Origin of the sequence: Streptomyces inhibens, from assembly GCF_022221585.1 — a bacterium.
Classification (GTDB): Bacteria; Actinomycetota; Actinomycetes; order Streptomycetales; family Streptomycetaceae; genus Streptomyces; species Streptomyces inhibens.
This window is the reverse complement of sequence record NZ_CP084681.1, coordinates 859,339-916,416: the sequence shown is the minus strand read 5'-3', so window position 1 is coordinate 916,416 and position 57,078 is coordinate 859,339. Positions and strand designations below refer to the sequence as shown.

General features: G+C 69.7%; 53 protein-coding genes and 2 pseudogenes (2 of these 55 cut by a window edge). 24 read left to right on the top strand and 31 right to left on the bottom strand.

All coding sequences use genetic code 11. The features are described from left to right. Positions 1–628 (bottom strand): annotated as a pseudogene (locus KI385_RS04390) (IS5 family transposase); its annotated part reaches 176 nt to the left of the window's first position; the annotation flags it as partial. A 349-nt stretch (positions 629–977) separates the two neighbouring features. Here KI385_RS04390 and KI385_RS04385 point away from each other — a divergent pair. Further along, a complete protein-coding gene (locus KI385_RS04385) occupies positions 978–2,054 on the top strand; it encodes a mechanosensitive ion channel family protein (protein ID WP_238570907.1) in 1,077 nt (358 codons plus the stop codon). Positions 2,055–2,436: 382 nt separating this feature from the next. Here the strand turns inward: KI385_RS04385 and KI385_RS04380 are convergent, their stop codons facing one another. The 11 genes from KI385_RS04380 to KI385_RS04330 form a co-directional block, all read right to left on the bottom strand. Further along, positions 2,437–3,207, bottom strand: coding sequence for a maleate cis-trans isomerase family protein (locus KI385_RS04380; protein WP_281066793.1), 771 nt, complete (start codon positions 3,205–3,207; stop codon positions 2,437–2,439). Between the two features lie 73 nt (positions 3,208–3,280). Beyond that, positions 3,281–3,763, bottom strand: coding sequence for a MarR family winged helix-turn-helix transcriptional regulator (locus tag KI385_RS04375; RefSeq protein ID WP_238570906.1), 483 nt, complete (start codon positions 3,761–3,763; stop codon positions 3,281–3,283). Between the two features lie 78 nt (positions 3,764–3,841). Continuing rightward, the gene (locus tag KI385_RS04370; RefSeq protein WP_238570905.1) at positions 3,842–4,729 is read right to left on the bottom strand and encodes an alpha/beta fold hydrolase; all 888 of its coding nucleotides are present in this window, start codon (positions 4,727–4,729) and stop codon (positions 3,842–3,844) included. Further along, the gene (locus KI385_RS04365) at positions 4,726–5,388 is read right to left on the bottom strand and encodes an isochorismatase family protein (protein ID WP_238570904.1); all 663 of its coding nucleotides are present in this window, start codon (positions 5,386–5,388) and stop codon (positions 4,726–4,728) included. Before KI385_RS04365 ends, KI385_RS04370 begins: the two co-directional genes overlap by 4 nt. Beyond that, on the bottom strand, positions 5,385–6,077 hold the full coding sequence (locus KI385_RS04360) for an SRPBCC family protein (protein ID WP_238570903.1): 693 nt from the start codon (positions 6,075–6,077) through the stop codon (positions 5,385–5,387). The genes KI385_RS04365 and KI385_RS04360 overlap by 4 nt, the downstream gene beginning before the upstream one ends. Continuing rightward, positions 6,068–6,613, bottom strand: a complete 546-nt coding sequence (locus KI385_RS04355; protein WP_238570902.1) for a (2Fe-2S)-binding protein — start codon at positions 6,611–6,613, stop codon at positions 6,068–6,070. Before KI385_RS04355 ends, KI385_RS04360 begins: the two co-directional genes overlap by 10 nt. Then, a complete protein-coding gene (locus KI385_RS04350) occupies positions 6,610–8,964 on the bottom strand; it encodes a xanthine dehydrogenase family protein molybdopterin-binding subunit (protein ID WP_238570901.1) in 2,355 nt (784 codons plus the stop codon). Before KI385_RS04350 ends, KI385_RS04355 begins: the two co-directional genes overlap by 4 nt. After that, positions 8,961–9,809 (bottom strand): FAD binding domain-containing protein, encoded by an 849-nt coding sequence (locus tag KI385_RS04345; RefSeq protein ID WP_238570900.1) that lies wholly within the window; start codon positions 9,807–9,809, stop codon positions 8,961–8,963. Before KI385_RS04345 ends, KI385_RS04350 begins: the two co-directional genes overlap by 4 nt. 43 nt (positions 9,810–9,852) lie before the next feature. After that, positions 9,853–11,250, bottom strand: a complete 1,398-nt coding sequence (locus KI385_RS04340) for an MFS transporter (RefSeq protein ID WP_238570899.1) — start codon at positions 11,248–11,250, stop codon at positions 9,853–9,855. Between the two features lie 112 nt (positions 11,251–11,362). Next, positions 11,363–12,631: an FAD-dependent monooxygenase gene (locus tag KI385_RS04335; RefSeq protein ID WP_238570898.1), complete on the bottom strand. Its 1,269-nt coding sequence runs from the start codon at positions 12,629–12,631 to the stop codon at positions 11,363–11,365. Positions 12,632–12,684: 53 nt separating this feature from the next. After that, entirely contained in the window at positions 12,685–13,716 is a 1,032-nt protein-coding gene (locus KI385_RS04330) for a 2,5-dihydroxypyridine 5,6-dioxygenase NicX family protein (protein WP_238570897.1), read from the bottom strand. A 612-nt stretch (positions 13,717–14,328) separates the two neighbouring features. On the opposite strand from KI385_RS04330, the gene KI385_RS04325 reads away from it, so the two are divergent. The 3 genes from KI385_RS04325 (at position 14,329) to KI385_RS04315 (ending at position 16,954) form a co-directional block, all read left to right on the top strand. After that, positions 14,329–15,153, top strand: coding sequence for an LLM class F420-dependent oxidoreductase (locus tag KI385_RS04325; protein ID WP_238570896.1), 825 nt, complete (start codon positions 14,329–14,331; stop codon positions 15,151–15,153). 16 nt (positions 15,154–15,169) lie between these two features. Beyond that, on the top strand, positions 15,170–15,601 hold the full coding sequence (locus KI385_RS04320) for a TIGR03668 family PPOX class F420-dependent oxidoreductase (protein ID WP_238570895.1): 432 nt from the start codon (positions 15,170–15,172) through the stop codon (positions 15,599–15,601). 129 nt (positions 15,602–15,730) lie between these two features. Further along, positions 15,731–16,954 (top strand): PP2C family protein-serine/threonine phosphatase, encoded by a 1,224-nt coding sequence (locus KI385_RS04315; protein ID WP_425356865.1) that lies wholly within the window; start codon positions 15,731–15,733, stop codon positions 16,952–16,954. A 33-nt stretch (positions 16,955–16,987) separates the two neighbouring features. Here KI385_RS04315 and KI385_RS04310 read toward each other — a convergent pair whose 3' ends face one another. Next, positions 16,988–17,962 carry a LysR family transcriptional regulator gene (locus KI385_RS04310; protein WP_238570893.1) on the bottom strand — a complete coding sequence of 325 codons (975 nt, stop codon included), beginning with the start codon at positions 17,960–17,962 and terminating at the stop codon, positions 16,988–16,990. A 100-nt stretch (positions 17,963–18,062) separates the two neighbouring features. On the opposite strand from KI385_RS04310, the gene KI385_RS04305 reads away from it, so the two are divergent. After that, positions 18,063–19,259: a M6 family metalloprotease domain-containing protein gene (locus KI385_RS04305; RefSeq protein WP_238570892.1), complete on the top strand. Its 1,197-nt coding sequence runs from the start codon at positions 18,063–18,065 to the stop codon at positions 19,257–19,259. Positions 19,260–19,314: 55 nt separating this feature from the next. On the opposite strand, the gene KI385_RS04300 is transcribed toward KI385_RS04305, so the two are convergent. Genes KI385_RS04300 through KI385_RS04280 form a run of 5 tightly spaced genes read right to left on the bottom strand, consistent with a single transcriptional unit; the run spans position 19,315 to position 24,965 of the window. Then, complete coding sequence (locus KI385_RS04300; RefSeq protein WP_238570891.1) at positions 19,315–20,295, bottom strand: ABC transporter ATP-binding protein; 981 nt, start codon at positions 20,293–20,295, stop codon at positions 19,315–19,317. Next, positions 20,292–21,296, bottom strand: coding sequence for an ABC transporter ATP-binding protein (locus tag KI385_RS04295; RefSeq protein WP_238570890.1), 1,005 nt, complete (start codon positions 21,294–21,296; stop codon positions 20,292–20,294). Before KI385_RS04295 ends, KI385_RS04300 begins: the two co-directional genes overlap by 4 nt. Next, on the bottom strand, positions 21,296–22,282 hold the full coding sequence (locus tag KI385_RS04290) for an ABC transporter permease (RefSeq protein ID WP_238570889.1): 987 nt from the start codon (positions 22,280–22,282) through the stop codon (positions 21,296–21,298). Before KI385_RS04290 ends, KI385_RS04295 begins: the two co-directional genes overlap by 1 nt. Further along, positions 22,279–23,211: an ABC transporter permease gene (locus KI385_RS04285; RefSeq protein WP_238570888.1), complete on the bottom strand. Its 933-nt coding sequence runs from the start codon at positions 23,209–23,211 to the stop codon at positions 22,279–22,281. Before KI385_RS04285 ends, KI385_RS04290 begins: the two co-directional genes overlap by 4 nt. Before the next feature lie 14 nt (positions 23,212–23,225). Continuing rightward, positions 23,226–24,965, bottom strand: coding sequence for an ABC transporter substrate-binding protein (locus tag KI385_RS04280; RefSeq protein WP_238570887.1), 1,740 nt, complete (start codon positions 24,963–24,965; stop codon positions 23,226–23,228). 204 nt (positions 24,966–25,169) lie between these two features. Between KI385_RS04280 and KI385_RS04275 the strand changes: the two genes are divergently transcribed. The 9 genes from KI385_RS04275 to KI385_RS04235 all read left to right on the top strand — a co-directional run bounded on the left by KI385_RS04275 (position 25,170) and on the right by KI385_RS04235 (position 34,954). Then, positions 25,170–26,324, top strand: a complete 1,155-nt coding sequence (locus KI385_RS04275) for an NAD(P)/FAD-dependent oxidoreductase (protein ID WP_238570886.1) — start codon at positions 25,170–25,172, stop codon at positions 26,322–26,324. A gap of 27 nt (positions 26,325–26,351) precedes the next feature. Beyond that, a complete protein-coding gene (locus KI385_RS04270; RefSeq protein ID WP_238570885.1) occupies positions 26,352–26,666 on the top strand; it encodes a (2Fe-2S)-binding protein in 315 nt (104 codons plus the stop codon). Beyond that, positions 26,647–28,110, top strand: a complete 1,464-nt coding sequence (locus KI385_RS04265) for an FAD/NAD(P)-dependent oxidoreductase (RefSeq protein WP_238570884.1) — start codon at positions 26,647–26,649, stop codon at positions 28,108–28,110. Before KI385_RS04270 ends, KI385_RS04265 begins: the two co-directional genes overlap by 20 nt. A 70-nt stretch (positions 28,111–28,180) precedes the next feature. After that, complete coding sequence (locus KI385_RS04260; RefSeq protein WP_238570883.1) at positions 28,181–29,089, top strand: dihydrodipicolinate synthase family protein; 909 nt, start codon at positions 28,181–28,183, stop codon at positions 29,087–29,089. Positions 29,090–29,120: 31 nt separating this feature from the next. Beyond that, positions 29,121–30,125, top strand: coding sequence for a proline racemase family protein (locus KI385_RS04255; RefSeq protein ID WP_238570882.1), 1,005 nt, complete (start codon positions 29,121–29,123; stop codon positions 30,123–30,125). Next, complete coding sequence (locus KI385_RS04250; protein WP_238570881.1) at positions 30,122–31,504, top strand: aldehyde dehydrogenase family protein; 1,383 nt, start codon at positions 30,122–30,124, stop codon at positions 31,502–31,504. The genes KI385_RS04255 and KI385_RS04250 overlap by 4 nt, the downstream gene beginning before the upstream one ends. A gap of 47 nt (positions 31,505–31,551) precedes the next feature. Further along, the gene (locus KI385_RS04245; RefSeq protein ID WP_238570880.1) at positions 31,552–32,238 is read left to right on the top strand and encodes a GntR family transcriptional regulator; all 687 of its coding nucleotides are present in this window, start codon (positions 31,552–31,554) and stop codon (positions 32,236–32,238) included. Positions 32,239–32,418: 180 nt separating this feature from the next. Continuing rightward, positions 32,419–33,684, top strand: coding sequence for an alpha/beta fold hydrolase (locus KI385_RS04240; protein ID WP_238570879.1), 1,266 nt, complete (start codon positions 32,419–32,421; stop codon positions 33,682–33,684). 64 nt (positions 33,685–33,748) lie between these two features. Beyond that, complete coding sequence (locus tag KI385_RS04235) at positions 33,749–34,954, top strand: M6 family metalloprotease domain-containing protein (RefSeq protein WP_238570878.1); 1,206 nt, start codon at positions 33,749–33,751, stop codon at positions 34,952–34,954. A 25-nt stretch (positions 34,955–34,979) separates the two neighbouring features. Here KI385_RS04235 and KI385_RS04230 read toward each other — a convergent pair whose 3' ends face one another. From KI385_RS04230 to KI385_RS04215, 4 genes are all read right to left on the bottom strand, one after another. Continuing rightward, positions 34,980–35,828: an SMI1/KNR4 family protein gene (locus KI385_RS04230; protein WP_238570877.1), complete on the bottom strand. Its 849-nt coding sequence runs from the start codon at positions 35,826–35,828 to the stop codon at positions 34,980–34,982. A 6-nt stretch (positions 35,829–35,834) separates the two neighbouring features. Further along, positions 35,835–36,527: a response regulator gene (locus KI385_RS04225; protein ID WP_238570876.1), complete on the bottom strand. Its 693-nt coding sequence runs from the start codon at positions 36,525–36,527 to the stop codon at positions 35,835–35,837. After that, on the bottom strand, positions 36,524–37,558 hold the full coding sequence (locus tag KI385_RS04220; RefSeq protein WP_238570875.1) for a sensor histidine kinase: 1,035 nt from the start codon (positions 37,556–37,558) through the stop codon (positions 36,524–36,526). Before KI385_RS04220 ends, KI385_RS04225 begins: the two co-directional genes overlap by 4 nt. Before the next feature lie 76 nt (positions 37,559–37,634). Then, the gene (locus tag KI385_RS04215) at positions 37,635–38,690 is read right to left on the bottom strand and encodes a glycoside hydrolase family 113 protein (protein WP_238570874.1); all 1,056 of its coding nucleotides are present in this window, start codon (positions 38,688–38,690) and stop codon (positions 37,635–37,637) included. A gap of 65 nt (positions 38,691–38,755) precedes the next feature. Here KI385_RS04215 and KI385_RS04210 point away from each other — a divergent pair, with 65 nt between their 5' ends. The 3 genes from KI385_RS04210 (at position 38,756) to KI385_RS04200 (ending at position 41,031) form a co-directional block, all read left to right on the top strand. Then, positions 38,756–39,352: a TetR/AcrR family transcriptional regulator gene (locus KI385_RS04210; RefSeq protein WP_238570873.1), complete on the top strand. Its 597-nt coding sequence runs from the start codon at positions 38,756–38,758 to the stop codon at positions 39,350–39,352. Positions 39,353–39,982: 630 nt separating this feature from the next. After that, entirely contained in the window at positions 39,983–40,471 is a 489-nt protein-coding gene (locus KI385_RS04205) for a hypothetical protein (RefSeq protein WP_238570872.1), read from the top strand. Between the two features lie 194 nt (positions 40,472–40,665). After that, positions 40,666–41,031, top strand: a complete 366-nt coding sequence (locus KI385_RS04200; protein WP_238570871.1) for a hypothetical protein — start codon at positions 40,666–40,668, stop codon at positions 41,029–41,031. Between the two features lie 59 nt (positions 41,032–41,090). Here the strand turns inward: KI385_RS04200 and KI385_RS04195 are convergent, their stop codons facing one another. After that, positions 41,091–42,068, bottom strand: coding sequence for a GNAT family N-acetyltransferase (locus tag KI385_RS04195; RefSeq protein ID WP_238570870.1), 978 nt, complete (start codon positions 42,066–42,068; stop codon positions 41,091–41,093). Positions 42,069–42,121: 53 nt separating this feature from the next. Here KI385_RS04195 and KI385_RS04190 point away from each other — a divergent pair, with 53 nt between their 5' ends. Continuing rightward, entirely contained in the window at positions 42,122–42,766 is a 645-nt protein-coding gene (locus tag KI385_RS04190) for a TetR/AcrR family transcriptional regulator (protein ID WP_238570869.1), read from the top strand. Between the two features lie 5 nt (positions 42,767–42,771). Here KI385_RS04190 and KI385_RS04185 read toward each other — a convergent pair. Beyond that, positions 42,772–43,242: pseudogene (locus KI385_RS04185) on the bottom strand (IS5 family transposase); the annotation flags it as partial. A gap of 659 nt (positions 43,243–43,901) precedes the next feature. On the opposite strand from KI385_RS04185, the gene KI385_RS04175 reads away from it, so the two are divergent. Then, entirely contained in the window at positions 43,902–45,143 is a 1,242-nt protein-coding gene (locus KI385_RS04175) for a glycosyltransferase (RefSeq protein ID WP_238570868.1), read from the top strand. 181 nt (positions 45,144–45,324) lie between these two features. On the opposite strand, the gene KI385_RS04170 is transcribed toward KI385_RS04175, so the two are convergent. Beyond that, positions 45,325–46,545 (bottom strand): GDSL-type esterase/lipase family protein, encoded by a 1,221-nt coding sequence (locus KI385_RS04170; RefSeq protein WP_238577556.1) that lies wholly within the window; start codon positions 46,543–46,545, stop codon positions 45,325–45,327. A gap of 502 nt (positions 46,546–47,047) precedes the next feature. Here KI385_RS04170 and KI385_RS04165 point away from each other — a divergent pair. Next, on the top strand, positions 47,048–47,575 hold the full coding sequence (locus KI385_RS04165) for a hypothetical protein (protein WP_238570867.1): 528 nt from the start codon (positions 47,048–47,050) through the stop codon (positions 47,573–47,575). Positions 47,576–47,644: 69 nt separating this feature from the next. Continuing rightward, on the top strand, positions 47,645–47,938 hold the full coding sequence (locus tag KI385_RS04160; protein WP_238570866.1) for a hypothetical protein: 294 nt from the start codon (positions 47,645–47,647) through the stop codon (positions 47,936–47,938). A gap of 254 nt (positions 47,939–48,192) precedes the next feature. Here KI385_RS04160 and KI385_RS04155 read toward each other — a convergent pair whose 3' ends face one another. Then, positions 48,193–49,167, bottom strand: a complete 975-nt coding sequence (locus tag KI385_RS04155; protein ID WP_238577555.1) for a creatininase family protein — start codon at positions 49,165–49,167, stop codon at positions 48,193–48,195. A gap of 1,203 nt (positions 49,168–50,370) precedes the next feature. Here KI385_RS04155 and KI385_RS04150 point away from each other — a divergent pair. Continuing rightward, positions 50,371–51,099 carry a hypothetical protein gene (locus tag KI385_RS04150; RefSeq protein WP_238570865.1) on the top strand — a complete coding sequence of 243 codons (729 nt, stop codon included), beginning with the start codon at positions 50,371–50,373 and terminating at the stop codon, positions 51,097–51,099. A 448-nt stretch (positions 51,100–51,547) separates the two neighbouring features. Here KI385_RS04150 and KI385_RS04145 read toward each other — a convergent pair whose 3' ends face one another. Continuing rightward, entirely contained in the window at positions 51,548–52,012 is a 465-nt protein-coding gene (locus tag KI385_RS04145) for a MarR family winged helix-turn-helix transcriptional regulator (protein WP_238570864.1), read from the bottom strand. Positions 52,013–52,062: 50 nt separating this feature from the next. Here KI385_RS04145 and KI385_RS04140 point away from each other — a divergent pair, with 50 nt between their 5' ends. Then, on the top strand, positions 52,063–52,536 hold the full coding sequence (locus tag KI385_RS04140; RefSeq protein WP_238570863.1) for a MarR family winged helix-turn-helix transcriptional regulator: 474 nt from the start codon (positions 52,063–52,065) through the stop codon (positions 52,534–52,536). An 832-nt stretch (positions 52,537–53,368) separates the two neighbouring features. Next, positions 53,369–54,202, top strand: a complete 834-nt coding sequence (locus KI385_RS04135; protein ID WP_238570862.1) for an alpha/beta fold hydrolase — start codon at positions 53,369–53,371, stop codon at positions 54,200–54,202. Between the two features lie 164 nt (positions 54,203–54,366). Here the strand turns inward: KI385_RS04135 and KI385_RS04130 are convergent, their stop codons facing one another. The 4 genes from KI385_RS04130 to KI385_RS04115 form a co-directional block, all read right to left on the bottom strand. Then, entirely contained in the window at positions 54,367–55,092 is a 726-nt protein-coding gene (locus KI385_RS04130; RefSeq protein ID WP_238570861.1) for a tyrosine-protein phosphatase, read from the bottom strand. 311 nt (positions 55,093–55,403) lie between these two features. Continuing rightward, the gene (locus tag KI385_RS04125) at positions 55,404–56,585 is read right to left on the bottom strand and encodes a GTP-binding protein (protein WP_238570860.1); all 1,182 of its coding nucleotides are present in this window, start codon (positions 56,583–56,585) and stop codon (positions 55,404–55,406) included. Between the two features lie 6 nt (positions 56,586–56,591). Next, positions 56,592–56,762, bottom strand: coding sequence for a 50S ribosomal protein L32 (gene rpmF / locus KI385_RS04120; protein WP_238570859.1), 171 nt, complete (start codon positions 56,760–56,762; stop codon positions 56,592–56,594). Positions 56,763–56,928: 166 nt separating this feature from the next. Continuing rightward, a protein-coding gene (locus KI385_RS04115; RefSeq protein ID WP_238570858.1) for an MFS transporter crosses the window boundary here: on the bottom strand, positions 56,929–57,078 show its final stretch. The gene runs 1,200 nt beyond the window's last position; only the last 150 of its 1,350 coding nucleotides appear in the window; the start codon falls outside the window, past its right edge — the gene reads right to left on this strand; it ends in the stop codon at positions 56,929–56,931.

Sequence of the window (57,078 nt, the reverse complement as noted above, 5' to 3'; positions counted from 1 at the left end):
CCCGAGCTACCGCGCCGCCGACGGTTGGCCCGCTGGTTGGCGGTTCCGGAATCGTGTGCTCGATCTGTCGGCGGCGCAGGTGGCGGCGGTTTCTGCGGGAGCTGTAGGCCCGGTCGGCGCACGGGTGGTCCGGCCGGGTGCGCGGGTGTCCGCCACTCGGCCGGGGAACGCGGACGTGGTCCAAGACCTGAATCATCTGCGGGGCATCACCCCACTGCCCAGGTGTGATCACGAAAGCAAGCGGACGCCGTCCGTCCTCGCTCGCCAGATGGATCTTGGGCGTGAACCCGCCGCGTGAACGGCCCAGGGCTTCATCGCTGCGATGCCAAGCTGGTTGGCGGCGACGCCCAGGGACCCGCGGAGAACGCCTGCGAGCCCCAGCCGCATGCTGATGAGCCCGACACGAAGTCGAGTCGACACTCACCACAGTCCAGTCGATCCGGCCTCCGCATCGGCCTCGGCTTGGACTGCTCGCAACAAATTCTCCCCACGTACCGTCGGCTGACCACCTGCGCTGCCTGTCATGAACGGTCTTCCGCTTCCCGAACCGCGCCGGCAGATCCCGCCACGGAATGCCCGTCCGTAGCCGGAACGGGATGTCGTTGATCACCGTGCGGTGGCACTGACCCGCCCCGGCCCGTCCACCACGGTTCCGCGTTCAGCACTCTCATTTCCGGTGAGTGCGGTGAGCTCTGGGCCACCATGCCGCCACTGGCCAATGAGCTTTCCGGAGTGGTCCCAGGTGCGCCAACGCCCCGGGAAACGAGTGCCTCACCGCCACCAACGAGTCGGCGGAGGTTCCCTCCTGGGGTACCCGCTGCGTGCCGCGCTGCGTGCGGCAGGATGGCAGCTTGTGTCGGGGCGTCCGCGGACGTCTCGGTGCATTCACAGTCCTAGAGACAAGCAGGTGTCAAGGTGACGAAACATTACATCCGGTGCTCAGAAGAGCTGTTCCTCCGGGCAGTGGGAGCCGGCCGGTGAACCGTGCCCTCACACTGCATGACTTGATCGTCGCGGGGGCCGCGCTGGCCGCCGGTATCGTGGCCGGCCTGTTCTTGCGCGCGGCCCTGCGGTGGCTGGCCAAGCACGCGCACCGGACGCGGTGGAGCGGGGACGACGTCATCGTGGATGCACTGCGGTCCGTGGTGCCCTGGGCGGCGATATGCGCCGGGTTGGCGGCGGCCACCGCGGCGCTGCCGCTGACGCCGACGGTAGGACGCACCGTCAACCGGACGCTGACCGTGCTGCTCATCCTGGTCGGCACGCTCACCGCGGCCCGGGTGATCACCGGACTGGTGAAGTCGCTGGCACAGTCCAGATCCGGAGTGGCGGGATCGGCCACCATCTTTGCCAACATCACGCGCATCGTGGTGCTGGCGATGGGCTTTCTCGTCGTGTTGCAGACCCTGGGCATCTCCATTGCCCCGCTGCTCACCGCGCTGGGTGTGGGTGGCCTCGCGGTAGCCCTGGCGCTGCAGGACACCCTCGCCAACCTCTTCGCTGGTGTGCACGTCCTCGCCTCGAAGACGGTGCAGCCCGGTGACTACATCCGGCTCAGCAGCGGCGAAGAGGGCTATGTCGTCGACATCAACTGGCGAAACACCGTGGTGCGGCAGCTCTCCAACAACCTGGTGATCATCCCCAACGCCCAGCTGGCCGGCACCAACATGACCAACTTCACCCGGCCGGAACAGCAGTTGTCGATCCTGGTGCAGGTGGGAGTCGGCTACGACAGCGATCTCGAACACGTCGAGCGGGTCACCACCGAGGTCGTCAAGAGCGTGATGACCGATGTCAGCGGTGCTCTCCCCGACCATGAACCGGCCGTCCGTTTCCACACATTCGGAGACTCCAGGATCAGCTTCACGGTGATCCTGGGCGTCGGCGAATTCAGTGACCAGTACCGGATCAAGCACGAGTTCATCAAGCGCCTGCACCAGCGGTACCAGGCCGAGGGCATCAGGATTCCCGCCCCGACGCGGACCGTGGCACTGCAGCAGTCCGACGGGGGCGTGATTCCGCACCAGCGGGAAACACCGGACCTGGTGCCGTAGGCCGAGCGGGCGGTGCAGGCGCGGTGCACGGCGCCCTGACGGAGCGCGAAGAGATGTATGCCGAGGGTCGCCTGTCTGGTAGCGGGTCGGCCCTCGGCCTCTGCGCCGACCCTTGTCAGCAGGGCAGCAGGGCAGCAGGGCAGCAGGGCAGCACGGCATCTGGGGCTGATGCGTCATTAGCAGCGGCGCATGGCAGCAGGCGGCAGCGGGAGACTCCGAGCGGGCGGGCGGTCGCCGAGATCGCCGCTCGTATGCGGATGCGGCTCGGCCCGATGACGGTCCTTCTCGGCGAGCCGGCGGACCGCCGGTCTGATCCATCACCGGCCGCCGCTGAAGGCGGCCGGGACGGGTGTCGAGCGTCTCCAGGATGTCCCGCAGCGGCTCAGGCCGCAGCGCGGCTGGGCTCACGGCCGCTCAGCAGGCTTCCCGCGCCGGGGACGAACGTGGGCAGACCCAGTTCGGTGAGGATGCGGTACGCCGTGGCGGCGGCCGCCGAGAGCACCGGTAGGCCTGCCGCGTCCTCCACCGGCTGGAGCGACGGCAGCGACGGCATCTGGACGCACGCGGACAGGACGAGCGCGTCGGCCCGCGACAGGTCCAGTCGCCGCCAGTGGTCGCGCAGATCCGCGGGGTCGAGGCGGGCGACCGCCAGATTGTCCGGGACCTCCAGGCTCAGCGCGTCCACGACCTCGGTGCCCGCGTCCTCGATGTAGTCCGCGACCAGGCGCGTGAGCGGCTTCATGTACGGCGTGATGATCGCGACCCGTCCGGCCCCCAGGGCCTTGATGCCGTCGAGCAGGGCCCCGGCGCTGGAGACCACGGGCGCCTGCGCGCCCTGGGAACGGAGCACGCCGGTGATCTCGGCCTCGGCGGTGCAGTGGTGCCCCGGGCCCTGGGCCATGATCGCCACAAGGCAGGCCGTGGCGACCACGTCGGGCCGCGCGTCCGCGAGTTCCAGGGCCGCGCGCTCGGTCTGCGCGTTCATGGCGCGCAGCTGCTCGGGCGTCACGTGCTGCATACGCATCCGGCTGCTGTGGAAGACGAACCGGTCCTCGGGGAGGACGGCCTCGCGCTCGCGCAGCATGCGCGGCAGCTCCGTCTCCATGGTCAGGTTCGAGCTGGGCACGATCATGCCGATGTGGTGGTCGGTCACGGGATCCTCCGGATGTCCGGTGTACGTACGGTCGTTGACGACCCAGGACCCGTGGTCCGCCGCGGCGGACGGGCTACGCGTCCTCGGTCAGCCCCTCCCAGTGGTCGGCGAGGGACGTGAGCAGATGCACGATCTCTTCGCGCCGCTCGGCTCCGAACGGCTCCAGGAGCCGTTCGTCGAGCCGGCGGGCGCGGCTGTTCGCGTCGTGGAGGGTCCGCTCGCCCTCCTCGGTCAGATAGAGCAGCTTGCGGCGGCCGTCGTCGGCGGCCGTCCTGCGCACGATCAGGCCCCGCTTCTCCAGCCGCCGGGCGACGTCCGCCATCGTCGACGTGTCCAGGGCCACCGCCGACGCCATCGACCGCTGGTCGTGCCCCGGCGCCGCGTCCACCGCTTGCAGCACCGCGAACTGCGGTCCGGTGAGCGTCGGGTCCACCGCGCGGATCCAGACCGCGAGATACGCCTGGTAGAGGCGCCGGACCTGGTAGCCGGGGGCGGCCGTCAGCGCGGCGGGAGCCCGGGGCGGTGTGGACGGCGAGGGTGCGGTTTCGTCAGCCATGAGCTCACTTAAGCACGGCTTTTGATCGGTTCGGCAGCCGGATGGGGACGGTCCGGGAAGGGGGGCCACGGGCGGCCGTCAGGTCAGCATCGGGCGCAGCGCCGCGCGCAGCGCCGCGAGCGCGGCGGGCGGATTGTCCCAGAACAGCATGTGGCCGGCGTCCGGGATTTCGGTGAGCGCGGCCGTCGGGTGCAGCCCGGCCGCCTCCGCCGCGCCCTCGGCGGTGACGACGGGACTGTCCGCGCCGTACAGCAGCGCCGTGGGGCCCGGCACCGAGGGCCACCAGTCGAAGAAGTCCTCGCTCTCGAAGCCGCGGTGGGTGGCCACGACGGCCTCTTTCGCGCAGCTGGCCAGCCAGCGGGCCCGCAGTTCCTGCTCCGCGCGCGGCCAGCGCGGCCACGCCCGGGCCACCTCGTCCGCGTCCGTACCGCGCACGGCCTGCGCCAGCTGGCCCAGGAACGCGTCCAGTGCCGTCGGGTAGGGCCCGCGCCCCGGTCCGCTCATCGGCGGGTCGCCCAGCACCGTGCCCCGCAGCGCGACCTTGCCCCGGACGGCGGTCACGGCCGCGATGCGCGCGCCCATGGAGTGCCCGAAGAGCACCGGGCGGTCGAGTCCGAGCTCCGTGACGACGGCCTCGGTGTCCTCGGCGTACTCCTCCAGGCCGTAGGAACCGCCGTCGTCGGACAGCCCGCGCCCGCGGATGTCGACGACCAACGGACGTACGAGATCGGTGAGTTCACGCGCCACGAAGTCCATCGTGATCGCGGGGCTGGTGATGCCGGGCAGCACGATGAGCGGGACGCCGGGGCCGCCGTAGTCCAGAACGTGCAGGCGCGTGCCGCCCGAGCGTACCCAGCGGCTCGTGGCGGGTACGTCGGCGAGATCGGCGAGCGTGGACTGCGACAGGCAGCGGGCGGGCGGGGTGGGGGTCATGGGGTCCTCCGGCGTCGGACTCGGTGGGGTCATGGGGCGCTCCTGGGCAGGCCGCCGAGGTAGGCGAGGGCGTCCTTGAGGTCGATCACATCGCCGTACTTGGCCTGGATGTCGAAGAGATTCGCCTCGTGCGGGCCCGGCGCCCGGTCGCCGACGCACTCGCGCGGCACCAGCACCGAGAACCCGGACTGCACGGCGTCCACGGCCGTCGCCCGCACACAGCCGCTCGTCGTCGCCCCGCACACCAGCACGGTGTCGCAGCCGAGGCCGGTCAGCAGGGCGGCCAGCGAGGTGCCGAAGAACGCGGAGGCGCCCTTCTTCACGATCAGATGGTCCTGAGGCGCGCGCGGCAGCCGCGGATCGACCGCGACCTCCGCACTGCCTTCGATCAGGGCCCGCATGCCCTGCGCCTTGTGCAGCCAGGTGACGGCGTCACCCGCCGCCTCGGCCGGCGTGTAGGCGATCGCGGTGAGGACGACCGGCACCCCGGCCGGACGCCCCGCCTCGATCAACGCGCCCGTGGCGCCGACGACGTCGGTCAGGTCCGCGCCCGACGGGAAGCCGTCCTCGGTGAAGCCGCGCGTGAGGTCGACCACGACGATCGCGGGCCGGGCGCCGCGGCGCACGGGGGCGCCGAAGCCCGCCCGCGCGTAGGTGCGTTCCGTCTCCTGCCCGTACCGCGCGGCGCTCATGACGCCCTCCGCAGGGCCCGCAGCTCCCGTGCCTGGGCGCCTAGCCTGCCGAGCAGCCAGCCCTCGAAGAGGCCGAGCGCGAATGCTCCGGCGACCAGGCCGTACTTGGCGGCAGCGGGGCCGAGCAGCATCGCCAGGCCGTCGAGCTCGGCGTCCTGCGCGAGCGCGGGCTGCGAGGCGGCGGGCTGCCAGGCGGGGGAGGGGGCCGCAGCCGCGCCCTGCGGGCCAGGCGCTCCGGTGACCCGGTCCTGGTCCAGCAGGCTCCCCAGATTCTGTGCGAACTGCTGCAGGATCCGGTCCGACACGGCCGCGATCGCGCCCTTGCCGAACTGGGCGATCTTGCCCCGGATCACCAGATCCGTGGAGAGCTGGAGCAGCGCGCCCTCTGGCGCCGCCACCACCTCCAGCGCGACGTCGGCCTCCGCGTCCCCGCTGCCGTGGGTGTCGGCCCCGCGGGCGTGGACCCGCAGCCGCCGCCGCTCGGCGTCGACCTCCAGGAACCGGACCGTGCCCGCGTACGCGGCGCTGATCGGCCCCACCTTGATCTTCACCCTGCCCTGCCAGACGTCGCCGTCCCGCCCGTCGAGCGCGGCGCCCGGCATGCACGAGGCGACCCGTTCGACATCGTTCATCAGCGCGAAGACCTCGTCCGGCGAGGCCTTGACCGGGACCGCGTTGGTCAGCTGCATACGTCACTCTCCTTGCTGTCACAGCGGCTCGCGCAGGCCCGGCGCCGGGCCTGCGCGCACCCGTCGATCGCCTCGACGATGGTCTGGTATCCGGTGCACCGGCACAGATTGGCGGCGACGACCTCCCGGATGTCCTCCTTGGTCGCCTCCGGCCGCTCGGCGAGGAACCCCTCGGCGAGCATCAGGAAGCCGGGCGTGCAGAAGCCGCACTGCAATCCGTGGTGTTCGCTGAACGCCCGTTGCAGATCCCCGAGTTGGTCACCTTCGGACAGTGACTCGACCGTACGGATCCGGGCGCCTTCGGCCTGGGCCGCGAACATCAGACAGGCGCGTACGGGCCGGTCGTCGACCAGCACGGTGCAGGCGCCGCAGATGCCGTGCTCGCACCCGACGTGCGTCCCGGTCATCCGCAGTTCGTGACGGAGTACGTCGACGAGGGTGCGGCGCGGCTCGGTGATCACCTCGTGCTGCTCGCCGTTGACATCGAGGATGATCAGCTGCACCTCCCGCTGCGCCGGCGCGGTGGTGTCGGTCATGATGCGGCCTCCGGGTTCAGGGCGCGGTGCACGGTCTCGGGAGTGACGGGCGTGTGGTCGAGCTCGACGCCCGTGGGGCGCAGGGCGTCGTTGACGGCGTTGAGGACGGCGGCGGGCGCCCCGATGGTGCCGCCCTCGCCGGCGCCCTTCGCGCCGGTTTCGGTGAACGCGGAGGGAGTCTCCAGATGGTGGATCAGCACATCGGGGATCTCGTGGGCGGTGGGCACCTTGTAGTCCATGAAGCTGGTCGCCGACGGCTCGCCCTGGTCGTCGTACGTCACCTGCTCGAACAGCGCACCGGCGATGCCCTGCGCGATGCCGCCCCGGCACTGCCCCTCCACGACCTGCGGATTGATGGCGACGCCGCAGTCCTCGACGCATACGTACCGCAGGATCTCCACCTGCCCGGTGCCCTGGTGCAGTTCGACGACGACGCCATGGGTGGCGTTGGAGAAGGTGCCGTCGGTGAAGACATCGAAGGTGGCGGTGGCCGCCAGGCCCGGTTCGATGTCCTTGGGCAGCAGGTGCGCCCGGAGGTAGGCGATATCGGCGATGTCCTCGTAGGTGAGTACCTCGGATGTGTCGTCCCGGCGGCGGGCGGCACCGTCCGTCAGCTCCACCGCGTCGGCGTCGATGCCCCAGCGGGCCGCGGCGATGGCGCGCAGCTTGTCGCCGAGCTTCGCCGCGGCCAGGCGCACCGCGCTGCCGCCGACGGTGATGGAGCGGCTGGCGAAGGTGCCCCACCCGTAGGTGATGCGGTCGGTGTCGCCCTGGTGGAGCCTCACCTTGCCGATGTCCAGGCCGAGTTCATCGGCGACGATCTGCGCCATCGTCGTCTCGTGGCTCTGCCCGTGACTCATCGTGCCGGTGGTGACGGTCACCGCGCCGCTGGTGTCCATCCGTACCTCGGAGATGTCGAAGCCCGGCACGACCTGCATCTTGCGCTGGGCGAAGGCCGTGGAGCCGTATCCGGTGCGCTCGCTGAAGCATGCGTAGCCGATGCCGAGGTGCCGCCCCTCGGCCGCCGCCGCGGCCTGCTTCTCGTACCAGCCCTCGTCCTGGACGAGCCGCTCGCACAGGTTCAGCGACTCCAGATAGGAACCGGGGTCGTAGGTGATGTGGTTGACGCCGGTGTACGGGAAGTCGGTGATGACGTTGCGGCGGCGGATCTCGACCGGGTCCAGGCCCAGTTCGCGGGCTGCGCGCTCGAAGAGCCGCTCCACGACCATCACGTACTGCGGGCGGCTGACGCCCCGGTAGGGCGCGGTGGGCGCCTTGTTGGTGGTGATCGCCCGGCCGCGCACCCGGTAGGCGGGCACCTTGTAGACGCCGGGCATCTCGGCGGAGGCCATCAGCGGCTCGATGCCCGCCGTGAACGGGTAGCAGGAGTAGGCGCCCATATCGCACACCACATCCGCGTCGAGCCCCAGGATCCTGCCGTCCGTGCCGAAGGCGGCACGCACCTGGTAATGCTGTTCGCGGGCGAGGAACGACGCGGACAGGGCGTCCTTGCGGTCCTCGATCCACTTCACCGGCCGGCGCAGCCGCAGCGCCGCCGCGGCGGCCGCGATCTCCTCGCGCCCGACGACGCACTTCTGGCCGAAACCGCCGCCCATGTCGGGCACGACGACCCGCACCGCGCGCTCGTCGAGGCGCAGGCTACGGGATGCCACCGTCCGTACCTGGTGCGGGACTTGGGTACAGGTCTGAAGGACGAGCTGTTCCTCGCGGTCGTCCCAGTGCGCCACGACGCCGCGGGTCTCCAACGGCAGCGCGTTCTGCCGGCCGGTCCTGGACTCGACGTGGACGACGCAGGGCGCGGACGCGAAGATCTCGTCGATGCCGTCCGTCGCGAAGAGAGAGACGTCCACGAGGGTGTTGCGGGCGGCCTCGTCGTGGACGAGCGGAGCGCCGGGCGCCAGCGCCGCCTCCTCGGAGGTGACCGGCGGCAGTGTCGTACAGCTGACCTTGGCCGCCTCCAGGCCGTCCTCCGCGGCGTACGCGTCCCGGGCCACCACGATCGCGAGGGGCTCCCCGACGTAGCGGACCTTGTCGCGGGCGAGGACGGGCATGGCGGTCGGGACGTACTCCGAGAGGGGGCGCCCCAGCTGGGCGGTGATGTCGCCCAGCTCCAGGTCGTCCGCCGTGAACGCCGCCACGACGCCGGGGACGTGGCGTACCGCCGAGAGATCGACCGAGGCGATCTCACCATGGGCGACCGTGCTGCGTACGAACTGGGCGTGCAGCATGCCGGGCAGCGCGATGTCGTCGACGAACCGACCGCGCCCGGACAGCAGCCGCGGGTCCTCGCGGCGCGCGACCGACCTGCCCACCAACGTGCGTTCTTTCAACGGGACTTCGCCTCCTCACAGGCGCGCCGGACCAGCGTCCGGACGAGTTCCTTGCGGTAGCGCGTGCTGCCGGACGCGTCGGCGGGGGGCTCGACGGCTGCCGCTGCCGCCGACGCGCAGTCGTCGAAGGAGCCGCCGCCGGCCAGCACGGCCTCCGCCTCCGGCACCCGTACCACCGCGGCCGCCACCCCGCCGAGCGCCACCCGGCCGCCGCGTACCGTTCCTGCCTCGATGTCGAGGTCCACGGCGGCCGCCACGAGGGCGAAGTCACCGCGCCGCTCGGCGAATTCGGTGAGGGCGGCGTGCGGAGCGGGACGCGGGAAGACGATCTCGACGAGGAGTTCGTCCGGGTCGAGGGCGGTCGTGTAGTAGCCGAGGAAGAAGTCCGCGGCCGGGATCCTGCGCTCGCCGCGCGGGCCCCGCGCCACGAACTCGGCACCGAGGACCACCGCGAGCAGGCACCACTCGGCGGTGGCGTCGGCGTGTGCGATGCTGCCGCCGACCGTGCCGCGCGTCCGGATCGGCAGATGCCCGATCCAGCCCATGGCGTCCCGCAGAACCGCGAAGCCCGCCCCGAGCACCCCCGCCGGGTCGGTCTCCACCGTGTGATGGGTGGTGAGCGCCCCGATGCGCAGACCGCCGTCGGCGTCCCGGTGCAGCCGGCCGAGTTCCCGGATGCCGGCGATGTCGACGAGATGCCGCGGGCGGGCCAGCCGGAAGTTCATCATCGCGACGAGGCTCTGTCCGCCGGCGATGACCTTGGCGTCGTCACCGAGCTCGGCCAGCAGCCGGGTGGCTCCGTCGACGTCGGGGGCCCGGTGATACCGGAACGGGGCGGGCTTCATGCTCCTCCTGTCGTACGTGGGGTGCTGTCGCGCGGCCGGACCGTCAGATGGCTGCCTGCTCCGGCACCGTCCGGGGAGCGGGCACGCGCAGCTCCTCGTCGTCGCCGTCCAGGGCCCGGCCCTTGGTCTCCGGAGCCGCCACCGCCATCCACACGACGGCCACCAGCACGGCGAACCCCAGGACCGCGAACGTCACCGGGAGCCCCAGCACGGGCCACAGCACCGAGCCGAACAGCAGCGGGGCGAAGCCGGTGAGCGCCCGGCTGACCGACGAGGCCCAGCCGAAGCCGCTGGCCCGCAGGGGAGTGGGGTACAGCTCGGAGACGTACGCGTACATGGCGGGGATGGTGAGCTGCATCAGGAAGCCGAACCCGGCGATCGCCACGGCCGACCCGGTCGGCACCTTCATCACCAGCGCGAACACCACCAACGCGAGCGCCGCGAGCGGCGCCGAGATCCCGATGAGCCACTTGCGGCCGACGGCATCGACGAGCGCGGTGGAGACCAGGACGCCGATGATGCCGACACCGCTCATCAGGGTGGTGCTCATGAAGGCGGCCGTTTCACCGAGGCCCTCCTCCTTCAAGATGGACGGCAGCCAGCTCAGCGCCGCGTAGTAGACGAGCATGACCGTGGCGAACAGCAGCCAGGCCGCGGAGGTGATGCGCGGGCTGAACTTCCAGATCCGGCGCAGCTGTTCGGCCGCGGCGGCCACTCCGCGCACCCCGGTCTCGGCAACGGGCTCGGGGATGACGTACGGCTCGACAGGCGCGCCGGTGCGGGCGACGAGGTCGTCGATGACCTGCCGGGCCTCGGTCTCCCGGCCCTTCTTCGTCAGATAGATCGGCGACTCGGGGATGCCACGGCGCGCCCAGAACAGCAGCAGTGCGGGCAGCACCATCGTCGCCAGCATCCACCGCCAGTTCCCGTCGAGGGGCAGCATCGCCGTCGACACGAGCCCGCACAGCGTCACGCCGATCGGCCACCACAGGTCGAGCGCGGTCAGCACCCGGCCCCGGTACTTGCGCGGCGAGAACTCGCCCACCAGGGCATAGTCGACGGGGATGCAGCCGCCCAGCCCCACGCCGGCGAGGAAGCGCAGCGCGAGAAAGACCGGGTACGTCGGGGCGAGCGCGCCGAGCACCGAGAACAGGGCGAAGATCAGCAGCGTGACACTGAAGGCCTTCTTGCGCCCGATCCGGTCCGCGACCGCACCCCAGGCGACGGCGCCCACGGCCATGCCGACGAGGTTGGCGGTGGCCACGAGGCCGCGCCCGCCGAGCGAGAGGTCGAAGTGTGTGCCCAGCAGCGGCATGAGGAAGCCGTTCAGGGCGATGTCATAGGCGTCGAAGAGGTAGCCGAGACCACCGATGATGAAGATCTTTCCCTGGACGGACCATCTCCAGGGGAGTTCCTGAACGATCTGATCGCCTGTTTTCACGTTCGCTCCACGGTGTTGCGTGTCGGATACGTGCCGCACCATCGCGGACGCGCTGCTGGCGGCCCTGCCGTGCGGGTCTTGCGGGAAGCGTGCGGGTCTTGCGGGAGGGGTCTCAGCGGGCGAACTGGTAGGAGAACGCTCCGAGATCGGGATCGTTGAGCGGGGTGCCACCCCACAGCCAGTCGTACGAGAGGTCCGACTCGCCGTCGAAGGTCTTGAGCTTCTCGTCCCTGGCCCGCTGCTCGGGGCCGTCGGGCAGGTGGTAGAAGGTCTTGTTCTGCAGCGACGCGTCCTGGACCATCCCGGCGTGCTTGGCGCGCCGGTCGACATAGCGGCGCAGCGCCCCTTCGATGCCGTCGGCCGTGACCGCGCCGAGTTCCTCGGCGAGCACCGCGGCGTCCTCCATGGCCTGCGAGGCACCCTGCGCCTGGTAGGGCAGCATCGCGTGGCAGGCGTCGCCGAGGAGGGCTGTGCGGCCGTCCATCCACACCGGGTCGCGGCGCCGGTGGTAGAGCGCGAAGACGGAGACATCCTCCTTGGCCTTGGACAGCATCGCCGGCACACGGTCGTCCCAGCCGGGGAAGGCGTCGACGAGATCCTGCGCCGTCGCGGGAACGGCCCACTTCTCGCGGACCTCGTCCGTGCACGGTACGCAGGCCACGATGTTGAGGTACTCGCCGCCGCGGATCATGTAGTGGACGAGGTGCCGGTCGGGCCCGTACCAGATGGTGCTCTGGTAGCGGTCCACGAGCCAGCGCGTCGCCGGGTCGGCCGCGATCAGATCGCCCGGGATCAGCGCCCGGTAGGCCATCTCGCCGGAGAACAGCAGTGTGTCGGGGGCGCCCATCAGATCGCGTACCTGCGAACGGATGCCGTCGGCGCCGATGAGCGCGTCACCGGCGTAGCGCCGTCCGTCCTCGGTGACCGCCACGGGGCGTTCCGGGTCCGTGCGGTCCAGCTCGACGACCGTGCTCGCGGTGTGCACCTCCACGACGGGGCCCGGTCCCTCGGGGTCGAGGCACGCGTCCAGCAGGATGCGGTGCAGGTCGGCGCGGTGGTAGTGCCAGTAGGGGGCGTTGAACTCGTCCTTGCAGCGCTGCCCCAGCGAGGTCAGGCCGACGATGCTGCCGTCCTTCCAGCGGCGCCGCACCTGGTCGAGCGGCTCGGTGTGGATGGCCTCCATCTGCCGGCGCAGCCCGAGGCCCATCAGGATCCGGCTGGCGTTCGGCGCGGTCTGGATGCCCGCGCCGACCTCGCCGAGCTGCGACGCCTGCTCCAGGACGGTGACCCGCAGACCGCGCTGCCGCAGTGCCAGCGCGGCGGTCAGCCCGCCGAGACCTCCCCCGACGACGGTGACTTCGTACGACTGACTGGACGCCACTCTTCCTCCAACTCACGGGAGTGTACGGGTGATTCGTGCGCGAGGTGGTGGGCTCAACGGTCGGTGAGCTGCCCGTCGGTGACCACCTCGGTGCCATCGACCGAGACGGTGCAGCCGCGCATGGCGATGTCGAGATGGGCGTACGACTCGCGGGCCAGCACCGGGTGGGGGCCGGTCGACCAGAGGAAGTTCCCGGCGAACGCGCGGGCGTCCATGCCCATCAGATCGTCCTTGCCGTACATCGCGGTGGCGAACCAGTCGGCCGTGCGCATCAGGCCCCAGCCCATGTGGGAGAGGCTGCGCGCCCACTGGTCCTGCGCGTCCTCGAAGAACATGGACAGCATCTCGGACTCGGCGCCGCCGGAGACCTTCTCGATGTGCCCGCCGACGATCTGCAGCGTGACGGGGTCGCGTACGTACTCCTTGAAGGGCAGCAGGATGTCGCCCTCGGCCAGCACGATCTGCCCGTCGGAGATCTCCGGCCAGCACAGCACCATCGTGCTCGGCCAGTGGTCCCAGCGGCCCGGATCGTCGGCGAATCCGCACTGGAACTCCGGCTTGGCGCCCGCGAGCTGCACGGTCAGGTCGGTGCCGGCGTCCGAGGTGACCCGCATGACGGACGACCGCTTCAGCAGGTCGACACCTTCCTGCACCTCGGCCTTGTCGCCCTCCGCGGGCAGATTGCGGATGAGCACGTCGGGGGCGTCGCAGACGAAGATGATGCGGGTGCCGGCGCGCAGGATCTCCTGCTGGACCGGCGCGTGGATGAAGCCCTCGCGGGTCAGATCGACGACCAGGTCCGCGGACTTCAGCAGGTCCTGTGCGGTGCTGTCGTTGAGGACGGAGACCAGACCCGGGCCCGCACCGGTGTGGGTGCTCGGCATCGGTGCGGGGCTGCCGCCCGGCACGGTCGCGGCGATGACATGCGCACCGCACGCCTTCGCCGCACCGAAGGCCGCCGCCACGTAGTCGCCGCGGCTGCCGGGCTCCGAGAGTACGACGACATGCTCGCCGCTGCGCACCTTGCACAGCCGCAGCTCGCGGGTGAACGCGTCGAGCAGATCGACGGATGAAAGATCGAACACGGGGTTCCTCCCAGGGCTCGCTTACGGGTGCCGAGCACGGCCTGCGCGCCGGCCGCGGGCATGCGGCGGCCACGCTCAGGACGCGTCGATCGAAGGGAATGGGGGAGCGGGAGGCAGGGCGGACTCGCCCCGCCGTACAGGGGTTGAGCAGCGGATTCGTGACGGTGGGGGCCGCCCGATGGAGATAATCCGAACACGTACGATCTGGCTTGGCAAGGGGTCGTGCGTCGAGTCGACGCCGAACTTTCTGATGGCTCATCAGGGAAATCCCGCGCCCCGGGACTGACCTGGGCTTCGGTTCCTTGACCGCATCTCGGGCGCGCGTCACGCCCCGGTGAATGGTTCCGCGACTGTTTACGGTGCTCTCGACGTATGCGCCTGACGTATGTGCCGAGTGCCGTTCCGGTCACGCGCGGTCCTGCCGAGACAACCCGGCGTGGCATCGCCCCGGGCACCTCCGCCCCGCACGCCCTGCTCGGTGATCGCCCGGTCGGCCGCACGGATTGTTGCGCCGGGGCCGATCGGGGTACCTGGCCTTTGGCCGCGGACTCGCGGACTCGCGAACCCCATGAACCCTACGAACCCGAGAGCCTGGAAACCGAGGGAGCCGCTGTGAAGTTCGGTGTAGCAACCTTCATCACCGACCAGGGCATCGCGCCCACCGCGCTCGGGCGCGCCATCGAGGAGCGAGGGCTCGACTCCTTGTTCATCGCCGAGCACACACACATCCCGGTGGACCGCCGCTCGCCGTACCCGGGCGGTGGCGAACTGCCGGAGATCTACTACCGCACCCTCGACCCGTTCGTCGCGCTCAGCGCGGCCGCCGCGGTGACCGAACGGATCCTGCTGGGCACCGGCATCGCTCTGGTGGCACAGCGGGACCCGATCATCACGGCCAAGGAGGTGGCCTCCCTGGACCTTGTCTCCGGCGGACGGGCCGTCTTCGGGGTCGGTATCGGCTGGAACAGGGAGGAGATGGAGAACCACGGCACCGATCCGCGCACCCGGGGACGTCTCGTGGACGAGCGGCTGCGGGCCATGCGCGAGTTGTGGACGAAGGACAAGGCCGAGTTCCACGGGGAGTTCGTCGACTTCGACCCCGTCCACTGCTGGCCGAAGCCGGTCCAGCGCCCTCACCCGCCCCTCTTCGTGGGCGGCGGCGAGGCGGCCTTCCACCGGGTGGCCGATCTCGGCGACGCCTGGCTGGCCATCAGCCTGCCGCCCGAGCAGCTGGGGCCGCAGATCGACCGGCTGCGGAGCACCGCGGGCCGGGACGTGCCGGTGACCGTCTACGGGGTGGCGATCAAGCCCGAGATCATCGAGCAGTACACCCAGCTCGATGTGGAGCGGCTGCTGTTCTACCTGCCGACGAAGCCGGAGGCCGAGACACTGTCGTACCTGGACCGGTTCGCCGATACCGCGGAACGCTTCCGGTGAGCCGTCGGGTGCCACCGTGCCGAGGATGACGAGCGGCCGGGCCCGGGAGTGCTTCACCCGCGCCCGGATCGCCCGCCTCGCGACCATCGACGCCTCCGGCAGCCCGCACCTGGTCCCCGCGGTCTTCGCGCTCACCGGTGACACCGTGGTCTTCGCCGTGGACCACAAGCCGAAGCGGTCGGCCCGGCTCAAGCGGCTGGCCAACATCCGGGCCCACCCCGAGGTCTGCCTCCTGGTCGACGGCTACGACGAGGACTGGGACCGCCTGTGGTGGGCGCGTGCGGACGGCACGGCCGCCGTGCTGCCGCCGGCCGAGGGGTCGGCGGCGTCCGCGCGCTATGTAGGCCTGCTGACGCGGAAGTACCGGCAGCAGTACGCCGACCGCCCGCCGGAAGGGCCCGTGGTGGAAATCGCGGTGGCTCGCTGGTCCGGATGGCACGCCACCTGACGGCACCCTGTGCCTCGCCGCCGGTCGCGCTGCCTGATATCCGGGTCCCGGTCACAGGGCACCGAAGGGCCGGAAGGTCAGGACGAGCGATGAGTGGAACAGTGAGCTTCAACGAGGCAGGCTGTACCCATGCGGTCGCTCTTCCGCTCACCTCCTCGACCAGGAACGGGCGTCTATAGCCGGGGTCTGTTCACGCTCGGGCAGTGTGTGCCGTTCGCGATCGCCCTGCTCGTGGTGGGTATCGAGCTCTCACCTGCACACTTCCTGTATACCGGCCCGCTCCTCACCGCGACGCCGGCGCTGGCCGCGGTGACGATGGGCCCCAAAGGCACCCTCGCGGCAGCGGCTGTCGCTCTGGCGGTCAGCGTGACCACCGCCACCTATAACCATGCGTGGGGCGGCCAGCAGGTCTACACCAACTTGCTGGCTGTCTTGCTGGTGTCCCTGGCCAGTGTCACGACGAGTAGCGCCGTGCGTACGCGCAGGGAGGGCGAGCTCAACCAGGTCCGCCGGATCGCCGCGGCGGCACAAGAGGTCCTGCTGAGACCTGTGCCCGCCCGGTTGGGACCGGTGCGGGCGGCGAGCCTTTACCTAGCGGCCGAGAGGGGGGCGCAGATCGGCGGCGATCTGTACGAGGCCGTGCAGACCCGGTACGGGGTCCGGATGATCGTGGGCGACGTCCGGGGCAAGGGGCTGCCTGCCGTGCGCTCGGCCGCGGCGGTGCTGGGGGCGTTCCGGGAGGCCGTGCACTACGAGGAAGAGCTGGGGGAGGTGATGAACCACTGCGTCGCTGCGCTGCGACGGGAGGGCGCCGTGCCCGGTGCGGTCGACCAGGAAACCCGGTTGGAGGGTTTCGTCACCGCGATCGTGGTGCAGGTGCCGGACCGACCCGTGGTCGAGGTGGTCAACCGTGGCCATCCGCCTCCGCTGGTGCTGCGCCAGGGCAAGGTTCAGCCGCTGATGCCCACCTCCCTGCTGCCGCCCCTCGGCCTGGAAGACTTCATCACCGGTTCTACCAACACAGCGGAGAGTTATCCGTTCGTACCCGGCGACCGTCTGCTGCTGCATACCGACGGCGTGATCGAAGCCCGCGATCGTGACAACGCCTTCTTCGCCCTGCCCGAGGCCATGGAAGCGGTGCATGCCCGCACCCCGCAGGAGTTCCTGGAACAGCTGCACCAGGGGTTGATCCGACACACCCAGGGCCGCCTGGCCGACGATGTGGCGATGCTCCTCGTCGACCGGCTCGACGAAGAAGTCGGCGAACACGTCGGCGCGGCTGCCGCCGCACAACACCGTCGAGCGGGCGATCGACAAGCTGAAGCCGTTGAGAGCCGCGGCCACACGCCATGAGGGCGGATACCCCTACCTCGGCACCGTCACCGCTCAGCCTCTGGCCTCCGCCAACCTGGCCGCATGCGGATGCCGTTCCCGCCAGCGTGCGTACACAGGGCTGGCGGCGCACGTCTCCAGATAGCCGTCGGCGACTCTGCGGTGGATCGCGGCACCGTGTACGGCGAGCGGGCCGTCCCGGTGCCAGGCCAGAACATGCCGGTACCACAGAGGGTTTCCGGCCAGGGGACGGACAGTGACGCCCGGTGCCTCGATGAAGGTGGCCTGGCAGAGGCTGACGGCCAGGCCGGCCCGTACGATCTCGATCAACTGCCGCCCCTCGGCCTCGTACGGGGTGAACGGACGGCGATCCACCTGAGCGCAGACGGACGACCAGTATTCGCGAGTGCGGTCGCTGTCGGGGCGGGGGACCGCCCAGTCCTCGTCCATGAGTTGGGCCAGAGAGACCTCCTCCTGCGCCGCCAGCGGGTGGGCCGTCGGCAGGAGGGCGAAGACGGGCTCGGTGACGATCGGGTCGAGCACCACGCCCTCACGCGGCGGTAGCTCCTGGGCGGGATGGTCGCCGAGCACCGTCGCTTCCAGGCGGCCCGCCGCAAGGTCGTCGAGCAGAGTGGCGGGGGAGTACTGACAGCGTGAGGTCACCTCGGAGTGCGGCAGGAACTCCTTTACGGCCAGGAGGAGGTGGCCGAGCAATGGGGCGCCGACCGACCCGATGCGGACGCGGTCGGGGGCTGTCGTTCGGAGGGCGGCCCGGACGGTGTCGGCGAGGAGGCCGTCGATGCCCGGCAGGATGGCGTGGGCCCGGCTCAGCACCAGCTCGCCGAAGGGCGTGGGGACGGCGCCGGCCTGCCTCCGGTCGAACAGTGCTCCGCCCAGCATGGCTTCGATGCGGCGCAGTTGGGCGCTGATTCCCGGCTGGGTCATGCACAGGGCGGCGGCGGCACGAGTGAGGCTGCCCGCCTCGGCGATCGCGCAGACCACCCGCAGATGCCGTACCTCCAGATCCATGGCGTGGATGTTATGGAGCTACGACAGCTTTCGGACAGGGCCGTGCATCCGCAGTCTTATGTGAAATGTCACACACCGTACATCGAGAGGTAGTGATCCGGTGAGACTGCCCCACTCCTTGACGCCGGCGCACAGGGTGCTCCTGCCTGCGCTGCTCGCCGCCATGCTCCTACTCCTCCTCGGCACGCCGCCCGCCAAGGCGGCCGCAGCCGACCCATCCGCCTGCGCCCTGCGCGGCACCACCGGCTGGACGGACGAAGGCCACGACACCGACTACTCCGTCTTCCAGCGCCCCGCCGGCACCATCAAGGTCGGCATGATCTTCGTGGACTTCCCGGACGCCCCGGCCACCGAGTCCCCGGCCGACGACGCCGCGCAGCTCATGCCCGGCGCGGACTGGGTGTGGAACGCCTCGCACGGCAAGGCGTGGCTCGCCATCACCCAGCAGCAGCGCTGGGTACGGATGCCGCACAACTCCACCGACTACGGCTTCGCACGCGGTCTCGGCCACGAGGCGCACGAGGCGTACCTCAGGGATGCCGTGACGGCCGCCGACCCGCAGGTGGACTTCTCGCGGTACGACATGGTGTACGTCGTCGCGACGAGGAACGCGTCGGCGATCTCCTTCACCCCCACGTACGTGTACGACCCTGGCACGGCGGGTGTCGTCGCCGACGGCACCAGGATCAAGTGGGCGGTGACCTTCGGCCAGGACATGTGGCACTGGGGTCCCAAGCTGGTCGGCCATGAGACCGCCCACACCTTCGGGCTGCCGGACCTGTATGCCTTTGACACGGGCACCGATGGCCACCGGTTCGTCGGAGGCTGGGACGTGATGGGACTGGTCGGCGGGAAGGCGCCGCAGTATTTCGGCTGGGAGTCGTGGAAGCTCGGCTGGACCGATGACAGCCAGGTCCACTGCCGAGCCTCGGCGGGCAGCAGCACGGTGTATCTCACCGCGGTCGAGTACGGCAACGGCACCAAAATAGCCGTGGTGCCTACCGGACCGACGACCGCGTACGTCGTCGAATCCCGCCGGTCGGTCCAGGCGGACACGACGGCCTGTTCGACCGGCGCGCTGGTCTACAAGGTCGATACGTCCGTGCGGACCGGCTACGGACCGATCCAGGTCATGGACGCCAAACCCGGCGCCACCCCGGCAAGCGGATGCCGCCCGCTGGACGATGCCCCGTACTGGGCCGGTGAGTCCTTCACGGACTCCGCGGCCGGTGTACGGATCGACGTGCTGAGCGCCGATGGCTACGGAGAGTCGGTGCGCGTCACCAAGTCGTTGTGAAGGAACGGCGGTTGTGCCCCGGATTCCCTTGTGTGGATCCGGGGCACAACCGCTTTCAGGCCGCCTCGGGGAAGTGGCAGGCGACCTCCCGCCGCTCTCCCGCTGCCGCGATCCGCAGCAGCGGTGCCTCGGTTCGGCAGACGGCGCGGGCTTTGGGGCAGCGCGGGTGGAAGGTGCAGCCGGGTGGGGGTGCCGCCGGGCTGGGCGGGTCGCCGAGGAGCGTGATGCGCTCGCGGGCCCGTTCGGCTGCGGGGTCGGGCAGGGGCACGGCGGAGAGCAGTGCGCGGGTGTAGGGGTGGGCGGGGGAGGTGTACACCCGTTCCTTGTCGCCGATTTCGACGATCCGGCCGAGGTACATGACGGCCACGCGCTCGCAGACCCGCTTCACCACCGAGAGGTCGTGGGCGATGAAGAGGTAGGCGAGCCCCAGCTCCTGCTGGAGATGCTCCATGAGGTTGACGATCTGGGCCTGTACGGAGACATCGAGGGCGGAGACGGGTTCATCGGCGACGACCAGCCGGGGGTTGGTGGCGAGCGAGCGGGCGATGCCGATGCGCTGGGCCTGGCCGCCGGAGAACTCGTGCGGATAGCGGTCGATGTGCTCGGGGATGAGTCCGACCAGGTCCATCAGCTCGGCCGCGCGCTTGCGCGCATCGGCCGCCGAACTCCCTTGCACCAGAAGGGGATCGGAGATGATCCTGGCCACGGTCTGGCGGGGGTTGAGGGAGGAGTGCGGGTCCTGGAAGACCATCTGGAGCTCACGCCGCAGGGGTTTGAGCTCACGCTGGGAGAGGTGGCTGATGTCGCGGCCGTCGAAGGTGATCGAGCCGGTGGTGGGTTCGAGAAGCCGTACGATCATGCGGCCGGTGGTGGACTTGCCGCAGCCGGACTCCCCGACCAGGCCCAGCGTTTCCCCGGGCGCCACATCGAAGCTGATGCCGTCCACGGCCCGCACCGGAGCCGTACCGCGACGCCTTCCCGGGAAGGCCATCGTCACCTCCCGCACACTGAGGAGTGGCTGAGCTGTACTGGTCATGAGGCGACGCCTTCGTATGCGGGGAAGTGGCAGGCGGCCGGATGGCCGGCCGGTCCGGAGAGCAGGGGCCGTTCGGTCTCGCAGCGCAGTCGGTCGCTCGGGGAGGCGCCGGCCGCCCGGGCGCAGCGGGGCGCGAACGCGCAGCCGGGGGCGGGGGCCAGCAGGGACGGCGGGCTGCCGGGGATCGCCCGCAGCGGTACGTCGTCGGCGTCGTCGAGACGAGGGAGCGAGTCGAGCAGGCCCCTGGTGTAGGGGTGGGCAGGGGAGGCGAACAGGGTGTCCACCGGGGCCTGTTCGGCGGCGCGCCCGCCGTACATCACCAGGACCTCGTGGGCGACCCGGGCCACCACGCCCAGATCGTGGGTGATCATGACGACGGCGAGCCCGCGCTCCTCCTGCAGCCGGGCGATCAGCTCCAGGATCTGGGCCTGGACGGTGACATCGAGGGCGGTGGTCGGCTCGTCCGCGATGAGCAGCTCGGGCTCGCAGGCGAGCGCCATCGCGATCATCACGCGCTGCCGCATGCCGCCGGAGAAATGGTGCGGATACTCTCCGGCGCGGCGCTCGGGCTCGGGGATACCGACCTCGGCGAGCATCTCAACGGCCCGTTTGCGGGCCACCGAGCGGCGGGAGTTGAAGTGGACCCGGTGGTGTTCGGCGATCTGCTCGCCGACCGTGTAGTACGGGTGGAGGCTGGAGAGCGGGTCCTGGAAGATCATGGCCATCCGGCGGCCGCGCAGGCGGTTGAAATCCCGTTCGGGGATCCCCACCAGCTCCTGCCCGTCGAGGCTGATCGAACCGGTGACCGCGGCGCCGGTGTGCAGTCCGAGCACGGCCATCGAGGTCACCGACTTGCCGGAGCCCGACTCGCCGACGATGCCGAGCGTGCGGCCCCGGTGGACGTCGAAGCTGAGCGAGTCCACCGCCCGCACCGGCCCCCGCTTCGTTGCGAACGTGACGCTCAAGTCCCGTACGGAGAGCACTATCTGAGGATCAGTCATCAAAACCTCACCCTCGGGTCGACGGCGGCGTACAGCAGGTCGACGGCCAGGTTGGCGACGACGATGAAGGTGGCGGCGAGCAGTGTCACGCCGAGGATGACCGGCTGGTCGCCGGTCGACAGCGCGTTGTAGAAGAGCCGCCCGATGCCCGGCAGCCCGAAGATGGACTCGGTGATGACGGCACCCGCGAGCAGCCCGCCCAGGTCCATGCCGAACAGGGTCAGGATCGGGGTCATACCGGCCCGCAGCCCGTGCTTGACGACGACCGTGCGGCGCGGCAGGCCCTTGGCGCGGGCAGTACGGATGAAGGGCTCCGCCATCGTCTCGATCATCGAGCTCCGGCTCTGGCGCGCGTACATGGCCGCGTACAGGATGGCGAGCGCCAGCCACGGCAGCAGCAGATTGCTCGCCCAGTGCAGAGGATCGGTGCCGAAGGCCACGTACTGCGGATACGGGAGCAGCCCCGCGACCCGGATCAGTCCGTAGATCAGCATCATCGAGGTGAAGTACACCGGCAGCGAGGCGGCGCCGACCGCGCCGACCATCAGGACCCGGTCGACGACGGTGTCCTTGCGCAAGGCCGCGGTGACCCCGGCGGACAGGCCGAGCAGCAGCCACAGCACCGCCGCGCCGCACGCGAGCGAGGCGGATACCGGAAGCCGGTCCATCAGCAGGTCCCAGACGGACTCGCTGTTCTCGTACGAGTAGCCCAGGCACGGGAAGCCGCAATGCAGCGTGTACTGGCCGCTGCCCAGGGTGCGGCCGGTGAAGATGCCGCTGAGGAAGTCCCAGAACTGCTGCCAGATCGGCTGGTCGATACCCATGTGCGCGCGGATCGCCTCCAGGCGTTCGGCGCTGCACGACTTGCCGCAGGCCGCGGCGGCCGGGTCGGAGGGCAGGACGTAGAAGATGGTGAAGGTGACGGCGGCGATCGCGACCAGTACGCCGATCACGCCGATCAGCCGGCGGCTGAGGTAGCGGATCATGTGCGGCTTCCCCTCGGGTCGAGGATGTCCCGCAGCGCGTCGCCGAGCAGGGTGAACGCGAGCACGGTCAGGAAGAGGCAGATGCTCGGGATGACGAAGTACATGGGATCCGTGTCGTAGAAGGCGACGCTCTCGGCGATCATCTGGCCCCAGGAGGGGGTGGGCGGGCGGACGCCGACGCCTAGGTAGCTCAGCGCCGCCTCGGTGGCGATCATGCCCGGGATGATCAGGGTGGTGTACGCGATGACGGGCCCGGCGACGCCCGGAAGGATGTCGCGGCTGAGGATCCGCCAGGGCCCCGATCCGCCCACCCGCGCGGCGTCGACGTACTCGCGGTGCTTGAGCGAGAGCGTCTGGCCGCGGACCACGCGGGCGATGCCGGGCCAGCCGAACAGGCCGATGACGGCGATCATCAGGACGATCCGGTTGACGTCCTTGGCCACCGACATCATCGCGATCATGAAGATGAGGGAGGGGAAGGACATGGTCAGGTCCATGAGCCGGCTGAGGACCGCGTCGGTGCGGCCGCCGAAGTAGCCGGCCGCGATCCCGGCCGCCGTGCCCGCGACCACGACGATCGCGGTCGCGGTGAAGGCGATCAGCAGGGAGACCTGGGCGCCCTGCACGACACGGGCGAACAGGTCGCGGCCGGTGACCGGTTCGACGCCCAGCCAGTGGTCGGCAGAGATCCCGCCGAGCGGACCGATCGGCTGTCCGCCCAGGTAGGGGTCGACGGCGGTCTTGTCGAACTCATCGGGAGACCAGCCGCCGAGCCCGCTGAGCAGCGGGGCGCCGGCGGCCATGAGGACGAAGAGCACGACGATGACGAGGGAGACCTTGACGGAGGTGCGGCGGCGCAGTTCCGCGCGGGCCAGCTGCCAGGGGCCGCTGCCGGCCGGAACCTCCGCTGGTGCGGTTGCGGTGGTCATGATCTGACGGTCCCTCAGCCCTGGCTCTTGGAGGGGGCCTTGAGGCCGACCGTGGCGTAGTCGAGCTGGCCGCCGAAGGAGGTCTGGCCGTAGGCGCCGGCGATGTTGGTGCCGAGGACCAGTGGCCAACGGCGGACCAGGACCGGGACGGCCGGCGACTTGGCGAGGATCTCGCCGTCCAGCTTCCGCCAGGCGGCGTTGGCCTGCTTGGCATCGGTCATGGCGGCGATGTCGTCCATCCGCTTCATGGTCGGCTTGTCGCGGAAGAGCGAGTGGTTGCCGGAGTTGCCCTTCTCCTTGATGAAGCGGCCGTCGAAGACGAAGGGAAGGAAGGTGGATCCCGACGGGTAATCGGGACACCAGCCCGTGTACACCATGTCGGTACGGTTCTTGGTGTCGCCGATCGTCGCGTAGAACGCGGACGGGTCGACGGTCTCGATGGTGACCTTGATCCCGGCCTTGCCCAGCGACTGCTGGATCGCCTCGGCCCGCCCCTTGTCCCCGGTCGAGACGGTCATCTTCGTCTCGACCCCGTTCGGCTTGCCCGCCTCCTTCAGCAGCCGCTTCGCCTTCTCGACGTCACCGGTCGCGGGGATCTTCAGGGTGTCGGGCTGCTTGCCGTCGAAGAGGGTGGCGGGCATGTAGGCGGTGGACAGGTCATTGAACGCGGGTCCGCCGGAGGCGGTGAGCACCGAGTCCTTGTCGAGCGCGTACTGCACGGCCTGACGGACCTTCACCTCATCGAACGGGGCCTTCCCGGTGTGCATTTGGACCATGTCCGTGCAGTTGGTGGACTCGGCGATCAGCCGCTTCTTCACCTCCGCGTTCGGCAGCACCTTGGCCGCGCTCTCCGGCCGCAGCGCTCCCCAGGAGACGGCGGAGGCGTCCGGGCCCTGGCTGGCGATCAGCCGGTCGTCGATCTGGTTGGCCTTCAGCCCCATCACCACCACCAGCTTGTCCGGGTACGCCTTGCGCACCGCGTCGGTCGAGGCGGCCCAGTGGGTGTTGCGCACCAGCACCAGCTTCTTGCCGCGCTCGTACGACTCGATCTTGTACGGGCCGGAGGAGAACGGACGGTTGTCGTACTGCGGCCCCTTGTCCTGGCTCTTGGGCGTCGGGGCGAAGTTCGGCATCACCGTGGCGTTGGGGAACTCCGCGAAGGGCTTGCGGAGTTCGAAGACGATGGTGTGGTCGTCGGGTGTCTTGATGGAGTCGAGGTGCTTGCCCTGGGCCGGCCCCTGGTAGCCCTCGGCGCCGGCGAGGTAGCGGGCCGCGTAGTCGGAGCCGCCCGGCAGGTCGGGGGAGAAGGACCGCTCCACGTTGTACTTGATGTCCTGCGCGGTGACCGGCGTCCCGTCCTCGTACTTGACTCCCTTCTTGAGGTGGAAGGTCCAGGTCTTGGCGTTGTTGGACGGAGTGCCGAGGTCGGTTGCCAGGTCCGGGACCAGCTCACCGCCCGCCGTGCCGGGGGCCGCCTTGTAGGTCACGAGGGTGCGGTAGAGCAGCCGGGTCCCGAAATCCATGTCGCTCACGACCCAGTTGCGGGCCGGGTCGAGGTGGGTGAAGTCCTGATTGGACAGGACCGTGAGGGTGCCGCCCTTCTGCGGAGTGCCGCCCACTACGGCGCCTTGGTTGGCGGTCGCCGGGTTCTTGCCGCCGGAGCCGTGGCCCTTGGAGCCGGAACAGCCGGCCGCGCCGAATGCGGTGGTCGCCGCCAGGGCGGTGGCGACGGCGATAAGGGTGCGCTTTTTCATCAGTGGTCACTCCGAGAACAGTCGGCCAGCCAGAAGGGGCGCTGGAATGTGACCGGTAACATAGTAATGTGAAATTGCACTGACAAGGCGTCGGCACGTCCGTTACTCACTCGTGTCCGAGGTTGCCGCCCTCGCGGATGAGGTAGACACCTGGGATCCCGTGAAACCCTTGGCAACGTCAGTGCAATGTGAAATATTACTGCCGTGCCCACGAGAAACACTTCGGACGTCATCGTCGTCGGTGCGGGCGTGGTCGGCGCGGCCTGCGCCTACTACGCAGCCCGAGCCGGCCTCTCCGTCACCGTGATCGACCGCGGCCCCGTAGCGGGCGGCACCACGGGTGCCGGCGAGGGCAACCTCCTGGTCTCCGACAAGGAGCCCGGACCCGAGCTCGATCTCGCGCTGCTGTCCACCGAGTTGTGGCGGGAGCTGGCCGAACTGCTCCCGCCGCAGATCGAGTACGAACCCAAGGGCGGCCTCGTCGTCGCCTCCGGTGAGGCCGGGATGCGCGCCCTGCGCGACTTCGCGGCCGGACAGGAGGAGGCCGGTGTGCGGGCGGAGGAAATCCCGGGGGACCGGTTGCGGGACCTGGAGCCCCATCTGGCTCCCGGCCTGGCAGGCGGCTTCCACTACCGCCAGGATGCGCAGGTCATGCCGGCCCTGGCCGCCGCGCATCTGCTGCGCGCGGGCGGTGACCGGGTGCGCCTCAGGCTCGGGGAGGAGGTCACCGGTCTGCTGACCACGGCGGACGGATCGGTACGCGGGGTGCGTACGCTGGCCGGCGAGGTGCATGCCTCGTACGTGGTCAATGCGGCCGGCACCTGGGGCGGCGAGGTCGCCCGGCTCGCCGGTGTCGAGCTTCCTGTGCTGCCGCGACGCGGTTTCGTTCTCGTCACGGAACCGCTGCCGCGTGTGGTGCGGCACAAGGTGTACGCGGCCGACTATGTCGCCGACGTCGCCAGCGGCTCGGCGGCGCTCCAGACCTCGGCCGTGGTCGAGGGCACCGCGGCGGGCCCGGTCCTGATCGGTGCCAGCCGAGAACGGGTCGGCTTCGACCGTACGCTGTCGACCGAGGTGCTGCGCCGCCTGGCGGCCCAGGCCACCGCGCTGTTCCCGTTCCTGGCCGAGGTCCGGGCGATCCGGACGTATGCCGGGTTCCGCCCGTATCTGCCCGACCATCTACCGGCCATCGGCCCCGATCCACGAGTGTCCGGCCTGCTGCACGCCTGCGGTCACGAAGGCGCGGGGGTCGGTCTCGCCCCGGCCACCGGGCTGCTCATCGCGCGGTCCTTGAGCGAGGGCGAACCTCCCCTGGACATGAGCCCGTTCAGCCCCGCCCGCTTCGAAGCTGCCGTCTGATCCGTCCACCAAGAGAGGAGGCCCGCAGTGGCCCGTACCCCCGCCGAACTGGTAGGGGCGAACCCCGGCTCGTCCTTCGAGATCACGATGGACGGCCGTCCGGTTACCGCCCTGCCCGGGCAGTCCGTCGCCGCGGCCCTGTGGTCTGCAGGCATCCTCGCCTGGCGCACCACTCGCAACGCCGGCCGCCCGAGGGGTGCCTTCTGCGGCATCGGGCAGTGCTACGACTGCCTCGCCACCATCAACGGAGAGCCCAACCGCAGGGCATGTCTGGTGCCCGCCCGCCCTGGCGACGTGATCATCACCCAGGAGGGAAACGGCCATGCCCGCCTCAGCGTTTGACCCGTACGACCTCGCGGTGATCGGAGCGGGCTCCGCCGGTCTCGCGGGCGCCGTCACGGCAGCCGGACTCGGCCTGTCCGTGGTTCTGCTGGACGCCTCACCCCAGACCGGTGGGCAGTTCTACCGGCACCCTGCGCGGGCCATCGGCGCGGCGCGGCCCGAGGCCCTGCACCATGACTGGCGGGCCTTCGCGGAGCTGCGCCGGCGCCTGGAGGAGAGCGACGTCAGCCATCTCGCCGGACACCATGTCTGGGCGGTCACGAAGGAGGACGGTGAGCCATGGGCGGTGCATGCCGTCACCGGGGCCGACGGCACCGCGGAGCGGTCGGTGCGGGTGCGGGCCCGTACGGTCCTGCTCGCGACCGGCGCGTACGAACGCCAACTGCCCTTCCCCGGCTGGACCTTGCCGGGTGTCGTGGGCGCCGGGGGAGCGCAGGCCATGCTCAAGTCCGGTCTGGTGCTGCCCGGTAAGCGCGTGGTCGTGGCGGGCAGTGGGCCCCTGCTGCTCGCGGTCGCCTCCTCGCTCGCCACCGCCGGCGCACAGGTCCCGGCCGTGATCGAGGCGTCCGGCTATCTGGGATACGCCCGTCACCCCCGCGCGCTCGCGGCCAACCCGCAGAAACTGGTCGAGGCGGCGGTCCACGGTGCCGCGCTGCTGCGGCACCGGGTACGGCTGCGCACCCGCAGCGCGGTCACCGAGGTGCACGGCACCGACCGGGTGGAGGCCGTCACCGTCACCCGGCTCGACCGCGACTGGCGGCCCGTACGGGGGGCGGGCCGGCGGATCGAGTGTGACGCGCTCGCGGTGGGGCACGGCCTTGCCCCGCAGATCGAGCTGGCCACCACACTCGGCTGCGCCACCCGCCCCTTGGTCGACGGGACCTCCGCCCTGGCCCTGGACGACCTTCAGGAGACCTCGGTGCGTGGCCTGTGGGCGGCGGGGGAGACCGGGGGAGTCGGTGGCGCGCAGCTCGCCCGCTCGGAAGGGGAACTGGCCGGGCTCGCGGCAGCCGCCAGAGTGTACGGGCACCCCGTCCACGAGGGCCGCGTTCGCGAGCTGCAACGCGGCCGGGACCGGATGCGCGCCTTCGCCGAGGCGATGGCTCTCAGCCATGCTCCGGCAGCGGGCTGGACGGGCTGGCTGACCGACGACACCGACGTGTGCCGCTGCGAGGAAGTGACCGCCAAAAGCATCCGCGAAGCCGTCACCGACCTCGGGGCCCGCGACGCGCACACCGTCAAACTCCTCACCAGGGCCGGCATGGGCTGGTGCCAGGGGCGGATGTGCGGGGCGGCCGTAGCGTGCCTGGCGGCACGCGAAGCGGCCGTGGAACCACCTGCCGAACGCCGCCCGTTCGCCGTGCCCGTGCCGCTCTCGGCACTCGCTTCGCTCGACGCACCCACCGGGATCCGGCCCGACGCTGACCCGGGCGTCGACGACTGACCCGCGGTCCGCCCTTGTGGGCGCCGCATCCATCAGTAAAATGTCACACACTATCGAAGGGTTCACCGGCATGACCGCCACCACCTGGAACAGCACCCGTCCCTGGCGCGGAATCATGGTCGCCACCACGCTGCCCCTGCACGACGATCTGTCCGTCGACCACGAAGCGTACGCCGAGCATGTCCGCTGGCTGATCGACAACGGCTGCGACGGCGTCGTCCCGAACGGCTCGCTCGGCGAGTACCAGACCCTCACCGACGAGGAGCGGGCCCGCGTGGTGCGCACCGCGGTCGAAGCGGCGGGCGACGGCGCGCGGGTCATGCCCGGAGTCTCCGCCTACGGCAGCGCCGAGGCCCGGCGCTGGGCGGAGCAGGCGGGCGAAGCGGGCTGCGGCTCGGTCCTTCTGCTGCCCCCGAACGCCTACCGGGCCGACGAGCAGGCCGTCATCGCCCACTACGCCGAGGTCGCCAAGGCGGGGGTGCCGGTCGTCGCGTACAACAACCCCATCGACACCAAGGTGGACCTGACGCCCGGGCTGCTGGCCCAGCTGCACCAGAACGGCAGCATCGTCGCCGTCAAGGAATTCACCGGCGACGTACGGCGCGCCTACGAGATCGCCGAACTCGCCCCGGAACTGGACCTGTTGATCGGTGCGGACGACGTCCTGCTCGAACTCGCCGTGGCCGGTGCGGTCGGCTGGATCGCCGGATACCCCAACGCCTTCCCCGCCACCTGCGCCGAGCTGTACCACGCCGCCGTCGCCGGTGACCTGGCCACCGCCCTGCCGCTCTACAAGTCCCTGCACTCGCTGCTGCGCTGGGATTCGAAGACCGAGTTCGTCCAGTCGATCAAGCTGTCCATGGACATCGTCGGCCGCCGTGGCGGCCCCACCCGCCCGCCGCGCTTCCCTCTCACGGGGGAGATCGAGGCCGGAGTCCGGGCCGCCACCGAGAAGGCCGTCGCCGACGGTCACCGCTGACCACCCCCGCGCTGCTGCGAAAGGACTCATCGTGCGTACGCGCCATATCTTCCACGCCGTCGATTCGCACACCGAGGGCATGCCCACGCGCGTGATCACAGGTGGTGTCGGTGTGATCCCCGGCGCCACCATGGCCGAGCGCAGGCTCCACTTCATCGAGCACCTCGACCACCTCCGGACGCTCTTGATGTACGAGCCGCGCGGACACTCCGCCATGAGCGGCGCCATCCTCCAGCCGCCCACCCGCGCCGACGCCGACTACGGCGTCCTCTACATCGAGGTCTCCGGGCTGCTGCCGATGTGCGGGCACGGCACCATCGGGGTCGCCACCGTCCTCGTCGAGACGGGCATGGTGCCGGTGAGCGAGCCGGTTACTCAGGTGCGGTTGGACACCCCGGCCGGCCTGGTCACCGTCGACGTACACGTCCAGGACGGTGCGGCGAAGTCGGTCACGCTCACCAATGTGCCCGCGTTCTGCGCCGGCCTGGACCGCAAGGTGGACGTCCCGGGGTACGGGACGGTCACCTACGATCTCGCCTTCGGCGGAAACTTCTACGCCTTCGTCGAACTCGACGCGCTGGGGCTGCCGTTCGACCGCGCCCGCAAGGACGACCTGCTGGCCGCCGGGCTCGCAGTCATGGACGCGATCAACGCGTCGCCGGACCGGCCCGTGCACCCCGAGCACCCGGAGATCGCCGGGGTCAAGCATGTCTACCTGGCCGCTCCCGGCTCGGACGCCCACCACTCGCGGCACGCGATGGCGATTCACCCGGGCTGGTTCGACCGCTCGCCCTGCGGTACCGGCACCTCGGCGCGGATGGCACAGCTGCATGCCCGCGGTGCCTTGCCCCTGGACCGTGACTTCGTCAACGAGTCCTTCATCGGGACCCGCTTCACCGGCCGACTGGTCGCCGAGACGGAGGTCGGCGGGCTGCCCGCCGTAGTACCGACCGTCACCGGCCGCGCCTGGATCACCGGCACCGCTCAGTACTTCCTCGACCCGGACGACCCCTTCCCCGGAGGTTTCCTCCTGTGACCGCCGCTGCACCTACCCTCACCTCCCGCAATCCCGCCGACCCTTCCGATGTGCTCGTGTCGATTCCGGCCCCCGGTGCCTTCGCCGCGGCGGATGCCGTCGAGCGGGCCCGCGCGGCCCAGCCCGGCTGGCTGACCGGCGGTGCTGCCGCCCGGTCGGCCGCCCTGGGCGCGGTCGCCGCCGCCATCGAGGCCGCCGCGGACGAACTGGCCGCCCTCGCTGTCCGCGAGGTCGGCAAGCCGCTCGCCGAGGCGCGCGCCGAGGTCGCCAGGACCGTCGCGATCTGGCGGTACTACGCCCAGGCCCCCTACGAACCCAGCGGCGCCGTCCACGAACCCGCCGTCGGCCCGGGCCTGCTGCTGACCCGCCGCCGTCCGCATGGTGTCGCCGGCCTCATCACCCCCTGGAACTTCCCGTTCGCCATTCCGAGCTGGAAGGCCGCCCCGGCGCTCGCCGCGGGCAACACGGTGGTCCTCAAACCCGCTCCCGAGGCGACGGCCTGCGCCAGGCGCCTCGCCTCGCTGGTCGAGCAGGCCCTGCCGGCCGACGTGTTCACCGTGCTGCCCGGCGGAGCGACCGAGGGCAACGCACTCGTCTCCGCCGCCGATGTCGTCTCCTTCACCGGCTCGACGACCGTCGGCCAGGCGGTCGCGCGTGCCACCACGGCCCGGGGCATCCCGGTCCAGGCCGAGATGGGTGGCCTGAACGCGGCCATCGTCCTCCCGGACGCGGACATCGGGCAGGCCGCGGCCCACATCGCCGCCTCGATCGCCGGATACGCGGGCCAGAAGTGCACCGCCACCAGTCGCGTGATCGCGGTCGGCGCGGCGCTCGACCCCCTGCGTGAGGCGCTCTCGGAAGCCCTGCGGGCGGTGACGGTCGGCGATCCGGCCGACCCCTCCACCGTGTGCGGACCCCTCATCAACGAGCACGCTCGCGATCAGGTCAGCGCTGCCTGGGACGGGCTCTCGGTACTCGCGGGCGGAACCGTGCCCGGCCTTCCCGGCTGGTACGCGGCTCCGACCCTGGTCGAGAAGGTGTCCCCGGGCCACCGGCTGCTGTGCGAGGAGGTCTTCGGCCCGATCGCGGCACTGCTGCCCGCCGACGACCTGGCCCACGCGGTCCGGATCACCAACTCGGTCCCGTACGGCCTGGTCACCTCGGTCCACTCCACCGGACTGGACACGGTCCTGCACGGGCTCGACCAGCTCGACACCGGAATGATCAGGGTCAACGCGCCGTCCACCGGCGTCGACTTCCATCTGCCGTTCGGCGGCGCCAAGGCATCCAGCCACGGGCCGCGGGAACAGGGCCGCGCCGCCCTGGAGTTCTACACCTCCAGCCGCACGTACACCCTGTCACCTGCACAAACAATGTGACATTGTATGCTGGGTGGTCCGCTCGGCATGAAGGGATCACCACCGCTATGGGGCACCTGAAGCACCGCGATCTCAACGCCACCCGGGAGCGGCTGCGCGACCAGGTCGCCCACGCCCTGCGGGCCGCCCTGATCTCCGGTGAGCTGCGGCCGGGTGAGGTCTACTCGGCCCCGGTCCTTGCCGAGGACTTCGGGATCTCCGCGACGCCCGTGCGCGAGGCGATGCTCGACCTGGCCCGCGAGGGCTTGGTCGAGCCCGTCCGCAACAAGGGCTTCCGCGTCACCGAAGTCAACGAGCACGACCTCGACCAGTACACCGAGATCCGCGCGCTCATCGAGATCCCCATGGTCGGCCGGATCACCCGGTCCGGCGGCCGTGAGGAGCTGGAGGCGCTGCGGCCGGTCGCCGAGGAGATCGTGCGGGCCGCGCGCGAGCACGATCTCATCGGCTACCTGGAGGCCGACCGGCAGTTCCATCTCTCGCTCCTCGCCCTCTCCGGCAACGAGAGGCTCGTCGAAACCGTCGGCGACCTGCGCAAGCGCTCACGCCTGTACGGGCTCAACGCCCTGGACGAGCGGGGCGAGCTGATCCCGTCGGCGGAGGAGCACCTGGAACTTCTCGACCTGATGCTGGCGGGCGACGCGAAGGGTGCGGAGAAGTGCATGGCCAAGCATCTGGGGCATGTCCGCTCGCTCTGGGCCAAGAGCGAGGCCGCGGCGAAGTCCGCCCGGTAGCGGCCCGTTCGCGGTGGGCCGCAGCCCACTGAGGCGGGCCGCAGCCCATTGAGGCGGGACAGTCCCTCCATAACGTGGAGTTATGCGGACGTGAGGGCTCCCCGCCGGCAGTCGGCCACACCATGCTGGCCGTGCAATGTCACACTTCACGCTGCGGCTCTTGAGCTGTGAAAGGGATCCATGAACCCCGCGTACGCGACCGTCGACCATATCTTCACCGTTCCCCTGGACCACTCCGCCCCCAACGGGCCGGACATCCAGATATTCGCCCGGGAGGTCGTCGACCCGGCCCGTGCGGGCGAGCGGCTGCCCTGGCTGCTCTATCTGCAAGGCGGCCCGGGCGGCAAATCACCCCGCCCGTCGGCCGGTTCACCCGGCTGGCTGGCCCAGGCGCTCAAGACCCACCGGGTGCTGCTGCTCGACCAGCGCGGCACCGGCCGTTCCACACCGGTCACCGCCCGAGTCGCCTCCGGTTTCGGTTCCGCCGCCCAACTCGCCACATATCTCGGCCACTTCCGCGCCGATTCGATCGTCGCCGACGCCGAACTGATCCGCCGTCAACTGTGCGAGGGCGAACCCTGGGAAACCCTCGGCCAGAGCTACGGCGGCTTCATCACCCTCACCTACCTCTCCCAGGCACCCGAAGGCCTCAAGGCCTGCTACGTGACGGGTGGCCTGCCCGGCCTCACCGCCACCGCCGACGACGTCTACGCCCGCACCTACCCGCGGGTGCGGGACCGGGTCCTCGACTTCTACGCCCGCTACCCGGACGACGCCTCCCGCCTCAGCACGATCGCCGATCTCCTCGCGACCACAGAGGTCCGGCTGCCCGACGGGGACCGGCTCACCATCCGCCGTCTGCGCACCCTCGGCCTCGCCCTCGGTATGGGTGACGGCTTCGAGCGGCTCCACTGGCTGCTCGATGAATCCCTGGACGCCGACGGCGAGTTGACCGACACCTTCCTCCACCAGGTGATGAACCTGACCGGCTTCACCGACAATCCGCTGTTCGCCGTGATGCAGGAGACGCTCTACGGGCAGGGCGTCGGCCCGACCGGCTGGGCAGCCTCCCGGGCACTCGCCGGATTCTCCGAATTCACCGAGGAGGCGGACCCCCTCCTCCTCACCGGTGAGATGTTCTACCCCTGGATGTTCCGCGAGATCAAGGGCCTGCGGCCCTTCGCGGACGCCACCGACCTGCTGGCCGAACGCGTCGACTGGCCGCCGCTGTACGACCCCCACCGCCTCGTCGCAAACCAGGTCCCCCTCGCCGCGATCGTCTACCACGACGACATGTATGTCGACGCCGGACTCTCCCTGGGTACCGCGCGCGAGGTCGGCGCCACCCGGGTCTGGGTCACCAACGAATGGGAGCACGACGGCGTCAACGCCTCCGGCGGCCGTGTACTGGCCCGCCTGATGGACCTGGCCGCGGGCCGCGCGTAACCCAGCTCGTCCGTCCCTTCCCTCCACTTCCTCCCCTCTTTCCGCTGCCTCCGATGGGAGAGCCATGTCCGCCCTGCCGACCCGACTGCGGCCCCTCGCCGCGGCATTCGCCCTCGTTTCCTGCCTCGCCGCCCCGGCTACGGCAGGTGCGGAGACCAAGCCCAACTCGCCAGCCCCAGCCCCAGCCCCAGCCCCTGCCGCTGATTGCGCTCTCCCCGGCAAGACCGGCTGGACCGACGAAGGCCACAACACCGACGCGGCCCAGTTCCAGCACGCCGGCGGAAACCACCGCGTCCTGACCCTGTTCGTGGACTTCCCCGACGCACAGGCCACGGACTCCACGGACGCGTATGCCACCCAACTCGCCCCTGCTGCCGACTGGATGAGCAGAGCCAGCTACGGCCGCTCCCGGCTCGGCATCAGCTCGTTGCACCGCTGGATCCGGATGCCCGCGGACTCCACCTCGTACGGGTTCGCGCGCGGCCTCACCTTCGAGGCCCACGAGAAGTACCTACGCGACGCGATCACCGCCGCCGACCCCTACGCGGACCTTTCCCGGTACGACATGGTCTACGTCGTCCCCACGAAGGCGGCGGCCGCGATCTCCTTCTCCCCGACCTACCTCTACGACCCGACCACGCCCGGAGTCACCGCCGACGGCACCCGCATCAAATGGGCGGTCACCTTCGGGCAGGACATGTGGCGTTGGGGATACAAGGTCGCCGCCCACGAGACCGGTCACACCTTCGGCCTCCCGGACCTGTACTCCTTCACCGGCGCCACCCACCAGTACGTCGGCGGCTGGGACGTCATGGGCAACATCGCAGGAGCCGCCCCGCAGTACCTCGGCTGGCACTCGTGGAAGCTCGGCTGGACCCGCGGCAACCAGGTCGCCTGCCTGCCCGGGCCCGGACGCCGCACCGTAAAGCTGACCCCGGTGGAGCGCCCCGGCGGGACCAAGATCGCCGTACTGCGCACCGGCGAGAGCACGGCGTACATCGCCGAATCCCGCCGCGCCGAGGGCAACGACAAGGGCGCCTGCTCCACCGGCGTCCTCATCTACAAGGTCGATTCCGCCGCCCAGACCGGCGAGGGACCGGTCAGGATCATGAACGCCAACCCGACCGCCACCCCGCCCACGGGCTGCACCCAGCTGGACATGGCCGCATACAAGCCTGGCCAGACCTTCACCGATCCGGACACCGGAGCCCGGATCGATGTCCTGGCGGGCGGCGACGCAGGGGATGTGGTGCGGCTCAGCAAGACCTGACCGTCAGCCGCGCAGCTGGGCGTCTTCAGGCGCGCACCGTCCGGCGGCGCTGTTGCTCGCGCCAGTTGACGAAGGACACCTCCTCCGGCAGGGTCACGCTGATCGTCTCCTCCTGAAACGCGGTATCGCCGAGGAGCCTCTGGAGGAACTCGGCCATACCGAAGGGGTGCACCTGGAACGCCGGACTGGTGTGCCGCCCGCACACGAGCACCGGCCACCGGTCCGGGTCGTCGTCCGTGGTCAGCCAGCAGTAGATGTCGGCACCCGTGCTGACGCCCCACGCAACGATGGACCCGGGGTCCACGTCGAAGTCGGCCTCGTCTTTGCACATCTCCCAGGTGAGACGGGCGTTCTCCGTCTCGTCCCGCAGGCCCGACCCGTCCGTGTACGTGTCGGACTGCGGTACCGGCAGCAGAACCACGATCTCCCCGCTGACCAACCCCGCCCCGTACACCTGCATGAAGCGGACGTAATCCGAGGGGAACCGGGTCTTCCAGATCTCCTCGGCCTCGCTCCAGTCGATCCGTTCGTCCACCCCGTACGTCGTCGGCATGAGCCGTGCGAGTGCCGTCACCGAGTCGTTTCCGTCCACTGCCGCACCCCTCACTCCCCGCGGCACCCGCCGCGCGTCGCGCACTGTCTCCGAGGGGCCCAACCTACGAGACCTTGGCCCATCACCTGGGAGGGGGCCCTGGGCCACGACGGACAGCGGCGACCGTGACAGGGCGACCCGCAGCGGCTCGGCGTACAGCGTCAGTGAGGAGCCGAGCCACAAGGGGGCGGTCTCGGTCTGCTGCGCGGTGCGTATGTCGCTGTTCGCGGCACCGTAGGCCCGTACCTCGGTCAGATCGGCACGGTAGTGCGCGGAGTCCACCGCGAACTATTCCTGCCCGCGGAAGCGCGGCACGACCAGCCCGGTTTCGTAGGCGGCGACAACTGCTTGTGTCCTGTCGCGCAGCCCGAGCTTGTTCAGCACCCGGCTCACATGCGTTTTCACCGTCTCCTCGGTGACCGTGAGCCGACGGGCGATCTCCGGATTGGACAGGCCCTCGGCGACCAGTCGCAGGACCTGGGTTTCGCGAGGGGTGAGCGTGGCGAGTGCGGCTGCGGCAGGGGCCCCGGAGCCGGGCTGCATCTGGGCGAACTCGCTGATGAGCCGGCGGGTGATGGCCGGGGCCAGCAGCGCCTCGCCGAGGGCGATGACACGTACCGCGTCGAAGAGCCGCTCGGCGGTGACGTCCTTGAGCAGGAATCCGCTGGCTCCGGCGCGCAGCGCGTCATAGACGTACTCGTCCAGGTCGAAGGTCGTCAGGATGAGGATGCGCGGCCCGGCGCTCGCGGACTCGGCGAGCTGCCTGGTGGCTTCGATGCCGTCCACGCCCGGCATACGGATGTCCATGAGGACGACGTCGGGGGACAGCTCGTTGCAGATGTGCACCGCCTCGGCCCCGTCGGAGGCGGTCCCGACGACATGGAAGTCCGGCTGGGTGTTGAGCAGTTCGGCGAATCCGGTGCGGACCACCAGATGGTCGTCGGCGATGACGATCCGGACCGTCGGGAACTGAGCGCTCATGAGGCGGTTTCGTCCTTTCCGGGCAGGAGGGCCTCGATGAGGAAGCCGCCGCCGGCGGCGGGGCCGGTGCGCAGCTCGCCACCGACGGCCGCAGCGCGTTCTCGCATGCCGGACAGCCCGTGACCGCCGGCCGCTGCTGCCGTGGGTGGGCCGGGCCCGTTGTCGCGGATGAGCAGCCGCAGGGCGTCATGGGCGTAGTGCAGTTCCACGTCGACGGCGGCGCCCGGCGCGTGCCGCCGGGCGTTGGTGAGGGCTTCTTGGAGTATGCGGTAGGCCGCGAGCTCAAGTCCGGGGGCGAGGGTGGCCGGACGGCCGCGGAGGATGAGACGAGTGCCCGTTCCGGACGTTTCCCGTGACTCGTCGAGCAATGCGTTGAGCTCCCGCAGGCGCAGGCCCGGCTGGGGCTGCCGGCTTGCTGGATCCGTCGTCGCGTCCTCGCGCAGTACGCCGAGCAGCCCCCGCATCTCGGACAGCGCCGCCCGCGCGGTGTCGCCGATGGCCGACAGGCGCTCGGCACCGGCGGCCGGCAGTCCCGGGGTGGCCAGCCGGGCCGTCTCGGCCTGCACGGCGACCATGGAAATGTGGTGGGCGACGACATCGTGCAACTCACGGGCGATGCGGGCGCGTTCGCCGCGCGCCGTGTGCTCCACCAGGGTGTCGGCGATCACCCGCCGAGCGGCGCTGTTCTCCAGGGCCTCGCCGTGCGCCCGCCGGGCGATCCCCGTCATGGCCGCCGCCGGGGCCAGGGAGGCCAGCAGCAGGAGGTGCACCCGAACCTCACCGCCTGCCGGACCGGCCAGCGCCAGCACCGGGAACGGCGTGGACAGAAGCACAGCCGGCAGCTGCGGGCCGCTGCGGCCGAGCCGGTATCCGGTGAGCAGTTGCGTACCCACGCCCGCCACGGTCAGCGTCTGGAAGGCCACGAGTGACAGCACGACCGTCGTGGAGACGACAAGGGCGGCCGCGGCCGGCTGTCGCCACAAGAGAGCGACCGGCAGCGTGGTGGCCAGGCCGAGGAGGACGAACACCACGACGTACAGCGGCCCTTCAGCGCTCCCGGCAAGGGCCGGGCACCCAGCTGTTCTGGCCGCGCACGGGGGCTGACGGCTACCGCGGGCTCGTGTCGGTGGTGGGTTGCCGCCCGAGGCCCCCGTAGTAGGCCGCGAGAGCGTGGAACGCCTCCTTCGGTTCCCAGGGCATGCCGGGGTAGGTGCGTGCGGGGGCGGGGGCGGGGGAGTCGTCCCCATCGAGGAGCTTGACGATGCCGTACGACGCCAAGTCCAGGTCCGAGCCGGGGGCGGCGCGGTGGGGAGTGCTGTAGCCGGCGAAGCTGAACCAGAACACCGTGTCGATGCCTTCCTCCTCGAATACGGGCATGAGGTCGTGCAGATAGCGGACCTGCTCACCTTCGTCGCGCACCAGATCTGCCTTGAGGGTGACACCGTCCGGCTCCATGGCCAAGTACCAGCCCGCGCCTCCGAAGTCGCCTGCCCCCTGGTAGGTGCAGCAGCCGACCTCCATGATCGCGACCGGCTTGCCATGGACGAGGTCCGTGCGGAGGTCGTCGCGGTATGTGGCGGCGTTCCGCAGGCTGCGGTAGGCGTCGAGGCCGACGATGTCGAACGGACTCCAGTCGACGCCGTCCAGCGGGCTGGACGCATAGCTGATCGGGCCCCCGAAGGCCGGCCGGACAGTGTGGACGACCTCGTCGAGGAATGCGTTGACCCGGTCGGGGATGCCCTTGAGCGCAGCCTCGCGCCCAGGGCCCGCAAGGACCGGGATACGGGCGGAGAAGGTGTCTCCGGGAAGGTATCCGGCTGCGAACACGCTCAGTTCGCAGCCGGTGACGAGGACGACGTCAGCGCCGTCGCGGCGCAACTGTTCGGCCTGCTCGGCGCAGTGGGCGAAGTACGGCAACATCTGCTGGTTCGTCATCTCGCAGGGGAACGGCGAGTACCAGACCTCCAGTCCGGCGGCCGCGGCATGTATCGCCGCCGTGGTGAGCCGGTCGGGGTCGCCACCGGTGATGCGTACCGCCGAGCAGCGCAGGTCCTCCGCGATGATCCGCATCTCCTGCTCAACGATGCGGGGGTCGAAGGACGGACGGGAGCTCTGGCCATTCGGTGAGGTGCCGGTGTCGTAGTGGATGCCTTTGCCGCGCATGCCAACCAACCTCTCCAATAAGAGTCAATGCGTATCTTACGTGCTCGACAGTTAAGATACGCGATGTGTCCAAAGAACCTGCGCGCACGCGCCGAAGAGGCGCTGAGCTGGAAGCCGCGTTGCTCCAGGCCACCTGGGACGAACTGTTCGCCGTTGGCTACGCACAACTGACGTACGAGGCCGTGGCCGCCCGCGCCGGTACCAGCCGCGCGGTGCTCTACCGTCGGTGGTCGAACCGGCGGGAGCTGGTCCTGGCCGCGTTGCGCCACAAGGCGCCACCGCTGGCGGCCGAGCCCCCCGACACCGGCGAGTTGCGTGGCGACGTACTGGCATTGCTGCGTCTCGTCGTCAAGCGGATGGGGGAACTCGCCCCGATCCTGCAGGTGCTCGCCGAGGAGCAGAGCCACGACACGGAGCTCTCCGCATACCTCGCGTCCCGGAACCGCGGCGCGGGTTACGAATGGATGCGTACGGTCCTGGACCGGGCAGCTCGACGCGGCGAGGTCGACCCGGCGGCTCCGCTCCCCGACCGGCTGGTCACGCTTCCGGTGGTACTGGTCGTCAACGAGCTCACGATGGCCCGCCATACCCCCTCCGACGCTGATCTCGAGGAAGTGGTGGACCTGCTGTTCCTGCCGCTGGTCATGCATCACCAGAGGTGACTGCCCAACTGAGCCGTGTCGCCCGCCGCTTGATCGTGGGACGTGCCTCGGGCTGGAGCGCCCGTCGGCCGAAGATGCCGTGGTCCGTGCCGCCCAATTGCGTGCGCATCGACGCCAAGTGCCTCGGCGAGTCCCTATCTGCAGGCGGTATCCATTCCTCCACCGAGGAGTGTGAGCTGCCAGGCAGTGCTGCCACCGTGTCTCGTTGGACTTAGGGTCCCCGGATACCTCGGAATTGGATCACGGAATGATGGGGTTCGAGCGCAGACGGGGCGGCGCTCGTCAGGGGCAGAAGTGATCAACATCGCTATGAACGCGGACACGTTGGCGGCAATGCGATGCGCCGTATCACTGTTGATGCAAGCCGGAGTGGTCCTGCACCCGCATCGCCCTCAATCCGTGAGCAATATGAGCGTGTACGGACAGCAGGTCGACGCCGCCAGCAGGTCGACGCCGCGCTGCAGGAACGGCATCGGCATCTTCTGTCCGCACTGCGCGGCGAGATCCGTGGTTATGCACCGGACTTCATGACTCCCGGGGCGTCCGCAATCCGCAAAACGGGCTCTCGACGCGGAATTGCACAAGGTCGCCACGACGCCTTCTTCGGTGGTCGCCCGGCAGATGAACCGAATGAGCATCATCGCCCGCAGCGGTCCGCACACCGCACTGAACTCCCTGCACCGGCAGATCACTTACCGCTGCGGCGCTCTGCACCTGGAGAGCGAACAGCGGATCGAGGTGGCCGGAACCACGGACATCACACTTTTTCCTTCGGAGCTGGCGCACAGTTGGCTCGTCAGCGTGGATCCCTGGCGGGAACGCGGCATCTACCTCATCTATCCGACCCGCCGCCCCAACGGACCGGACCGATCGGCCAGGGGAACCGACCCGCTGCTGGGAAGTGTCATCGGGCACTCCCGGTCCGCCCTGCTGGCCGACCTCGACGTGCCCTGTACCACCACGCAACTCGCCGACCGCCAACACCTCAGCTCATCGACCGTCTCCTACCACCTCACCCCCTCTCCGTGCAGGGCCGGTCACACGGGTACGAGAAGGAAGCCGGGTGTACTACCAGCGCACAGCCAACGCCGATCGGCTCTGCCTACGGTCGACACGTGATGACGGTGCGAGAGGGCTGCGCCGCGACAGGCCGGTCCGCCCTGCTCCGAGGCCGGCGGCGTACCACGAGGGAGTCGTATCGGCCTAACTGATCGTTTCAGAACGAGGTGCGGAGGTGCCTCAAGCAGATGACGGAAGAGGCGGGTTGAGGATTCCTTGGTCGATGTAGATCCCCGCACGGTTCCCGCCGCGCGATGTCCGCACCTGCCTCGACCGGACGGTACTGCGCCCGCACCTGCGCCCGCACCTGCGCCCGCACCTGCGCCCGCACCTGCGCCCGCACCTGCGCCCGCACCTGCGCCCGCACCTGCGCCCGCACCTGCGCCCGCACCTGCGCCCGCACCTGCGCCCGCACCTGGGCGGGCGCCGTGGGCGCAGCATTCTTCCGGCACGATCTTGACCACGGCCGGGTCACCCGCAAGGGCGCGACCCGCATCGTCGCCGTCACGGACGCGGGACGTGCCGTACTGCGCGAACAGCTCGGACTTGGAAACGCGGCACTGGAGGCATCCGGCTCAGAACCCTTCTGCTCCTCCCGACCGTCCCGAGGCGAAAGCTGAAGCCTGACGTGGAAGCTCCGCAAAAGCCCGGGCTCTCGGTCCCACCATGATCCGCACGGTCATTCGGTCCCGGTGGCGGGCGCGTCGTCCCAGGCCAGTGAGGACATTCTCCAGCCTGACGGGGTCCGGACGAACTGGGTGGTCTTGTGGCCGGAGCCCTCGAACCACTCGCCGTGGTGGAAGCCGGACTTGCGGTATTCGCTGAACCGGTGCGCGATCGATCCGAAGATCTCGGTCCGCTCAGCGACCTCCCATTCGCAGAACTCCGTCAGCGTCCCGTCTGTGAGCATCTTCTGTCGGGGCTCGATGAACGCGTCGAGGTCGTAGATCACGGGCTCGTCCCCGACGTTCGCGATGATCCTCCCCTGCGGAATGAAGACATCGCGGATGACCTCGAGGTCCGGCCGGCTGTCGCCGGTGTTGGTGAAGGCGCCGACGAACACGCGCATCAGCCGATCGAGCTCGGCCTGGACGCGGGACCCGGGCACGTCCCCGAGAGACGGCCATTCGTCGGAAAGGACCGACCAGACTTCGCTGTCGTGCCGCACACCTCGGTACGGAGAACGCTGTCGCAGCACGCCGTCGCGGGTCATGCCCAGTCGGCGCGCGACGTCGATGCTGCGGGTGTTGCCCGCCGCGACCCACCATTCGACGCGGCTCATCCCGCGTTCCTGGAAGGCCCAGTCGATCAACAACCGGCAGGCCCGGGTCACCAGGCCCCGTCCCTCCCCGGCCTGCTCCAGCCAGCAGCCGATCTCGCACACCCCGGAGGCGCTGTCGAAGCGGGTGAACATGACGCCGCCGACCAGCGTGCCGTCCAGCCAGATCCCGTAGATCCGGCCGGTGTCCTGGGCCAGACGGTCGGCGTAGCGCTGGAGGGTGGCCGTGGCCGAGTCGAGGTCGGTGCTGAACGTCGCCCAGGGTATCCACGGGTCCACTGAGCCCCGGGCGCGGTCGATATGGGCGAGGAACTCCTGTGCCTGCCAGGGCTCCAGGGGACGGAGTTGGGCATGGTCGCCGAGCGGCAGGGTGAACATGGGAGCCTCGCTCTCTGGATGCATAACAAGCGTTCGGTACGTAAGCTAGCAGCATGCCGCCCGCACCTGGAGACCGTGAAGCCCGCCGCAAGGACGTATCCGAGGCGGTGTGGCACGTACTCGCCGACAGGGGGTTCGGCGGGCTGACCCTGCGTACCGTCGCCGCTGCGATGGGGGTCTCGACCGGGATGCTCATGCACTACTTCCCGACCAAACGGGCCCTGATCACACACGCCTTGGACCTGCTGGAGAAGCGCACCGCGGAGAGGCCCCGCCGCGCGCGTCCCGCCGCGGGCCTCGCCACCGTGCGCGCCATGCTCCTGGACATCCTGCCGCTGACCCCGGGCGACACCGCCCGCAACCGCATCTGGGTCAGCTCCTGGGACCTCTCCCTCGCCGACGACGGGCTGACCACGGAACAGGCCGACCGCTACACCCGGCTGCGCTCGACGATCCGCCCGCACCTCGAAGCCGCACGTGACCTTGGCGAGCTCCCCGCAGCCGTCGACCCGGACCAACTTGCCGCCACTGCCGTCGCCTTCACCCACGGACTCGTCGTCCAGGCCCTCTTCGACCCCGGCCGATTCCCCCAGGGCGTGCAGATCGCCATGCTCGACGACTTCCTCGCCTCGACCGCGCTGCCCCGGTCCGACGGCGGCAGCCGACCGGCCCCTGGTGTCAGCGTACGGTCTTACTGATCACTTCAGAATGAGGTTCGCAGTCGTCTCAAGCAGATGATGCTGCAGGCGAGTTGGAGCAGGCCGAGGTGGAGGTCGGCGCGTATCTCGTAGCGGGTCCGCAGTCGTTTGAACTGGTGGAGCCAGGCGAAGGTCCGCTCGACGACCCAGCGGGTCTTCCCCAGGCCGGAACCGTGGGCGGTGCCCTTGCGGGCGATCTTCGGTGTGATGCCTGGAGCTCGGAGAAGGCGGCGGTATTTGTCGTAGTCGTAGTCGTAGCCGCGGTCGGCGAACACGCGCTTCGGCCGTCGGCGAGGCCGCCCACGAGTCCCCCGGATGTGCGGTATCGCGTCGAGCAGGGGCATGAGCTGGGTGATGTCGTGGCGGTTTCCGCTGGTCAAGGAGACGGTCAGCGGTGTTCCGTGCCGGTCGGTGATCAGATGGCGCTTGCTGCCCGGGCGAGCCCGGTCGACCGGCGAAGGTCCGGTGTGAGCCCCCCTTTCTTCGAGGCGGTTGGATTGCTCCGGGGCTGGTGATCTGGGGGTGCGGGGCGGCACGGCCGAAGCGGTAGGAAGTCAACGACGAGCTGTGGGCTGTGATCGAGCCGTTGCTGCCCAAGGTCGAGCGTCGGATGCGGCATCCGGGACGCGTGGTCCTGGGCGCCCGCGGCTACGACGACGACAAGTACCGCCGCCCGGTCCGGGCCGCTCGGTGTGAAGCCGGTGATCGCCCGCAGGGGCACCGAGCGCGGTTTCGGCCTGGGCGGCCAACGCTGGACTGTGGAGCGGGCGTTCGCTCACCTGCACTGGTTCCGCCGCCTGCGCATCCGTCGGGAGAGACGCGGCGAAATCCACGGAGCGTTCCTCACTCCGGGATGCGCGCCGATCTGCTGGCGAGGCCTGAACTCACTGCGAGAGGAGTTCTTGAGACGGCATGTGGCGCATGGGAGATCCTCCTGGGCCGACGGCAGCGCCGCACGCGGCGCGCCGCGGCTTCGCGAGGAAGCTGTCCGTCCACTGCGGACGACAGAGGGAAAGGGGAGTACTCACTCCCTTCCATGATCAACATATAGCGCACCGGGGGGCTTGCGGCAAGACCCTGGTCGTACCGCAGAATCATCGGCCGAGGCCAGGATTTGCGGAAATGGGAGTACGAAATGCGTGTGTTGTTGTCGGGGTATGACTCGCGTGGGGGCGTCGAACCGCTGGTGGGACTCGCGGTGCGGTTGCGGGAACTCGGCGCGGAGGTGCGGGTGTGCGCGCCGCCGGATGAGGAGTTCGCGAAGCGGCTGGCCGGGGTCGGTGTGGAGATGGTGCCGACCGGCCAGTCGGTGCGCCAGTTGGTGACCGGCAAGACGCCGCCGTCGGCGGCAGGCGTGCCCCGGCGCGCGGCCGAGTTGGTCGCCGCGTTCTATGACAATGTCACCGTGGCGGCCGAGGGGTGTGATGTGCTGGTGGCGACCGGCCTCGTGCCGGCCGTGGCCGGCGTGAAGTCGGTCGCCGAGAAACTGGGCATCCGCTACGTGTACGCGAGTTACCAGCCGGTCAGCCTGCCGTCGCCGCACCACCCGCCGATCCCGCGGCCGGGCCGGCCGCTCCCACCTGATGTGACCGACAACCGAGTGCTGTGGGACCGGGACGCCCAGGACGCGCAGGCGGTGTTCGGCGAGGCGATCAATACCCACCGGGCGTCGATCGGCCTGCCGCCGTTGGACAACGTCCGTGACCACGTCTTCACCGACCACCCGTGGCTGGCCGCGGACCCGGTCCTGGCCCCGTGGCAGCAGCCGGCGGACCTCGACGTGGTGCAGACCGGCGCGTGGGTCCTGCCGGACGAACGCCCGCTCCCCGACGAGTTGGTGGCATTCCTGGACGCCGGCACACCACCGGTGTACGTGGGCTTCGGCAGCATCCCCATGCGCGATCCGGAGGACGTCGCCCGGGCGGCCATCGAGGCGATCCGCGCGCAGGGCCGCCGTGCAGTCGTCTCCCGCGGCTGGGCCGACCTGGCCCTGATCGACGACCAGGACGACTGCTTCGTCGTCGGCGAGGTCAACCATCAGGCACTGTTCCGCCGGGCGGCCGCCGTCGTGCACCACGGCGGCGCGGGCACCACGACGACGGCCACCTGGGCCGGCGCGCCTCAGGTGGTGGTACCCCAGGGGGCGGACCAGCCATATTTCGCCAGCCGGGTGGCCGACCTGGGCATCGGCGCGGCACACGACGGTCCGACGCCGACGTTCGACTCCCTGTCGGCCGCGCTCAAGACGGCCCTGACCCCCGAGACCCGCGCACGAGCAACCGTCGTGGCCGACACGTTCCGCACCGACGGGGCGATGGTGGCCGCGAAGCTGCTGCTCGACGCCGTCGGCCGAGAAAGGCCGCCCATGTCCGCGTGAACCACGCGGGATCGTCGAGCCAGGGACAGTGCCCGGCGCCGGGCTGTGCCGCCAACTTGGCATGCCCGAAGAGACCGGCACACTTCGTGGCGTTCCGCCGCGGCAGCCCGAGGCACCGTCACCATCGCCGCGCTCCTCGTCTGGCTCTGATCATGACCGGAGCCAGACGAGGAGCGGGCGCTCAGGCACGCTCGGCGGCGAACGGTCCGTCGATGCCGAAGGCCAGGGCGGCGAAGCGTTCGCCGAGGCGGCGGTGGGTGGCGGCGTCCGGGTGGACCTGGTCGGGCAGCGGCAGCTCGGCGAAGTCCGTCGGACCGTAGAGGTCGCGGCCGTCGAGGTAGTGCAGATTCGCATCGTCGGCCGCCCGCTGCTTCACGATGCGGGCGAGTTCGTCCCGGATGACGTTGAGCGTCAGCTTCCCGCCGGCCCGTTCTGCGGGGTCGCCCGCGGCCTTGAACTGGAGCTTTCCCTCGCCGAGGTTACTGAAGTCCGGGGCGGTGGGGCCGGGGGTGTCCTCGTGGATGGGGCACAGGATGGGCGAGACGACCAGCAGCGACGTGGTGGGATGCCCCTCACGGATGGTGTCGAGGAAGCCGTGGACCGCCGGAGTGAAGGCACGCAGACGCATCAGGTCGGTGTTGACCAGGTTGAGGCCGATCTTGACGCTGATCAGGTCCGCGGGCGTGTCACGCAGAGCGCGGGCGGTGAACGCATCGAGCAGGGCGCTGCCGCCCAGGCCGAGGTTGATCAGTTCCACGCCGCCGAGGGAGGCGGCCAGCGCCGGCCAGGTCGTGGTGGGGCTTGCGGCGTTGGAGCCATGGCTGATCGAACTGCCGTGGTGCAGCCACACCTTGCGGCCCCCGGCCGGCCCGGCCTCGACGGGGGCGTCGGTGCGCAGGGCGACCAGCTGGGTGATCTCATTGTGCGGCAGCCAGATCTCGACGTCCTTCACACGGTCGGGAAGACCGGGGAACCGAACGGTGCCGACCGGGCCGGGCCGGGTTTCCGCAGACCCGGTGGCCATGTCCACCGTCAGGACGTTGCCGCCGGTCACACTGGCCTGCCCGGCCAGGCGGCCGTCGACGAGCAGGTCGTACACGCCGTCCGGACGGGGCGGGGCGCCCTGGTAGGCCATCTTGGTGCGGAGTGTGTCCAACTCGACGGCGGTGGCCCGGGTGCGGAACACCAGCCGTACGCCGGAGGGCTGGGCCTCCGCCATGGCCAGCTGCCCGTCGGCGCACTGTGCCCGGGCCCGGGCGGGCAGTCGGTGCGGCAGCACCCCGTGCTCGGTGCGTTCCAAGTCGAGTGCGCCGCGCAGGAGGTCCGCGGTGATGGGCGTGGTGGTCCAGTCCGTCGCCCCGGGCGTGGTGGAAGAGCCGGGGACGGGGTCGCGCTGAGACATCATGACCTCAGCCTGTCAATCGGAAACCTGGTCCGCACATGAATTTCCGGCCCACCACCGTCGTGGTCGAGGCCGACAGTCGGCGACCGCCAGGCGGTCAGCGGGGCCATCCGCTGGCTCGCTACCGTCTGCCGTTGTGCAAGCCATCCGCCCGTGATCGGGGAGGTGGGGTCTGGTGTCGTTCAGCATCAACTGGTCCATCAGGTAGGTGCGTTGAGGCTTTGTTTCCAGCGGGGTGATCTGACGCTCTTGGACGGATTCTCGTAACAGGCAGTGCTGCTCAGCGCTCTCGACCAACGCCGCGGGAGGCAGGAGTGGCACGTGTGACTTCGGCGTCGCCACGAACCTGCGGCGGCGCCGGCTGGCACAATGGCCGTTCGTGATCAGGCCCGGGACCGGGGGATTCGTGCGCCGACTGACGTGGAGCATCTGGGTAGTGGCAGCTGCCGTCGTTTCCGGATGTGGCAGCGCAAGTACGGCACCACCCACGCACACCCAGAAGGTGAAGCATCCCCGTGCGGCCCGGTTGGCCATGCCCGAGACGATGGTGGGCGGTCAGTACAGACGTGAGCACGACGCAGCCGATCCTGATCAGGGGTTGGCTGAGCTGATGTCCGGTCAGGTGCGCGAGGCCCGGCCGGCCTTTGGGGTGTACCGCCCGGCCGCGGAGAAGGGCGGCCTCCTCGCCGTCACCGGTGTGTACGGCAAGGTTCGCGATCCTTCTGCGGCTCTGCGGGAACTCGTCAAGCTGCTCGACAGGCGGGACGGCGATCCCGTCATCAAGATCGGGCCCAAAACGATCACACCGGCCGGCTCCGACGAACCCGTTCAATGCCGCGTGGTCTCACGGACCATCCCGGTAACGAGCACCCGGTCCTTGGACATGGCGTGTACCTGGGCTGACTCTTCAACGGTGGCGCATGTGGCCCAAGGCCTTCTGCCCAGCACCCGTCCCAACCCGAACGAGAGGGACCTGAACGCCTTCGCGGCCAAGGTGAACCAGATCCGCGACGAGGTGCGTGACAGCTAGGTGTGCCGTTCCGGCACGTTGGTGACGGGAGACGAGCCTTGCAGCCCGGTCCAATACAGTGCGGAGGCTATGACGGTTCTTGCTTCTTTCGCCTTTGTGCGCCACATCGATGGGCTCCGCTACCACTTCGAACGGGACGGCGAGCGCCACGGCCGGCCCGCCTATCGCCGAACGGATGGCCAGGTGTGGTGCATCTGGGCGCCGACCGAAGGCTGGCACTGCGAGATCGCCGACGGCCTCGTCACCGCACATCCCCTCAACAGTCACGGTGACGAACCCGAACCCCCTGCCACCGTATGGCGCAGCTTCAAGCGCGACCGTTCCTACCTCTACGACCTGTGCCCCCTCGAATCCGAAGCCTGATCCGTGGGACAGGGTCTGGGCGGCCTGTCCGTTGAGGCGTTGCACCACAGCGCGGACGGTGACGTGCGGCACGCGCCCGGCGGCGGGAACGGGGCGTCCTCGCGCACCTGGCCCACGGCCCCGGCCAGGATCATCACCGCCGTCACAGTGGCCCTTGCTTGTCCAGGAGGGCGGGACGGAGACCTGAGTACGGGACGCACGCAAAGGCCAGGCCCGGGGCACGCGCCCGCGAGTGACGTCATCGGTCGGCTGGTTCAGGAAGATGACCGTGCTGTGGTCACGAGATCCGCCATGGCTGCGGCCATGCGTTGGTGGAAGCGCCACAGGAAGGGATCACGGGGGCTGGGTGAACCGAAGAATCCCTGTGGCGTCACCCGTCGGGCGTGTTCACCTCCCTTGCGCCATTCCATGAGGTCCTCCGCGCTCAGCCCCGTCGGCTTCAGCTCGGCCATGGCGTCGTAGTCGACGAGTTCGGGGAACCAGCGCATCATCAGGGCGCTTTCGATCTCTTCGGCGTGAACGCCGAGTTCACCCGTCAACTCCAGGCCCTCGAAAAGCGGTTGCATGGCGAACGACGCCAGGGCGGGGGTTGATGAGCAACCGAGCCGGTCGGCGATGAAGTCGGGTTCCAGCAGCACGACCCCGGTACGCCCTTGATCGTGCTGTCGCTGCACCACGTCAAGCAGCATGCGGTTGTGGGCGATGTCCCCCTGATGATTGATCACGTAGATCCGGTCAAACCCGTCGGTGGACAGGGAGTCCAGGATGTCGGTGTGCAGAGCTACGGCGGTCTCGGGGCGGGTCCGGAACGTTCCGGGGAACGCCGACGACACCTGGTTGATTCCCCAGAAGACCGGCGGAGCGATCAGGGCCTCCACCCCACGCTGCTCCAGCTCCGCCATCACCAGGCGACAGAGTTGGTAGGCACCGTACGCATCGGTACCCAGCGGCAGGTGAGGGCCGTGTTGTTCGATGACCCCGGTGGGCAGCAGAACACATGCCCCCCGTTCGGCTGCTGCCTCTACCTCCGGATAGGTCAGGTCGGCCATCGTCCGAGCGAAGATCGAGTAACCGTTGTTCATGAAGCCCCCCTCGACTGGTTCTGCGCCACGTGGCGCAGAACCCCGCGCCATCCTTGCGCGCAGCGGGCGTTGCGTGCGAGCAACAGCTCCGACCAGCTCCTGACCGGCACGTTGTAGAAAGATCACAAATGAAACCACCGCCTCCACGATCAACCGGCCCAGTGTGATTTCGGCCCGCACTGCACGCACACCGATGCCGGGGAACCGGACTCGACTCGGGCGGTGAAGGTCACCGGTCGCGCAGATCGGGGAGAGAACGGCAGCGGGTCGTGCGGTGTGTAACCAAAGTGGCCGAGAGCCGCTGCGGGCTCCTCACTCAAGAGTTGGGGCCCATCGCCGTCTCCCCGGCTTGCGGCCGGTCTCGTTGCCACCGGCGGAACACTCAGGGTGTCGCCTGTGCGGGCGGCCCGTACCAGGCCTGGGCCAAGTGCGCCAACGGCAGGTACGTCTTCGGACACGCGGTGCGCAACTAATCGTGGTCCTACGCGTATCGCACCTCCGTGCACTCCTACCGCGTCGCCGGCGACGTGAACCACCTGTAATGAGTCTTCAGCGCTGAGCCCTGAGCTCTGCTGGGCACTGTCGTCGGCGTCACCGTTCTTGCGGTGACAGTTCACGTTCGGGACGTCGGGCCAGTCATCGGCGCGGGGGCGGCTGCGGCCGGCGGGACCCTGTCATCCCCTGTGCGGGAGCAGGAGGGCCCGTCGCCGCGCAGGCCACGAAGCCTCTCTCGGCGAACGTTCCTGGGATGGGCCGTCGACCGGTACCCGGGGCGAGTGGCCGATGCCTGCTGTATCGCCCGCCCTGCGGACGCTCCGCAAGACCGATCGGCAGCCGGTCCCGGGCGGGACCTGCTCCCGGTGCACCCGGCCCCACTCCCGGGTCTTCGCATCAGAGACCGCCGTCCCCAGGGCGTCCAGCAGTAGCTGCTCCGGATTGGTGGGCGTATGCCGTGCCGTAGCCGGTCGGCGCTGTGCGGCATCGCCCCCAGCAGCACATGCCGTACAGGCCCGGCCTCGGCGCCCGGCTCACACGGTCCTGCGCACGCGACCCCGACACTCGTGTGCGATCCGGGTGCTACATGCCCATTCCTGAGCAAGGCCCCCACAGGCGTTGCGCCTTTACCGCGTGACATTCGGCATAGCAAAATCTCGAAAACCAGGGGCAACTGCCCGGTTTGCTGAGATCTTCCCCCCTGCGATTAGCTGGCGCTCACAGTCGGCCAGCGGCAGATCTCTGGGGGCTACGGCTGCACAGCCTTACGATCAGCGCCTGCCGCACCGCGCACCCCCATACCGCGACGGCTCTCGTCTCCTTTCTTATTTCGTTTTTGATCCAGAAGAAGGCTTCATGAAGCTTCGTCGTGCCTTGGTGACGGTCGCCACAACCGCCGTACTGCCGTTCGCGCTCAGCGCGTGCTCCTCCGGCGGCGCCAGCAGTACATCGACGGACGAGTCCGGACCGTCAGCCCATCACACAGCGGGCGACCCGAACGCCGACCTGCTCAACGGCACCCGGCTGAAGTCCCTGCTCCTTCCGGTCGGGGTACTGCCCAAGGGCTACAAGGCCGACCCGCAGGCCACGCGCGACTCGGGGAAGGCCTTCGCACCCCCGTCGTCGAGCTCGGCTGTCGACTTGGCGGGCGCCTGCCCGAAGCTGGAGGCCAGTGCCTGGATCCAGACCAGCGGCATCGAGAGCGCCTCCTTCGCCCAAGGCGACTTCGCAAACGCCTCCCAGGAGGAGTTCAACCAGGAGATCGACAGTTTCCGAGGCGCGGACGCGCAAACGGTCATGACGCGCTTGGAGCAGGTGCTCAAGCACTGCGCTCACTTCAAGGACACCTCCAACGGCGCCACCGCTTCGGTGACGATCAAGACCACCAAGGTTCCGAAGGTGGGCGACCAGACCCTCAAGGCCGTACTCTCCGCGCCTGAGTGGGAGGGCGGCACCACGCTGGTGGCGACCCGGGTCGGGAAGGTCGTCATCACCACCTTCTACAACGTCCAGTCCAGTGATATGGGCGCCGCCGGCCTCGGTCTGACCAAGAAGATCGTGGCGCAGGTGCAGCAGGCGAAGTAGCCGGCCGGGCCGTTTCGTCCAGATGCGATCGCGTGGAAGTTCCGGACCGGATCGCAGTGGGTCCATCTGCCCGTGAAGTACGGCGGGAGGGGTGTTTACAACCCGCTGCCGATGTGGGCTGTCGACGACACCTGGGAGCGTGTGTTCACCGCGCTGATGGCCCGGGCTGACGCCGACGGCGACCTGAGCTGGTCGGTTTCGGTGGACTTCATATCGTGCGTGTGCACCAGTACGCGGCCGGGGCCCCGCAGAAAGGGGCCCCGGCTCGCGAACCGGCCTCGCACCAGGCCGGATGCGCTCCTGGTAGACAAGGCGCATTCGTCCCGCGCCATCCGCGAGCATTTGTACGAGCGCGCCATCCGGGCAGTCGTCCCCGTCCCGGCCGACCAGCGGGACCACCGCCTGCGGCGAGGCAGCCGTGGTCCTCAAGCGGCATTGCACCCGGAGGCTACTGACACGGTGTTTCGGTCGCCAGGCCGTCGAGATGGGTGGCGATGCGCTGTAGCAGGTCCATCAGGACCTGGAAGTCCTCATGTGAGAGACACTCCATCATCCGCACCCGTTCTGTTCCGGCTTGCTCGGAGACCCGCTGGTGCGTGCGCTTGCCCTCTTCGGTCAGTGCCAGGCCGTCGGCGTCGGTAACGCGCACCCAGTCGAGCTCGGCGAATCGCTCGACGTACGGGCGCATCGTCGGCTCCTCGCCGGACAGGAACGCCGCCATGGTTTCGTCGATTTCCGCGACCGTGATCGGGCCGTAGGAGATGGTGTTCAGCACCTGCCAACCTCGCCGGGTCAGACCGTCATCGGCGAACAGTCGGTCGAATCTCGTCTCAATGGCACCGTCGATGTACTTGAGCCAGTAGCCGAGCGGGCGCTGCTCGCGGACGTTGGGCAGTTGAGTTGTGCCGGTCATGGCGACCCCCCTGGTGCATGTATTTTTACAACAAATGTAATCTAGCATGTATGTCGAAGAGCGAACAGGACGAGGCGGTCGCCGCCGTCGAGCGGGCCATGGTGGCGATTCGCCGCAGCCAGACCCGTCGGTCGCTGGGGCGACTGACGCCACCCGATGAAGACGGGGCGATTGATCCCACGCTGTTCGGTGTGCTGGACGCCATCGAGGACCGCGGCCTGCCGTGCGGCGTCACGGATGTCGCCGCCGCCCTCGGCGTGGACCAGCCGAGGGCAAGTCGCTTGGTGCTCCGCGCCGTTGACCAGGGGCTGCTGGTCCGTCAGGCCGACCCGTCCGACGGGCGGCGCACATTGCTCACGCTGACCAGCGGCGGACGGGAGCAGCTGTCCCGCATGCACCAGCTTCGACAGGACGTCTTCGCTCGGGTGATGGCGGACTGGTCGGACGCCGACCGATCCGCGTTCGCCCGGCTCATCACCACGTTCGTGGCCTCGTTCGCCGAGGTGGTCTCCGGCGCCGACTAGGTTCTGCGGCGAGGGCGAGGTTGTGCATGGTTGCGATTGCTTGGACGGCGTGGTGGAGGCCGGCGCCCTTTTGGCGGCAGTCTCGGAGAATCTTGTAGTTCTTCATGCGGGCGAGGGTGTGCGCGACGCAGGTGCGTACGTGTCGTCGGGCTCGCCGGCCGGGGCCCCGTTTGCGGGCCCCGGCCGCGTGCCGGTCCGCGGGCGCGATGGTCGAGTCGACCGTGACCGCCCGGTCCAGGTGCTCGTCGGCGTGGGCCTGGGCAAGCGGCGCGGTGAAGATCCGTTCCCAGGTGCCGTTGACTGCCCAGTTCCGCAGCCGCGTGTACGTGCCCTTCCATGAGCCGTACTTCTCCGGACTTCTCCGGCGCGCGGACCGGGATGTGTCAGTCGATGTACGCACTGCGGTGTTCGCGGGTGCGGTGATTGATCCTGTCGATGGTGGCTGGACTCACCTAGGGGCATGTGCGGCAGGCGTGATCAGCCACGAGGCAGCCGGCGCCTGGGGTGCCGAGCAAGTGGGGGCGGGCTCGGGCGGACCGGCTGCCTGGTGATGACCATCGCGTGACTGCGCGCTTCACCAATGGCAGATCCGCCAACTCGATTGTGTTGCAGGGGAGTTGGAGTTGAGCTCCTGCTGCGCCGGGAAGCTGAGGGAGACCACGTCGAAGGGTATGTGCGGGGCGGTTGGCCGGGAGTGCCGGGTCCGGGCGTGGTACGCGACCCGGCGGTGGCCGCTGGTGCCATCGCCAAGGGCGCCTCGCCGGTGGTCCAGAGGTACGCCGTAGGAGGAACTCAATTGCGTTGTCCGAAAGCCGCTGACAGGGTCCTGACCATGCCTGTCTTCTCTGCGCCTGATGGAACCCGGCTCGCCTACCGTATGGAGGGAGACGGTGACGGTGACCCGGTCGTCTGCCTCCCGGGAGGCCCCGCGGACTCCACCTACCTCGGCAACCTCGGCGACCTGTCCACGCACCGCCCGCTGATCTGTCTGGACCTTCGTGGTACCGGCCGGTCCGCGTTTCCCGAAGACACCACCTCCTACCGCTGCGACCGCCTTGTCGACGATGTCGAGGCCCTGCGCGAACATCTCGGGCTTCCCCGGATGGACCTGCTCGCTCACTGCGCCGGTGCGAACGTCGCTGCCCAGTACGTGGCCCGGTATCCGGGAAACGTCAGCAAGCTGACTCTGATCACTCCCAGTACCAGGGCCGTCGGCATCACGATCACTGCGGAGACGCGACGCGAGACCGCGCAACTTCGGAAGAACGAGCCGTGGTTCCCGGCGGCGTTCGCCGCCTTGGAGGCGATCGTCGAGGGCAGGGGCAGCGACCTGGAGGCCATCGCTCCCTTCTTCTGCGGCCGGTGGGACGCCGCGGCACAAGCTCTTCATGCGACGAGCCGGCCGAGCAATGAGGAGGCGGTCAGTCTCTTCGGATCCGACGGCGCCTTCGATCCGGAAACCACGAGGGCGGCGCTCGCCGGCTACGAGGCTCCCGTCCTGCTGCTCGCCGGAGAGTTCGACCTGAACAGCCCCCCTCGGTCGACGGCCGAATTCGCCGGGCTCTTCCCGAACGCGGAACTCGTCGTTCAGCCCGGAGCAGGCCACTACCCGTGGCTCGACGACGCCGAGCGGTTCGTGGCGACCACCGCGGCATTCCTGGAGTAGGCGACCGCCCGGTCGTCCGACTCGTCAATCAATGCCCATCGTGCCTGACAGTGCGAAGGCTTTCCGACGAGCGGCTGTGGTTCAGCGTGCTCGGTACGAAGAGTTGAGACGGCGGGAGGCAACTGGCCGCAGAGGGTGCTGGGCCTTGACCGTTGTCACGAGGCTCAGTCCAGGAGCTGCGTGCGGAGTTGGGAGACCAGGGTTTCGTCGGCGCCGAGGTGCTGGAGGGCGTAGTCGTGCACGGAGCCATAGGTGGAGGTCAGGTCGGAAAGGAACAGCCGCATGACCTCCTCTGGCGCTCTGCCGTAGCCGGGCCACTTCAGAGTCCGGTCCGGGTGGGCCGCTTTCCAGTCCGCGATCAGCCGCTCGGTGGCCAGTTCGGTGAGTGCGAAGTCCGCGGCGATGGCGTCCTCGGCCACGCCCAGGAGCGAGAGAACCAGGCCGGCCAGCAGACCGGTGCGGTCCTTGCCCGAGGCGCAGTGGAAGACCTGCGGGGCGCTCTCGGACACGATGATCTCTAGTGCCTGACGGAGTTCCTCGGCGCCATCGAGAGCGACCTCCGCGTAGCGGTCGGCGAGGAAACGCCAGGGGTCCAGGTCAGGGTCGATCTCAGCCTGGTCGTAAGGGCGATGCTCCACGCTGAGGTTGGCGTAGGCGAGACCCTCGGCATCAGGCACACGGCCCTTGGTTTCGATCTCCCATGGGTAGCGCAGATCGATCACTGTGCGGATGCCCAGAGAAAGAAAACGGTCCCAGTCGGCGCCCTGGAGCTTGGAGAGCGAATCGGACCGGTACAGGCGACCCCAACGCACGGTACGGCCGTCCCGGGTGCGATAGCCGCCCAGGTCCCGAAAGTTGTGCAGGCGCTCGAAATCTATGTGTCGTCTCATCCGCCGCACCCTACGTCCCCGTGCCGGACGAGTTGTGCTGTTTCGTCATGGGGTGCCGCCGACCGAGGTGAAGCGCCGCCACGCGTGCCGGGCACCTGCCAGGCAGGAGTTCCCCAGTGCGTTGCGGGCCGGTGCGCCACCCCGCGCAGGCGCAGGGCCGGGACGACCCCCATCACGTTCACCGGCACCGACCGCGGGCCGGCTTCCCCGATCGCGTGCTCGGTGATGTCCCGCGTTGACCAGGAACGGTTGACCCGGAACGCCGGGTTGGGCAGTGCCGTGGCTGCGACCACTGCCCAACCCGGGGCTTGTCAGGCCTGCGGCACCAGCTCCGGGTGCTCGTGTTCACAGGCGTCGTCGAGTCCGTAGGTGTCCCATACGGGGAACGGGTCGTCGGTGAGCTGTTCCTGTTCCCCGTCGGTCAGGAGGCATGCGGTCAAGGCCGCTCGCAGAGCCTCGGTGCGCAACCCGGTGCCGATGAAGACCAGTTCCTGGCCCTGGCTGTCGCCGACACCGCGGGCACCGGAAGGCTCGAAGCGTGCGACGGCTCCGGCCTGGGACCACAATCCGGTGACGTGCGGGCGGCTGGCCAGCCAGAAGAAGCCTTTGGAGCGAAGGATCCGGCCGTAGGTGCCGCTGTCGAGTCCCTCGGTGACGAAGGTCCACAGCCGGCCGGGATGGAACGGCGCATCGGCACGGAAGACCGTGCTGGAGATGCCGTACTCCTCGGTCTCCGGTACGTGGTCGCCGTTCAGCTCCCGCACCCATCCCGGGGCCTGCTGGGCCCGTTCCAGGTCGAACAGCCCAGTGCCGAGGATGTCGGCGGAGTTCACCCGCCCGTGCCGCGCGCGCACGATGCGGGCGGCGGGGTTGAGGCGGGTGAGCGCGGCCTGAAGGCGGTCGGCGGTGTGTGCGTCGACGAGGTCGGTCTTGTTGAGGACGATGACGTCGGCGAATTCGATCTGGTCCATCAGCAGGTCGCTGACGGTGCGTTCGTCGTCCTCGTACTGGTCCAGTCCCCGCTCGGCCAGTCCGTCGCCCCCGTTCAGCTCCGGCAGGAAGTTGGCGGCATCGACGACGGTGACCATCGTGTCGAGCCTGGCGAGGTCGCCCAGCGTCGCTCCGTCGTCGCGCGGGAAGGCGAAGGTGGCCGCGACGGGCATCGGTTCCGAGATGCCGCTGGACTCGATGAGGAGATAGTCGAAGCGGCCTGCGCGGGCCAGCCGGTCGACCTCTTCGAGAAGGTCATCGCGCAGGGTGCAGCAGATACAGCCGTTGACCATCTCGACCAGGCGTTCCTCGGTACGCGAGAGGGCGGCCTGGCCGCCGCGTACCAGTGTCGCGTCGATGCTGATCTCGCTCATGTCATTGACGATGACCGCGACGCGCAGGCCCTCCCTGTTGCCCAGGACGTGATTGAGCAGGGTGGTCTTGCCGGCTCCGAGGAAACCGGACAGGACCGTGACGGGCAGTCGGTTGTGGTGGTGCGTCATGCCGTCTCAGCTCTCCGGGCGCAGCAGCCCGCGCTCGTACGCCTTGGCCAGCCGCTGCGGCACCAAGTACGGGGAGCCGTCGACGGTGATGGGTACGAGCTGGGGGGTGGTGGCCTTCCACTGGGCACGGCGGTGACGGGTATTGCTGCGGGACATTTTCCGCTTGGGCACGGCCATGGTGACCTCCTGTGTGACTGGGTGACGGAAGGAGGCTATATGAAAATGGATTCCATTCCCAAATTGCGGATGATGCCTTGGATGCCGACGCGCCACAGGCCGTTGCGACGGCCGAAGCGCCTGGTTGTGCGCGTGGCCGCGCACAACGGTTCCCGGCATCGGCCCGTCAGTGCGCGACGGTTGGGGCGGCCGCTTCCTGCGGGTGGGGGGTGTGGTCCCGGGCGAGGGCCGCGGACAAGGCGACCGGTGGGTGGCTGTGGGCGCGGGACCGGGCGGAGCGGCGTAGGGCGAGGTGCCAGACGGCCAGCAGGACGCC

Coding starts and splice junctions, on each gene's coding strand:
- KI385_RS04375 (WP_238570906.1), bottom strand. CDS start 3,763: ATGGCTGACGAAACCGCACCCTCGCCGTCCACACCGCCCCGGGCTCCC.
- KI385_RS04370 (WP_238570905.1), bottom strand. CDS start 4,729: ATGACCCCACCGAGTCCGACGCCGGAGGACCCCATGACCCCCACCCCG.
- KI385_RS04365 (WP_238570904.1), bottom strand. CDS start 5,388: ATGAGCGCCGCGCGGTACGGGCAGGAGACGGAACGCACCTACGCGCGG.
- KI385_RS04360 (WP_238570903.1), bottom strand. CDS start 6,077: ATGCAGCTGACCAACGCGGTCCCGGTCAAGGCCTCGCCGGACGAGGTC.
- KI385_RS04355 (WP_238570902.1), bottom strand. CDS start 6,613: ATGACCGACACCACCGCGCCGGCGCAGCGGGAGGTGCAGCTGATCATC.
- KI385_RS04345 (WP_238570900.1), bottom strand. CDS start 9,809: ATGAAGCCCGCCCCGTTCCGGTATCACCGGGCCCCCGACGTCGACGGA.
- KI385_RS04315 (WP_425356865.1), top strand. CDS start 15,731: ATGCGGTCGCTCTTCCGCTCACCTCCTCGACCAGGAACGGGCGTCTAT.
- KI385_RS04310 (WP_238570893.1), bottom strand. CDS start 17,962: ATGGATCTGGAGGTACGGCATCTGCGGGTGGTCTGCGCGATCGCCGAG.
- KI385_RS04300 (WP_238570891.1), bottom strand. CDS start 20,295: ATGACCAGTACAGCTCAGCCACTCCTCAGTGTGCGGGAGGTGACGATG.
- KI385_RS04295 (WP_238570890.1), bottom strand. CDS start 21,296: ATGACTGATCCTCAGATAGTGCTCTCCGTACGGGACTTGAGCGTCACG.
- KI385_RS04290 (WP_238570889.1), bottom strand. CDS start 22,282: ATGATCCGCTACCTCAGCCGCCGGCTGATCGGCGTGATCGGCGTACTG.
- KI385_RS04285 (WP_238570888.1), bottom strand. CDS start 23,211: ATGACCACCGCAACCGCACCAGCGGAGGTTCCGGCCGGCAGCGGCCCC.
- KI385_RS04280 (WP_238570887.1), bottom strand. CDS start 24,965: ATGAAAAAGCGCACCCTTATCGCCGTCGCCACCGCCCTGGCGGCGACC.
- KI385_RS04265 (WP_238570884.1), top strand. CDS start 26,647: ATGCCCGCCTCAGCGTTTGACCCGTACGACCTCGCGGTGATCGGAGCG.
- KI385_RS04260 (WP_238570883.1), top strand. CDS start 28,181: ATGACCGCCACCACCTGGAACAGCACCCGTCCCTGGCGCGGAATCATG.
- KI385_RS04245 (WP_238570880.1), top strand. CDS start 31,552: ATGGGGCACCTGAAGCACCGCGATCTCAACGCCACCCGGGAGCGGCTG.
- KI385_RS04240 (WP_238570879.1), top strand. CDS start 32,419: ATGAACCCCGCGTACGCGACCGTCGACCATATCTTCACCGTTCCCCTG.
- KI385_RS04235 (WP_238570878.1), top strand. CDS start 33,749: ATGTCCGCCCTGCCGACCCGACTGCGGCCCCTCGCCGCGGCATTCGCC.
- KI385_RS04225 (WP_238570876.1), bottom strand. CDS start 36,527: ATGAGCGCTCAGTTCCCGACGGTCCGGATCGTCATCGCCGACGACCAT.
- KI385_RS04215 (WP_238570874.1), bottom strand. CDS start 38,690: ATGCGCGGCAAAGGCATCCACTACGACACCGGCACCTCACCGAATGGC.
- KI385_RS04205 (WP_238570872.1), top strand. CDS start 39,983: ATGAGCATCATCGCCCGCAGCGGTCCGCACACCGCACTGAACTCCCTG.
- KI385_RS04200 (WP_238570871.1), top strand. CDS start 40,666: ATGTCCGCACCTGCCTCGACCGGACGGTACTGCGCCCGCACCTGCGCC.
- KI385_RS04195 (WP_238570870.1), bottom strand. CDS start 42,068: ATGTTCACCCTGCCGCTCGGCGACCATGCCCAACTCCGTCCCCTGGAG.
- KI385_RS04190 (WP_238570869.1), top strand. CDS start 42,122: ATGCCGCCCGCACCTGGAGACCGTGAAGCCCGCCGCAAGGACGTATCC.
- KI385_RS04175 (WP_238570868.1), top strand. CDS start 43,902: ATGCGTGTGTTGTTGTCGGGGTATGACTCGCGTGGGGGCGTCGAACCG.
- KI385_RS04170 (WP_238577556.1), bottom strand. CDS start 46,545: ATGTCTCAGCGCGACCCCGTCCCCGGCTCTTCCACCACGCCCGGGGCG.
- KI385_RS04160 (WP_238570866.1), top strand. CDS start 47,645: ATGACGGTTCTTGCTTCTTTCGCCTTTGTGCGCCACATCGATGGGCTC.
- KI385_RS04150 (WP_238570865.1), top strand. CDS start 50,371: ATGAAGCTTCGTCGTGCCTTGGTGACGGTCGCCACAACCGCCGTACTG.
- KI385_RS04145 (WP_238570864.1), bottom strand. CDS start 52,012: ATGACCGGCACAACTCAACTGCCCAACGTCCGCGAGCAGCGCCCGCTC.
- KI385_RS04140 (WP_238570863.1), top strand. CDS start 52,063: ATGTCGAAGAGCGAACAGGACGAGGCGGTCGCCGCCGTCGAGCGGGCC.
- KI385_RS04135 (WP_238570862.1), top strand. CDS start 53,369: ATGCCTGTCTTCTCTGCGCCTGATGGAACCCGGCTCGCCTACCGTATG.
- KI385_RS04130 (WP_238570861.1), bottom strand. CDS start 55,092: ATGAGACGACACATAGATTTCGAGCGCCTGCACAACTTTCGGGACCTG.
- KI385_RS04125 (WP_238570860.1), bottom strand. CDS start 56,585: ATGACGCACCACCACAACCGACTGCCCGTCACGGTCCTGTCCGGTTTC.
- rpmF (WP_238570859.1), bottom strand. CDS start 56,762: ATGGCCGTGCCCAAGCGGAAAATGTCCCGCAGCAATACCCGTCACCGC.